The sequence below is a fragment of the Rhodococcus sp. 05-2254-2 genome (assembly GCF_002259095.1).
GTDB lineage: Bacteria > Actinomycetota > Actinomycetes > Mycobacteriales > Mycobacteriaceae > Rhodococcoides.
Window position 1 is genome coordinate 114,412 of sequence record NZ_NOZJ01000001.1, and the last position, 56,988, is coordinate 171,399.

The 56,988-nt window shown below is 66.0% G+C and carries 57 protein-coding genes (1 of these 57 only partly in view); 38 read left to right on the plus strand and 19 right to left on the minus strand.

From position 1 onward, the window contains the following. Nucleotides 1-590, plus strand: partial view of a GGDEF domain-containing protein gene (locus CH283_RS00555; protein WP_094640907.1) — the 3' portion only. The gene continues 487 nt to the left of window position 1, outside the view; only the last 590 of its 1,077 coding nucleotides appear in the window; the start codon falls outside the window, past its left edge; it ends in the stop codon at nt 588-590. A gap of 49 nt (nt 591-639) precedes the next feature. Here the strand turns inward: CH283_RS00555 and CH283_RS00560 are convergent, their stop codons facing one another. Both CH283_RS00560 and CH283_RS00565 read right to left on the minus strand, forming a co-directional pair. Continuing rightward, nucleotides 640-1,089 (minus strand): PAS domain-containing protein, encoded by a 450-nt coding sequence (locus tag CH283_RS00560; RefSeq protein ID WP_032395173.1) that lies wholly within the window; start codon nt 1,087-1,089, stop codon nt 640-642. Nucleotides 1,090-1,152: 63 nt separating this feature from the next. Beyond that, nucleotides 1,153-1,644: an inorganic diphosphatase gene (locus CH283_RS00565; RefSeq protein ID WP_068053642.1), complete on the minus strand. Its 492-nt coding sequence runs from the start codon at nt 1,642-1,644 to the stop codon at nt 1,153-1,155. Between the two features lie 142 nt (nt 1,645-1,786). Between CH283_RS00565 and dacB the strand changes: the two genes are divergently transcribed. The 19 genes from dacB to CH283_RS00660 all read left to right on the plus strand — a co-directional run bounded on the left by dacB (nt 1,787) and on the right by CH283_RS00660 (nt 22,215). Beyond that, the gene (dacB, locus tag CH283_RS00570) at nt 1,787-3,190 is read left to right on the plus strand and encodes a D-alanyl-D-alanine carboxypeptidase/D-alanyl-D-alanine endopeptidase (protein WP_094640908.1); all 1,404 of its coding nucleotides are present in this window, start codon (nt 1,787-1,789) and stop codon (nt 3,188-3,190) included. After that, nucleotides 3,187-4,272: a zinc-dependent metalloprotease gene (locus CH283_RS00575; protein WP_373557653.1), complete on the plus strand. Its 1,086-nt coding sequence runs from the start codon at nt 3,187-3,189 to the stop codon at nt 4,270-4,272. Before dacB ends, CH283_RS00575 begins: the two co-directional genes overlap by 4 nt. Then, nucleotides 4,272-5,228, plus strand: coding sequence for a tRNA lysidine(34) synthetase TilS (tilS, locus tag CH283_RS00580; protein WP_094640910.1), 957 nt, complete (start codon nt 4,272-4,274; stop codon nt 5,226-5,228). The genes CH283_RS00575 and tilS overlap by 1 nt, the downstream gene beginning before the upstream one ends. An 11-nt stretch (nt 5,229-5,239) precedes the next feature. Continuing rightward, complete coding sequence (gene hpt / locus CH283_RS00585; protein WP_094641392.1) at nt 5,240-5,791, plus strand: hypoxanthine phosphoribosyltransferase; 552 nt, start codon at nt 5,240-5,242, stop codon at nt 5,789-5,791. A gap of 298 nt (nt 5,792-6,089) precedes the next feature. Further along, the gene (ftsH, locus tag CH283_RS00590) at nt 6,090-8,981 is read left to right on the plus strand and encodes an ATP-dependent zinc metalloprotease FtsH (protein ID WP_094640911.1); all 2,892 of its coding nucleotides are present in this window, start codon (nt 6,090-6,092) and stop codon (nt 8,979-8,981) included. A gap of 219 nt (nt 8,982-9,200) precedes the next feature. Continuing rightward, the gene (folE, locus tag CH283_RS00595; protein WP_037195562.1) at nt 9,201-9,800 is read left to right on the plus strand and encodes a GTP cyclohydrolase I FolE; all 600 of its coding nucleotides are present in this window, start codon (nt 9,201-9,203) and stop codon (nt 9,798-9,800) included. Between the two features lie 19 nt (nt 9,801-9,819). Next, entirely contained in the window at nt 9,820-10,668 is an 849-nt protein-coding gene (folP, locus tag CH283_RS00600) for a dihydropteroate synthase (RefSeq protein ID WP_176460422.1), read from the plus strand. Continuing rightward, on the plus strand, nt 10,665-11,069 hold the full coding sequence (folB, locus tag CH283_RS00605) for a dihydroneopterin aldolase (RefSeq protein WP_094640912.1): 405 nt from the start codon (nt 10,665-10,667) through the stop codon (nt 11,067-11,069). Before folP ends, folB begins: the two co-directional genes overlap by 4 nt. After that, nucleotides 11,066-11,608: a 2-amino-4-hydroxy-6-hydroxymethyldihydropteridine diphosphokinase gene (gene folK, locus CH283_RS00610; RefSeq protein ID WP_094640913.1), complete on the plus strand. Its 543-nt coding sequence runs from the start codon at nt 11,066-11,068 to the stop codon at nt 11,606-11,608. Before folB ends, folK begins: the two co-directional genes overlap by 4 nt. Beyond that, on the plus strand, nt 11,605-12,075 hold the full coding sequence (locus tag CH283_RS00615; RefSeq protein ID WP_094641396.1) for a DUF3180 domain-containing protein: 471 nt from the start codon (nt 11,605-11,607) through the stop codon (nt 12,073-12,075). Before folK ends, CH283_RS00615 begins: the two co-directional genes overlap by 4 nt. 90 nt (nt 12,076-12,165) lie before the next feature. Then, on the plus strand, nt 12,166-13,491 hold the full coding sequence (locus CH283_RS00620; protein WP_094641398.1) for a DUF6779 domain-containing protein: 1,326 nt from the start codon (nt 12,166-12,168) through the stop codon (nt 13,489-13,491). Nucleotides 13,492-13,605: 114 nt separating this feature from the next. After that, a complete protein-coding gene (locus CH283_RS00625; protein ID WP_094640914.1) occupies nt 13,606-14,517 on the plus strand; it encodes a Rossmann-like and DUF2520 domain-containing protein in 912 nt (303 codons plus the stop codon). Further along, the gene (gene panC, locus CH283_RS00630; RefSeq protein WP_094640915.1) at nt 14,514-15,422 is read left to right on the plus strand and encodes a pantoate--beta-alanine ligase; all 909 of its coding nucleotides are present in this window, start codon (nt 14,514-14,516) and stop codon (nt 15,420-15,422) included. Before CH283_RS00625 ends, panC begins: the two co-directional genes overlap by 4 nt. Before the next feature lie 4 nt (nt 15,423-15,426). Then, nucleotides 15,427-15,858 carry an aspartate 1-decarboxylase gene (panD, locus tag CH283_RS00635; RefSeq protein ID WP_068053679.1) on the plus strand — a complete coding sequence of 144 codons (432 nt, stop codon included), beginning with the start codon at nt 15,427-15,429 and terminating at the stop codon, nt 15,856-15,858. A 4-nt stretch (nt 15,859-15,862) separates the two neighbouring features. Further along, nucleotides 15,863-16,663 carry a type III pantothenate kinase gene (locus CH283_RS00640; protein ID WP_037195023.1) on the plus strand — a complete coding sequence of 267 codons (801 nt, stop codon included), beginning with the start codon at nt 15,863-15,865 and terminating at the stop codon, nt 16,661-16,663. Between the two features lie 173 nt (nt 16,664-16,836). Further along, entirely contained in the window at nt 16,837-17,406 is a 570-nt protein-coding gene (locus tag CH283_RS00645; RefSeq protein ID WP_231893966.1) for a cysteine dioxygenase, read from the plus strand. 11 nt (nt 17,407-17,417) lie between these two features. Then, entirely contained in the window at nt 17,418-17,840 is a 423-nt protein-coding gene (locus tag CH283_RS00650) for a rhodanese-like domain-containing protein (protein ID WP_068053696.1), read from the plus strand. A 36-nt stretch (nt 17,841-17,876) separates the two neighbouring features. Beyond that, nucleotides 17,877-19,400 (plus strand): lysine--tRNA ligase, encoded by a 1,524-nt coding sequence (lysS, locus tag CH283_RS00655; protein WP_068283965.1) that lies wholly within the window; start codon nt 17,877-17,879, stop codon nt 19,398-19,400. Between the two features lie 274 nt (nt 19,401-19,674). Then, the gene (locus tag CH283_RS00660) at nt 19,675-22,215 is read left to right on the plus strand and encodes an ATP-dependent Clp protease ATP-binding subunit (protein WP_094640916.1); all 2,541 of its coding nucleotides are present in this window, start codon (nt 19,675-19,677) and stop codon (nt 22,213-22,215) included. A gap of 134 nt (nt 22,216-22,349) precedes the next feature. On the opposite strand, the gene CH283_RS00665 is transcribed toward CH283_RS00660, so the two are convergent. Together CH283_RS00665 and CH283_RS00670 are read right to left on the minus strand one after the other, a co-directional pair. Further along, nucleotides 22,350-23,678, minus strand: a complete 1,329-nt coding sequence (locus CH283_RS00665; protein WP_094640917.1) for a serine hydrolase domain-containing protein — start codon at nt 23,676-23,678, stop codon at nt 22,350-22,352. Nucleotides 23,679-23,754: 76 nt separating this feature from the next. Further along, nucleotides 23,755-24,984 carry a lipase family protein gene (locus tag CH283_RS00670; RefSeq protein WP_255183034.1) on the minus strand — a complete coding sequence of 410 codons (1,230 nt, stop codon included), beginning with the start codon at nt 24,982-24,984 and terminating at the stop codon, nt 23,755-23,757. Between the two features lie 101 nt (nt 24,985-25,085). Between CH283_RS00670 and CH283_RS00675 the strand changes: the two genes are divergently transcribed. Both CH283_RS00675 and CH283_RS00680 read left to right on the plus strand, forming a co-directional pair. Beyond that, a complete protein-coding gene (locus tag CH283_RS00675; protein WP_068053702.1) occupies nt 25,086-25,523 on the plus strand; it encodes an OsmC family protein in 438 nt (145 codons plus the stop codon). Between the two features lie 175 nt (nt 25,524-25,698). Beyond that, a complete protein-coding gene (locus CH283_RS00680; protein WP_094640918.1) occupies nt 25,699-28,011 on the plus strand; it encodes a putative bifunctional diguanylate cyclase/phosphodiesterase in 2,313 nt (770 codons plus the stop codon). A gap of 6 nt (nt 28,012-28,017) precedes the next feature. Here CH283_RS00680 and CH283_RS00685 read toward each other — a convergent pair whose 3' ends face one another. Further along, nucleotides 28,018-28,329: an antibiotic biosynthesis monooxygenase family protein gene (locus CH283_RS00685; RefSeq protein ID WP_068053714.1), complete on the minus strand. Its 312-nt coding sequence runs from the start codon at nt 28,327-28,329 to the stop codon at nt 28,018-28,020. Between the two features lie 36 nt (nt 28,330-28,365). On the opposite strand from CH283_RS00685, the gene CH283_RS00690 reads away from it, so the two are divergent. Beyond that, nucleotides 28,366-29,103, plus strand: coding sequence for an alpha/beta fold hydrolase (locus tag CH283_RS00690; RefSeq protein ID WP_094640919.1), 738 nt, complete (start codon nt 28,366-28,368; stop codon nt 29,101-29,103). 5 nt (nt 29,104-29,108) lie between these two features. Then, entirely contained in the window at nt 29,109-29,918 is an 810-nt protein-coding gene (locus tag CH283_RS00695; RefSeq protein WP_094641402.1) for an alpha/beta fold hydrolase, read from the plus strand. Here CH283_RS00695 and CH283_RS00700 read toward each other — a convergent pair. Next, the gene (locus CH283_RS00700; protein ID WP_094640920.1) at nt 29,912-31,276 is read right to left on the minus strand and encodes an MFS transporter; all 1,365 of its coding nucleotides are present in this window, start codon (nt 31,274-31,276) and stop codon (nt 29,912-29,914) included. The genes CH283_RS00695 and CH283_RS00700 overlap by 7 nt on opposite strands. 78 nt (nt 31,277-31,354) lie before the next feature. Here CH283_RS00700 and CH283_RS00705 point away from each other — a divergent pair, with 78 nt between their 5' ends. Next, nucleotides 31,355-32,053, plus strand: coding sequence for a TetR/AcrR family transcriptional regulator (locus CH283_RS00705; RefSeq protein ID WP_068053724.1), 699 nt, complete (start codon nt 31,355-31,357; stop codon nt 32,051-32,053). Here CH283_RS00705 and CH283_RS00710 read toward each other — a convergent pair. Beyond that, nucleotides 31,954-32,838: an A/G-specific adenine glycosylase gene (locus CH283_RS00710; RefSeq protein ID WP_094641404.1), complete on the minus strand. Its 885-nt coding sequence runs from the start codon at nt 32,836-32,838 to the stop codon at nt 31,954-31,956. The genes CH283_RS00705 and CH283_RS00710 overlap by 100 nt on opposite strands. A gap of 90 nt (nt 32,839-32,928) precedes the next feature. Between CH283_RS00710 and CH283_RS00715 the strand changes: the two genes are divergently transcribed. The 3 genes from CH283_RS00715 to CH283_RS00725 all read left to right on the plus strand — a co-directional run bounded on the left by CH283_RS00715 (nt 32,929) and on the right by CH283_RS00725 (nt 35,282). After that, complete coding sequence (locus CH283_RS00715; RefSeq protein ID WP_068053727.1) at nt 32,929-33,555, plus strand: carbonic anhydrase; 627 nt, start codon at nt 32,929-32,931, stop codon at nt 33,553-33,555. Between the two features lie 92 nt (nt 33,556-33,647). Next, a complete protein-coding gene (locus CH283_RS00720; protein WP_094640921.1) occupies nt 33,648-34,394 on the plus strand; it encodes a hypothetical protein in 747 nt (248 codons plus the stop codon). 15 nt (nt 34,395-34,409) lie between these two features. Then, a complete protein-coding gene (locus CH283_RS00725; protein WP_094640922.1) occupies nt 34,410-35,282 on the plus strand; it encodes an SCO6745 family protein in 873 nt (290 codons plus the stop codon). On the opposite strand, the gene disA is transcribed toward CH283_RS00725, so the two are convergent. The 3 genes from disA to CH283_RS00740 form a co-directional block, all read right to left on the minus strand. Further along, nucleotides 35,279-36,364 carry a DNA integrity scanning diadenylate cyclase DisA gene (gene disA, locus CH283_RS00730; RefSeq protein ID WP_068053740.1) on the minus strand — a complete coding sequence of 362 codons (1,086 nt, stop codon included), beginning with the start codon at nt 36,362-36,364 and terminating at the stop codon, nt 35,279-35,281. The genes CH283_RS00725 and disA overlap by 4 nt on opposite strands. A gap of 156 nt (nt 36,365-36,520) precedes the next feature. Continuing rightward, nucleotides 36,521-37,918, minus strand: a complete 1,398-nt coding sequence (radA, locus tag CH283_RS00735; RefSeq protein WP_068053746.1) for a DNA repair protein RadA — start codon at nt 37,916-37,918, stop codon at nt 36,521-36,523. Between the two features lie 43 nt (nt 37,919-37,961). Beyond that, the gene (locus CH283_RS00740) at nt 37,962-38,570 is read right to left on the minus strand and encodes a hypothetical protein (RefSeq protein ID WP_068053749.1); all 609 of its coding nucleotides are present in this window, start codon (nt 38,568-38,570) and stop codon (nt 37,962-37,964) included. 288 nt (nt 38,571-38,858) lie between these two features. Here CH283_RS00740 and CH283_RS00745 point away from each other — a divergent pair, with 288 nt between their 5' ends. The 5 genes from CH283_RS00745 to rlmB are packed head-to-tail and all read left to right on the plus strand — an operon-like array spanning nt 38,859 to nt 42,909. Further along, nucleotides 38,859-39,347: a CarD family transcriptional regulator gene (locus CH283_RS00745; RefSeq protein WP_027494344.1), complete on the plus strand. Its 489-nt coding sequence runs from the start codon at nt 38,859-38,861 to the stop codon at nt 39,345-39,347. A 1-nt stretch (nt 39,348) separates the two neighbouring features. Beyond that, entirely contained in the window at nt 39,349-40,026 is a 678-nt protein-coding gene (gene ispD / locus CH283_RS00750; protein WP_094640923.1) for a 2-C-methyl-D-erythritol 4-phosphate cytidylyltransferase, read from the plus strand. After that, nucleotides 40,023-40,487 (plus strand): 2-C-methyl-D-erythritol 2,4-cyclodiphosphate synthase, encoded by a 465-nt coding sequence (ispF, locus tag CH283_RS00755; RefSeq protein WP_094640924.1) that lies wholly within the window; start codon nt 40,023-40,025, stop codon nt 40,485-40,487. The genes ispD and ispF overlap by 4 nt, the downstream gene beginning before the upstream one ends. Before the next feature lie 23 nt (nt 40,488-40,510). After that, the gene (cysS, locus tag CH283_RS00760) at nt 40,511-41,926 is read left to right on the plus strand and encodes a cysteine--tRNA ligase (RefSeq protein WP_094641406.1); all 1,416 of its coding nucleotides are present in this window, start codon (nt 40,511-40,513) and stop codon (nt 41,924-41,926) included. Further along, nucleotides 41,926-42,909 (plus strand): 23S rRNA (guanosine(2251)-2'-O)-methyltransferase RlmB, encoded by a 984-nt coding sequence (gene rlmB / locus CH283_RS00765; protein WP_068053760.1) that lies wholly within the window; start codon nt 41,926-41,928, stop codon nt 42,907-42,909. Before cysS ends, rlmB begins: the two co-directional genes overlap by 1 nt. A gap of 2 nt (nt 42,910-42,911) precedes the next feature. Here rlmB and CH283_RS00770 read toward each other — a convergent pair whose 3' ends face one another. Next, nucleotides 42,912-43,685: an IclR family transcriptional regulator domain-containing protein gene (locus CH283_RS00770; RefSeq protein WP_094640925.1), complete on the minus strand. Its 774-nt coding sequence runs from the start codon at nt 43,683-43,685 to the stop codon at nt 42,912-42,914. 144 nt (nt 43,686-43,829) lie between these two features. On the opposite strand from CH283_RS00770, the gene shiA reads away from it, so the two are divergent. Together shiA and CH283_RS00780 are read left to right on the plus strand one after the other, a co-directional pair. Then, nucleotides 43,830-45,197: a shikimate transporter gene (gene shiA / locus CH283_RS00775; protein ID WP_068053766.1), complete on the plus strand. Its 1,368-nt coding sequence runs from the start codon at nt 43,830-43,832 to the stop codon at nt 45,195-45,197. Beyond that, entirely contained in the window at nt 45,194-46,030 is an 837-nt protein-coding gene (locus CH283_RS00780; RefSeq protein WP_068053769.1) for a shikimate dehydrogenase family protein, read from the plus strand. Before shiA ends, CH283_RS00780 begins: the two co-directional genes overlap by 4 nt. Here the strand turns inward: CH283_RS00780 and CH283_RS00785 are convergent. From CH283_RS00785 to CH283_RS00810, 6 genes are read right to left on the minus strand one after another with little or no spacing between them, the layout of a single operon-like run. Beyond that, the gene (locus CH283_RS00785) at nt 46,020-46,874 is read right to left on the minus strand and encodes a biotin-dependent carboxyltransferase family protein (RefSeq protein ID WP_094640926.1); all 855 of its coding nucleotides are present in this window, start codon (nt 46,872-46,874) and stop codon (nt 46,020-46,022) included. The genes CH283_RS00780 and CH283_RS00785 overlap by 11 nt on opposite strands. Beyond that, the gene (pxpB, locus tag CH283_RS00790) at nt 46,871-47,473 is read right to left on the minus strand and encodes a 5-oxoprolinase subunit PxpB (RefSeq protein WP_094640927.1); all 603 of its coding nucleotides are present in this window, start codon (nt 47,471-47,473) and stop codon (nt 46,871-46,873) included. The genes CH283_RS00785 and pxpB overlap by 4 nt, the downstream gene beginning before the upstream one ends. Beyond that, nucleotides 47,473-48,231 carry a LamB/YcsF family protein gene (locus CH283_RS00795; RefSeq protein WP_094641408.1) on the minus strand — a complete coding sequence of 253 codons (759 nt, stop codon included), beginning with the start codon at nt 48,229-48,231 and terminating at the stop codon, nt 47,473-47,475. Before CH283_RS00795 ends, pxpB begins: the two co-directional genes overlap by 1 nt. A gap of 10 nt (nt 48,232-48,241) precedes the next feature. Continuing rightward, nucleotides 48,242-49,120, minus strand: coding sequence for a metal ABC transporter permease (locus tag CH283_RS00800; RefSeq protein WP_068053774.1), 879 nt, complete (start codon nt 49,118-49,120; stop codon nt 48,242-48,244). Then, on the minus strand, nt 49,117-49,950 hold the full coding sequence (locus CH283_RS00805; RefSeq protein ID WP_094640928.1) for a metal ABC transporter ATP-binding protein: 834 nt from the start codon (nt 49,948-49,950) through the stop codon (nt 49,117-49,119). Before CH283_RS00805 ends, CH283_RS00800 begins: the two co-directional genes overlap by 4 nt. 31 nt (nt 49,951-49,981) lie before the next feature. Continuing rightward, a complete protein-coding gene (locus tag CH283_RS00810) occupies nt 49,982-50,995 on the minus strand; it encodes a metal ABC transporter solute-binding protein, Zn/Mn family (protein WP_068053783.1) in 1,014 nt (337 codons plus the stop codon). Nucleotides 50,996-51,137: 142 nt separating this feature from the next. On the opposite strand from CH283_RS00810, the gene CH283_RS00815 reads away from it, so the two are divergent. Then, nucleotides 51,138-52,244 (plus strand): LacI family DNA-binding transcriptional regulator, encoded by a 1,107-nt coding sequence (locus CH283_RS00815; protein ID WP_094640929.1) that lies wholly within the window; start codon nt 51,138-51,140, stop codon nt 52,242-52,244. Nucleotides 52,245-52,437: 193 nt separating this feature from the next. Here the strand turns inward: CH283_RS00815 and otsB are convergent, their stop codons facing one another. Next, on the minus strand, nt 52,438-54,981 hold the full coding sequence (otsB, locus tag CH283_RS00820; protein ID WP_094640930.1) for a trehalose-phosphatase: 2,544 nt from the start codon (nt 54,979-54,981) through the stop codon (nt 52,438-52,440). A 59-nt stretch (nt 54,982-55,040) separates the two neighbouring features. After that, nucleotides 55,041-55,784: a FadR/GntR family transcriptional regulator gene (locus CH283_RS00825; protein ID WP_037190693.1), complete on the minus strand. Its 744-nt coding sequence runs from the start codon at nt 55,782-55,784 to the stop codon at nt 55,041-55,043. A gap of 80 nt (nt 55,785-55,864) precedes the next feature. Between CH283_RS00825 and CH283_RS00830 the strand changes: the two genes are divergently transcribed. Together CH283_RS00830 and CH283_RS00835 are read left to right on the plus strand one after the other, a co-directional pair. Beyond that, nucleotides 55,865-56,425, plus strand: coding sequence for a gluconokinase (locus CH283_RS00830; RefSeq protein ID WP_068053791.1), 561 nt, complete (start codon nt 55,865-55,867; stop codon nt 56,423-56,425). 244 nt (nt 56,426-56,669) lie between these two features. Continuing rightward, a complete protein-coding gene (locus CH283_RS00835) occupies nt 56,670-56,972 on the plus strand; it encodes a WhiB family transcriptional regulator (RefSeq protein WP_094640931.1) in 303 nt (100 codons plus the stop codon). Nucleotides 56,973-56,988 lie beyond the last annotated feature (16 nt).

A 56,988-nucleotide genomic window follows, 5' to 3' on the forward strand; every position in this document is an offset into this window, starting at 1 on the left:
TCGCCCGCACCCTCGTGACGGTTCTGGTGGTCAACTCGGTACTCGCGTTCCGCGCAGTGATCCAGCGCCAACTCGATCTCGCCAACACGGACTCGCTGACCGGACTGCTCAACAGACGCGGCCTGGAATTGCGGCTCCAACGCATGATGAACTCGCTGGACGAGCACCGTTCCGTCGCACTGATGGTGGTCGATCTGGACCAGTTCAAGCGCGTCAACGACACCTACGGTCATGCGGTGGGGGACCGAGTGTTGCGCCGGACGGCCCGCAGGCTGACGGCGGTCACGGGCACGCGGCCGTGCGTGGCACGCACCGGCGGCGAGGAGTTCACCATCGCGCTACCGGTCGACGATGCCGCCGCGCACCGGATCGCCCACGAGATCCTCGAGTCGATTCACGACCCAGCCGACGACGTGCCGGTGACGGTCAGTGTCGGGGTGGCCCTGCTCGACGGCAGTCGATGGTCCACCGCCACCGAGTCCGGTGACAGTGCCGATCTGGTCCACAACGTGCTGCTCGACGCCGACACGGCGATGTACGAGTCCAAGCACGCGGGTGGAAACAGAGCAACGGTGTACGCCGGAGAATGATCCGCCGGCGTACACCGTTCGTCGTTCGGGGAAGAACGTGCTCCGTGCGTCAGCGCAAGGCGCTCTTGGGGTCGTTCCACAGCTGATCGGTGAAGTCCTCCAACGCGACGAGAACGATGGTGTCCTCGGTACGGCGCAGGATCGACTTGCTGGCGCGCACCTGCACGATATCGCCGGTCTTGTCGGTCATCCGCCACAGAGAATCCGCGCGGGTGGCCACCGTCGTGAGGAACATGTCAGCGACGTTGACACCCTCCGGAGCCCGGTCGGGGAAGATGTCGTGCAGGTGGAAGTCCTCCCGCTCGGTGCGGTCGAGACCGAACAGATCGTCGAAGGCCTCGTTCGCGAACACGATGGCACCGGTGGGGTCGACCGCGAGGATCGGCACCGGGATCCGGTCGAGGACGACCGTCACCGGCAGATCGGGAAACTGAGTCGGATCCGAAATCGGTCGCGAATCGAGATTGCGCCGATCACCGTTGGAAGTGCTGTCGGTCATACGTCTCCCCAAACTATGTTTCGTCGGCCCACGGCCGAGACGAGGTGTGTGGTGCCGAAACGATCAGTGACCCGGATTGTCCGCCAAGCGCTTGAATGATGCAGCGATTTCGGCCTCTGCCTCTGCGCGCCCCACCCAGTCTGCCCCGGTGACGTGCTTGTTGGGTTCGAGATCCTTGTAATGGACGAAGAAATGCTTGATTGCATCGAGCTCGAACGTCGAGACGTCGCTCAGGTCCTGGATGTGATCCCAGCGAGTGTCACCGGCCGGAACGCACAGCACCTTGTCGTCGCCGCCGGCCTCGTCGACCATCTTGAACATCGCCACGGGGCGGGCCTCGACGATGACGCCGGGAAACACCGACTCGGGCAGCAGCACCAGTGCGTCGAGCGGGTCGCCGTCCTCGCCGAGCGTGTTCTCGATGAAGCCGTAATCGGCTGGATACGCCATCGCGGTGTAGAGGTAGCGATCGAGGCGAACACGTCCGGTGACGTGGTCTACCTCGTATTTGTTGCGCTGCCCCTTGGGGATCTCGATGGTGACGTCGAACGGCACGTGCAGTCCTCACTGTTGTCGTCGAGCCGGAACGGCTCGAGTCGTTGGGAATGTGTCGATGGTGGCGGCGCAAGGCTACCGGACCCGAGGATACTGTTGACTGGACGATCATGGGTACGACCACGGCAGTTACGGAGGAACGGTGGCGGGGCTGACACGGCGGTTCCTCGGCCCCACAGCGGGTCGACGGCGCAGGAAGAAGCGCGTGATCCTGACGCTGTGTGCGCTGTTCGTGGTGATCCTCGCTGCGACGACCGCCGCGCTGGTGCTGCCGTCGGTGTCCGACGGTGCCGAGACTGCAATCGAACCTCCGCCCGAGACAGTGCTGCCCAACCCGCTGATCACCCCGTTCCCGGAATCGGCACCGATGCCGAACGCTGCAGGTCTGGCAGCGGCGCTGGCCCAGGTGGTCGACGATCCAGCCCTCGGCACTTTCACCGGAACCGTCGCCGACGCGCAGACCGGGCAGGTGCTCTGGTCCCAGAACCCCGACACCCCGATGACACCTGCCTCGACCACCAAGGTGCTCACCGCGGCGGCTGCGATGCTCGGGCTCCCGGCGGATCATCGCGTCACCACTCGCGTGGTCCAGGGCAGTGGCGAGGGCGACATCGTGCTGATCGCGGGCGGCGACCCCACCCTCACCGCGCTGCCGGTCGGCACCGACGGGTTCTATCCCGGGGCGGCGCGCATCGACGACCTGGTGGAGCAGATTCGGCGCAGCGGAACGGTGGTGCGCAGCATCGGCGTCGACACCTCGATCTACTCCGGTGACACGATGGCGCAGGGCTGGTTTCCCGCCGACATCGCCGCCGGTTCGATCACTCCGATCGAACCGATCATGCTCGACGGCGGACGATCGAACCCACTGGTCGACGAGTCCCCACGCAGCACCACCCCGGCACTGGACGCGGGCCGCGCACTGGCCGCCGGGCTGGGCGTCGACCCGGCGGCGGTGACGACCGGCAAGGCCGCCGACGGGGCCGATCAGATCGCATCCGTCGAATCCGCGCCGCTGCGAAACCGCCTGCAGCAGATGATCTATCGCTCCGACAACGTCCTCGCCGAGGCCATCGGACGCGAACTGTCACTCGAGATGAACACGGCCGCAAGCTTTTCCGGTGCAACGGCAGCGATCGGGCAGACCCTGTACGCCGCAGGTTTCGACATGACCGGACTCACGCTCGAGGACGCCAGCGGGCTGTCGGTCGACGGCAGGATTCCGGCCAGGCTGCTCGATCAGGTGTTGACGTCGGCAGCCGGAACCGAGCAGCCTGCGCTGCGTCCGATGCTCGATTACCTTCCCGTTGCCGGTGCCACCGGAACTCTGACGGATCGATATGCCTCGGGGAACCGAACCGGAGCGGGGTGGGTTCGAGCCAAGACCGGAACCCTTTCTGCTGCAAGCGCTCTGGCGGGATATGTCGTCGACGTCGACGGCCGAATCCTGACCTTCGCCCTGATGTCCAACGACCGGCCGCCCGACGTCAGTCGCCCCGCCCTCGATGCCGTCGCATCGACCCTGAGATTGTGTGGTTGCCAGTGAACACGGACGCAGCTACGAAAGCCGACGACAGTGCAGCCACGTCCGGTTTCGCCGGAGCCGTCGACTGGTCCGTTGCGGCCAAGACCGGAGCGAAGCTGGCCCGCAAGGGCCCGGCCACCTCTCGCTACACCGCCGCTGCAGCCGTGGAAGAGCTTGCCGCCGCATCCATTCGGGCCGAGGGGCCGGTTCGCGAGACCACCGGTCTGGCCGACGGACTCCCCGTGCCCGACGCCCAGGTGGTCGATCGCGCCGGCTGGATCGCCGCGGCTGCGTCGTCGATGAAGCACCTGACCGGAGACGACGACGGCACGCCGCCGTCGGGTCTGCTCGGCGGAAAGCCGGCCGGGCTGCAGGCCGGAGCGATGCTGGCGTTCCTCTCCAGCGCCATTCTCGGACAGTACGACCCGTTCACCGGCGAGAACGGAACGCTGCTTCTGGTCGCGCCCAACGTGATTGCCGTCGAGCGGGCGCTTCGTGTCTCGCCGAGCGACTTCCGGCTGTGGGTGTGCCTGCACGAGGTGACACACCGAGTGCAGTTCTCCTCCGCTCCCTGGCTCGGCGGCTACATGCGCGAGAACGTGGGGGTGCTCTCCGACGGCACGGACGAGCCGCTCACCGATGTCGCCAACCGGCTGACCGGCGCGCTCAAGGCCCGCAAGAATCCGAACGGGTCGTCCAAGTCCGAGGACGCAGGCATCGTCGGACTGCTACGCGCCACTCAACCGCAGCCGCAACGCGACGCCATCGACCGACTCCTCGTGCTGGGCACCCTGCTCGAGGGTCACGCCGACCACGTGATGGACGCCGTCGGACCGGCCGTCGTGCCGACCGTGACGCAGATTCGCGGTGCCTTCGATCAGCGCAGGCAACGCAAGGTGAACCCGCTCCAACGCGTCGTCCGGGCACTGCTCGGCATGGACGCGAAGATGGCGCAGTACGTGCGCGGCAAGGCGTTCGTCGATCATGTCGTCGCCACGGTGGGAATGGAACGCTTCAACACCGTGTGGACGGGCCCCGACACGCTGCCGTTGCTGTCGGAGATCGAGGACCCGGACGCCTGGATCGCGCGAGTTCTGGGCTAGTGCTCCTGCCTGAGGGGCCCGCACTGTTGGAGGTCAGGCGTGCGGTGCGTGGTTGGTTGTCGGCCTATCCGGGACCGGTTGCCGTCGCGCTGTCCGGTGGCGCGGATTCGCTCGCTTTGACGGCCGCGACCGTGGCCGAGGCCCCGAACGTGCGCGCCTTGATCGTCGATCACGGTCTGCAGGCCGGCTCGGCGGAGGTTGCGGCGACGGCTGCGGCGCGGGCGTCGGAGTTGGGAGTGGTCGATGCGCGCGTGCTGCCGGTGCAGGTGACCGGCTCGGGTGGGACGGAGGCCGCCGCCCGCCGGGCCAGGTACGACGCGTTGGATCGCGAGCGCGGCGACGCGTCGGTGCTGGTGGCGCACACCCTCGACGATCAGGCCGAAACGGTGCTGCTCGGGCTGGGGCGCGGATCGGGCCCGCGGTCGATCGCGGGCATGGCGGCGTTCGATGCGCCGTGGGGTCGGCCGCTGCTCGGGGTTCGGCGCAGTGTGACCAGGGCTGCCTGCGTCGAGTTGGGGATGGAGCCGTTCGAGGATCCGCACAACGGCGATCCCGATTTCACTCGGGTGCGGTTGCGTCACGAGGTGCTCCCCCTGCTCGAGGACGTGCTCGGCGGTGGTGTCGCCGCTGCGCTCGCCCGGACCGCCGAGCAGTTGCGCGAGGACGGCCGGGTGCTCGACGCGATGGCCGAATCCGTCGTCGCGTTGGGTGCACCGGAACTGGAGGTGTCCTCGATCGACTCGCTCGACACCGCGATTCGTCGCCGCGTACTGCGCCGATGGTTGCTCGGCCGGGGTGTGACGTCGCTGACCGACCGGCAGATCCGGGCCGTCGACGCCCTCGTCGGACGGTGGACCGGCCAGGGCGGGGTTGCGCTGCCGGGAGGAACGCCCGACGCCAGGTTGGTGTGCTCGCGTCGGCATGGCAGGCTGAGCGTCGGCCTGGAGAACGAATGAAGGGAAACCCCGTGTACGAGGGCGACATCGAATCGGTTCTCATTTCCGAGGAACAGATCAAAGCGCGCACTGCGGAACTCGCAGAAGAGATCGCCCAGCGGTATCCCGAAGGCGCACCCGAAGGTGACCTGCTCCTGGTCGGTGTCCTCAAGGGCGCGATCATGTTCATGACCGACTTCGCCCGGGCCCTGCCCATCCCGGCGCAGCTCGAGTTCATGGCGGTCAGCTCCTACGGCTCGTCCACCTCGTCGTCGGGAGTCGTTCGAATCCTCAAGGACCTCGACCGCGACATCACCGGACGCCACGTGCTGATCGTCGAGGACATCATCGACTCCGGTCTGACACTGAGCTGGCTCAAGCGCAACCTCGCGACCCGCTCGCCTGCCTCGCTGTCGGTGGTGACGCTGCTGCGCAAGCCCGACGCCATCAAGGTCGACGTGGAGGTCGCGAACGTGGGCTTCGACATCCCCAACGAGTTCGTCGTCGGCTACGGCCTCGACTACAACGAGCGCTACCGAGATCTGCCCTACATCGGTCTGCTCGATCCCAAGGTCTACAGCTGAGCTGTTTTCTTCTGTTCGTCCGGTCCACCCCGTTCGCGTGAATGGACCATTGCCGCGCCGAGACGTGTGCAAGGGTCCATCGATGCGGATAGTGTGCCCGACAGGTGGGGAACTGCCGGGGGAGTGCAGTCGTTGGAGGGGAAGAAGCGTCGACGCAAACAGGTGCGTGGACGCACAGCGCCAGGTATGAGCGAGTCAGATGTCCGAGTCTCGCGCTAGCCTGGAGTATCCGGCGGGCAGGGAGCAGCCAGCGCGCGGGAGCGGACTGAAAGGACACGGCCGACTCGGCTGAAGCTGTATGAATCGGAAGACAGTAATACGAAATCTTGCCATCGTTTTCGGCATTCTGTTGGTGATCTATGCCTTCAGTTACTTCGGTAACGACACGCGGGACTGGAAGACGGTCGACACCTCGGTGGCGATCGCCCAGCTCGACGATCGCAATGTCGAGTCCGCGCAGATCGACGACCGCGAGCAGCAGATCCGGCTGACTCTGCGGGAGGCGTCGGACGCCACCGACAACGAGACGCAGATCATCGCCAAGTACCCGGACTCGGCGTCGGAGCAGATCTTCGACAAGGTCGACTCGCAGGGCCTGGCGAGCTACAACACCACCGTCACCCAGGAGAGCTGGTTCAGCTCGTTCCTGCTGCTGATTCTTCCGATGGTGCTGATCCTCGGCGTGATCATCTTCGTTATGAGCCGCATGCAGGGTGGCGGCCGCGGCGGGGTCATGGGCTTCGGCAAGTCCAAGGCCAAGCAGCTGACGAAAGACATGCCCAAGACCACGTTCGCCGATGTCGCAGGCGCGGACGAGGCCGTCGAAGAGCTCTACGAGATCAAGGACTTCCTGCAGAACCCGGCGCGCTACCAGGCGCTCGGTGCCAAGATTCCGCGCGGCGTGCTGCTGTACGGCCCTCCCGGAACCGGCAAGACGCTGCTCGCGCGCGCCGTCGCAGGCGAGGCCGGCGTCCCGTTCTTCACCATCTCCGGCTCGGACTTCGTCGAGATGTTCGTCGGCGTCGGTGCATCCCGTGTGCGCGACCTCTTCGAGCAGGCCAAGCAGAACAGCCCCTGCATCATCTTCGTCGACGAGATCGACGCCGTCGGTCGCCAGCGCGGCGCGGGCATGGGCGGCGGCCACGACGAGCGCGAGCAGACACTCAACCAGCTGCTCGTCGAGATGGACGGCTTCGGTGAGCGCACCGGCGTCATCCTCATCGCCGCCACCAACCGCCCCGACATCCTCGACCCCGCCCTGCTGCGTCCGGGCCGCTTCGACCGCCAGATCCCGGTCGGTGCCCCCGACCTGGCCGGCCGTCGAGCAATCCTGAAGGTGCACTCGGCAGGCAAGCCCGTTGCTCAGGACGCCGACCTCGAAGGTCTCGCCAAGCGAACCGTCGGGATGTCCGGTGCCGACCTGGCCAACGTCATCAACGAAGCAGCACTGCTCACCGCTCGTGAGAACGGCACCGTCATCACCGAGGCGTCGCTCGAGGAGTCGGTCGACCGCGTCGTCGGTGGCCCGCGCCGCAAGAGCCGCATCATCAGCGAGCACGAGCGCAAGATCACCGCGTACCACGAGGGTGGTCACACTCTCGCCGCGTGGGCGATGCCCGACATCGAGCCCGTCTACAAGGTCACCATCCTCGCTCGCGGTCGCACCGGCGGCCACGCGATGACGGTGCCCGAGGACGACAAGGGCCTGATGACGCGGTCGGAGATGATCGCCCGTCTCGTCATGGCCATGGGTGGCCGCGCAGCGGAGGAGCTCGTCTTCCACGAGCCGACAACCGGTGCGTCCTCGGACATCGACCAGGCGACCAAGATCGCTCGCGCGATGGTCACCGAATACGGCATGAGCAGCAAGCTCGGAGCCGTTCGGTACGGGCAGGAACAGGGCGATCCGTTCCTCGGCCGTTCGATGGGACAGCAGTCCGACTTCTCGCACGAGGTCGCCCGCGAGATCGACGAGGAGGTGCGCAAACTCATCGAGGCGGCGCACACCGAGGCGTGGGCCATCCTCAACGAGTACCGCGACCTGCTCGACACCCTTGCCTCGGAGCTGCTCGAACGTGAGACGCTCACCCGCAAGGACCTCGAGAAGATCTTCCACAGCGTCACCAAGCGTCCGCGCATCACCCTGTTCAACGACTTCGGTGATCGCAAGCCCTCGGACAAGCCACCGGTCAAGACGCCCCGCGAACTCGCCGCCGAGCGCGGTGAGCCGTGGCCTCCGGTACCGCCGGCCCCGAAGCAGCTTCCGCCGCAACAGTTTCCGCAGCCCAGCTACGCCGGTTCTCCGCAGCTGACCAAGGGTGGCTACCCGAACGGAAGCAACGGATACAACGGCGGACCGACCAACGGCGTGCCCACCAACGGCGCCCCGTCGAACGGTGCTCCGACCAACGGTGGCCCGGTCAACGGATCACCGAGCACCGGGGACGTCGATGCGCCGAACACCGGTGGTGGCCGGCGCAGCGCCCCCGCAACCGGCGGTTACAACGGCGGTGGCTACAACGGTGGTTACGGCGGCCCGACCAACGGAGGCGCTCCCAACGGGGGCGGATACTCCGAAGGCCAGCGTCGGCAGGAACCTCGCTCGAACGGCCCCGGCCAGGGCTCGCGTCCCGATTACGGTGCCCCGGCCGGATGGTCGGCTCCGGGTTGGCCCCCGCGCGACCAGCCTGCGGTTCCCCGGTACCAGGGACCGACCACGCCGCCGGTTCACGATCAGCCGAACCGCGAGCAGTCGGGATCGGACCAGAATCGGTACGAGCCGCCGCAGGGTCAGCCTCCGACGTACCGACAGCACCCGACCTACCAGCAGCCACAGGCATACCAGCCGCCGACCGCTGCGCCGTCGAACCAGCCGCCGACGAATCAACAGCCGGGATATCAGCCGCCGCAGTATCAGCCGGATCCGTTCCGGCCGGACACTCGGGACCAGGGTCGTAACTCTCGGCACGAGCCCCCGTACGGCCAGCACGAGGACGATGCCGGACCGGCCGAAGCGTCGCCACCCACGTGGGAGGTTCCGACTCCATCGCAGAGCTATCCGCTGCCCGGAGACGATCGTCCCTCGCACAACCAGTCCGAGGACTCGCGCCGAGACGAGCGAGCAGAGGACGACGGCGACGAAGGTCCACGCACCCAACGCTGGGAAGGGCCGGGCGGTTCGTACCGCTAGGTCGGTCATTAGGCTGGCTGGGTCGACCGTTTCGGTCGGCCCAGTCCGTCGTTCGAACCGTGCTGCAGGTCGGCGCAGCTGCTCCGTGAGGAACAGGTGCGGTTCGGCCCAGCTGTCACATTCGCGGAGCCCAACCGGAGGTACGTTCTCGTGTCAGTCAACCGGACCGACGAGTCGACAATCGACTCGGCAGAAGTCCCAGCAGCGCAGCAGCGGGCAGTGGAACAGACAGTGGCCTACGCCACCGGTGCGGTCTTCGACCAGCCTCGTGCCGAGGCCGCAGTGCGTGAGCTGTTGATCGCCGTCGGCGAGGATCCGGACCGTCCGGGTCTGCTCGACACGCCGGCCCGCGTGGCGCGTTCCTACCGTGAAATCTTCGCCGGGCTCTACACCGACCCTGACACGGCGCTGAACACGACGTTCGACGAGGGGCACCAGGAACTGGTGCTCGTCCGCGACATCCCCATGTTCTCCACGTGCGAGCATCACCTGGTCTCGTTCCACGGCGTCGCACACGTCGGGTACATCCCGGGCAAGAGCGGCAAGGTCACCGGCCTGTCGAAGCTCGCGCGCGTGGTGGACATGTACGCCAAGCGCCCGCAGGTTCAGGAACGGCTGACCAGCCAGATCGCCGACGCGTTGATGCGCAAACTCGACCCGCGCGGTGCGATCGTCGTGATCGAGGCCGAGCACCTGTGCATGGCCATGCGCGGCATTCGCAAGCCGGGAGCCAGCACCACCACGTCGGCGGTGCGGGGTCTGTTGCAGTCCAGCGCGGCATCGCGTTCGGAAGCTCTGGACCTGATCCTGCGGAAATGACGCGTCCGGTCGAGTCCCGATGAACCCGGCGCGCAGTATCCACCCGGCACCGGTCGTCATGGGTGTCCTCAACGTCACCGCCGATTCGTTCTCCGACGGCGGTAGGTACCTCGATGTCGATGCCGCCGTCGAACACGGACTGGCGATGCACCGTCGCGGAGTCGACATCGTCGACGTCGGTGGCGAGTCGACGCGTCCCGGAGCAGACCGGATCGACCCGACGCTCGAGGCGCAGCGCATCGTGCCGGTCATCGCCGCGCTGGCCGCAGCAGGGGTGACCACCAGCGTCGACACCATGCGTGCCTCGGTCGCCGAGGCGGCGATCGATGCCGGGGTCTCGATCGTCAACGACGTCTCGGGTGGTCGGGCGGATCCGGCCATGGCCGGGGTCGTTGCGGACGGCGGATTGCCGTGGATCCTGATGCACTGGCGGGCCGCCGGATCCGAGTATCGGCACGCCGGACCGGCCGATCGATACGACGACGTGGTCGCCGACGTCCGCGGTGAACTGCTCGAACAGGTCGATCACGCGGTGGCCGCGGGCGTGGACACGGCGATGCTCGTGCTCGATCCCGGCCTCGGATTCGCCAAGAACGCCGAGCACAACTGGCAACTGCTGCGGGGCCTGCCGGACTTGGTGTCGGCCGGCTTCCCGGTACTCGTCGGCGCTTCCAGGAAGCGCTTTCTCGGCTCGCTGTTGGCGGACGACGACGGTATTCCGCGACCGCCGGACGGGCGAGAGATCGCCACCGCCGTGGTGTCGGCGCTCGCGGTCGCCGGGGGAGCATGGGGTGTGCGCGTGCACGACGTGCAGGCGTCACTCGACGCGGTCGCCGTCGTTCGGGCATGGCAGGGTGATCGGGCATGAGCAAGATCAGCAGCCGCGTCGGCGCGGGGACGCGTCGCGGCGACCGCATCGAACTGCGGGGCCTGACGGTGCGCGGCAATCACGGCGTCTTCGACTTCGAGAAGCGAGACGGGCAGGACTTCGTCGTCGACATCACCGTGTGGATGGACCTGCGGCCCGCGGCCGAGACCGACGACCTGACCCGAACGCTGCACTACGGAGAACTGGCCGAGCACGCTGCGGCCGTCGTCGCGGGCCCGTCCAGGGACCTGATCGAGACGGTCTCGGCCGAGATCGCCGAGGTCGTGTTGGCGTACGACTCACGCGTCGACGCGGTGGAAGTGGTGCTGCACAAGCCGTCGGCCCCGATCCCACTGACGTTCGGGGACGTTGCCGTGGTGGCGTACCGGGAGCGGGCGTGACCCGCGCGGTGCTGTCCATTGGCAGCAACATCGGCGACTCCCTCGCCCACTTACGTTCTGTCACAACCGGATTGGGCTCCCGCCTGGTGTCCTGCTCACCGGTGTACCGTTCGGCTCCCTGGGGCGGCGTCGAGCAGCAGGACTTCCTCAACGCCGTCGTGGTGGTCGAGGACGATGCCTTCGACGCCTGGGATTGGTTGCGTTTCGGTCAGCGTCTGGAGGAGGCGGCCGATCGCGTTCGAGTGCAGCGGTGGGGGCCACGGAGCCTCGACGTCGACGTGGTGACGTGCGAGAACGTGATCAGCGAGGACCCTCGTTTGATCCTTCCGCACCCGCGCGCGCACGAACGAGCGTTCGTACTGCTGCCGTGGCTGGACGTCGAACCGGACGCCACCCTGCGTGTGGGCGACAACGACATTTCGGTGTCCGAGTTGCTCGCGCGACTGAGTCCGGAGGAGCGGGCCGGGGTGACGAAGCAGGAATGGAGCCTGCAAGAACGACCCGTGGAGCACGACGGTGTCGGTGATGGGTCGTGGTGACCAATCCCACCAAGGTCTGGGACGTCTTGGGTCTTTTCCTGGTGGCCGCAATCGGTACGTGGCTGTTGGTTCGGGTCTTCTACGGCTCGTTGCCGCCGATTCCGGTGTACGCCGGGGCGTCGTTGTATCTGGTGGCGGTGGTGCAAGTGGTGACTGCGGTGATCGTGCGCAATCGCATCGCCGAGCATCGGGTCGGCACCGGTCTGCACGATCTGCATCCGTTGACGGTCTTCAGGGCGCTGGTGTTGGCGAAGGCATCGATGCTGGTGGGAACCGCTGTCGTCGGAGTATGCGTCGGATTTCTGGTGTACGTGATGCCGCGTGCGGCGACGGTGCGGGCAGCGTCGTCGGATCGGGCCGGGGCCGTCGTTGCGCTCGTGGCCGGACTGGCCGTCGTCGCTGCCGCGGTGTGGCTCGAACAGTGCTGCCGTGCCCCGGAAGACCGTGACGACGAGCGTTCTCGGTAACCCTCGAAACATTTGATTGTTACCTCGGTTGTGTAAGTGATCGGTCGAGGATGACTATTTGCGAACGATTTGCCAGTTACCCTTGTGAACATGACAGATCAGACTCGCGCAAAGAAGGGGCGCCGTAAGAGGCGTAGTGCGAGCCAGCTGTTCCTCGCGGCGCTCGTCGTGTTCGGAATCATCGCCAGTGTGTTGTTGCTCTTCACCGAGAGCGTGCAGTGGATGAGGGTCGGTGTTCTCTCGGCGCTGTGGGCTGCGGTGATCGGTGCGTTCGCGATGACCAAGTACAGGCGTGAGGCGGCCGCCGACCAGACCAAGGCCAAGGACCTGCAGACTGTCTACGAGCTGCAGTTGGCTCGGGAGATCTCCGCGCGACGCGAGTACGAGATGAGCGTCGAAGCTCGGGTTCGTGGCGAATCGCAGCTCGAGATCGACGAGGTCGCAGCGCTGCGCAACGAACTCGCTGCCCTTCGCCAGAATCTCCAGGTGCTCTTCGACGGCAACCTGCCCACCGAACGTGTGGCACTGCGGGCCGAAGCGATGAGGATGCAGGAACTCGGCGGACGCGGATACGACAGCTACCAGCCTGCGCCGTCCGGCCTGTACGTCCCCGGTCGCGGGAACGGCAACGGTGCGATGGCACCGGGAACCGGCCTCAACGGTGTCGGAACGCCCTACGATGAGCCGGTCACGGCCGAGACCTCGGTGGTGTACCCCGAGGATCCGGACGAGATGCCGCAGGCCACAGCCTCCGCACCGGCGGCGGCCGCCGAGGCGGATCAGGATCGGTACGCCGAGGATTCGTTCGCGGAAACGAGCTACGACACCGAGTCCTCCGATGCGGACTCGGTCGAGCGAACCGGGGCGCAGGCACGTCCTTACGGCGCACCGAGGCCGGCGGGGCGCGTCACTCCGCCCAGCTCGCCTTTCACCGCATACGACTTCGAGCAGACGCGTCGACCCGTTGCCGAGCCGGAACCGGCGGCGGAGCCCGAGCCACAGGTCGAGGAAGAGACGTACGAGACCGGACACGCGGACGTCGATGCGGCCGGTTCGTATTCCACGGAGTCGTTTTCCACGCAGTCGTTTGCGGCGGAGCCGGCCGAGCAGTACGAAACCGAACCTGCAGCGGAACCGAGCGACGACGCCTTCTCTGCCTCGCGCGCCTCGTTGCGTGAATCGGCCGACGCGTTCTTCACGGCCGATCAGGACTACGAGACACCGGCCGAGGACACTGCCGTCTCGTCCCGGCGAGGTCGTAGGCGCGCGGAATCGGCCCACGACGAGGATGCGTCGGGCGCACACTCGAACGGTCGATCGGTTGCCGAGATCATGGCCGGTCTGCAAGGCGGAGGGTCCGGTGACGCGGCCGTGACCGATCCGGGTACCCGTCGCCGTCGTCGTCGCGCAGACTGAGAACCAGATCACACTGCTCTCCCATGGCCTGCGAGTGGTCGCGGTCGCTATTGTTCCTTGCAGGACGTCTGGTACCCGCCGAGCGGGACTGGAACGAACGAGAGGAATTTTTCGGTGACCTTTTCCGGCACCGGTGGTCTGTCGCCGGCTCGCCTGACGGTTGGTGTCGTCTCGGCGGGACGGGTCGGTACCGCATTCGGTGAGGCGCTCGAACGCGTCGGGCATGTCGTCGTCGGTGCTGCCGCGGTGTCCGATGCGTCCCTCGCACGGGTGCGTGAGCGACTTCCCGAGTCCCAGGTTCTGCCCGTGGACGAGGTTGCTCGTCGCGCAGAGCTGCTCGTTCTGGCCGTACCGGACAGCGAGTTGGCGTCGATCGTCGCAGGCCTGGCGTCCACCGGGGCGGTTGCACCGGGAAAGTTGGTGGTGCACACCTCCGGCGCGAACGGAATTTCGGTGCTCGAGCCCCTGGCTGCCCTCGGAGCCGTGCCGTTGGCCATCCATCCGGCGATGACGTTCAGCGGCGGAGTCGAGGACACCGACCGGATGACGGCGGCGTGTTTCGGCATCACTGCAGGCGACGAGATCGGCTATGCGGTGGCGCAGGCTCTCGTCCTCGAGATCGGCGGCGAGCCGGTGCACGTGCCCGAGAACAATCGAGCGCTCTACCACGCCGCGCTCGCTCACGGCAGCAATCACCTCGTCACTCTGGTGGTCGACGCGGTCGAAGCGCTCCGGGTTGCCCTGGCGGGACCGGGTTTTCCCGGTTCGGACTCCGAACGTGGTGTACCCGAGCGGGTTCTGGCTCCTCTGCTCGAAGCTGCGCTGGACAACGCGTTGCGCAACGGTCAGTCGGCGCTCACCGGACCGGTGGCTCGCGGCGACACCGCTGCAGTCGGCAAGCATCTCGACGTGCTCGAATCCGTGGATTCGCGGATCGCAGCCGGATATCGCGCCCTGTCGTTGCGCTCGGCGCAGCGCATCGGCACCAAGGCAGACCTGATCGAACTTCTGGAAGGGAATCGATGACCCTCGCGGGCAGCTACACCAAGGGGCAGTTGACGGTTCACCACGATCCCGCGGTGATCACGTCGGTGTCGAAAGCGCTGCGAGGCGTCGGGAAACAGGTCGCTCTGGTCCCGACGATGGGCGCACTGCACGCCGGGCACCTGCAATTGGTGCGGCAGGCCAAGCTCACCGGTGCCGTGGTGATCGTGTCGATCTTCGTCAACCCGTTGCAGTTCGGTGTGGGTGAGGACCTCGATTCCTACCCACGGACCCTCGACGCCGATGTCGCGCTGCTGCGTGAGGAGGGCGTCGAACTGGTCTTCGCGCCGTCGGCTTCGGACATGTATCCGTCGGGTCCGCGCACCACCGTCAATCCCGGTCCGCTCGGCGCTGAACTCGAAGGACGGAGCAGGCCAACGCATTTCGCCGGAATGCTCACCGTCGTGGCCAAACTGCTGCAGATCGCGGCTCCCCATCGCGCGTACTTCGGGGAGAAGGACTACCAGCAACTGACGTTGATCCGACAGATGGTGCGCGATCTGAACTTCGACGTCGCGGTCATCGGGGTGCCGACGGTTCGCGAGCAGGACGGCCTCGCACTGTCCTCGCGTAACCGATATCTCGATGCCGAGCAGCGCGACGCGGCGATGGCATTGTCGGCCGCGCTGGTGGCCGGGGCGCACGCTGCGGCGGGCGGTCCCGAGGCCATCATCGCCACCGCGCGTGCCGTCCTCGACGAGGCACCGCTGGTGCAGGTCGACTACCTGGAGGTGCGCGACCCGCATCTCGGCCCCGCTCCCGAACGTGGAGACGGAAGACTGCTCGTGGCCGCCAAGGTCGGCACCACGAGATTGATCGACAACGTCGGTGTCGCCGTCGGCACCGGTTTCCTCGAGTACCCCGACGATCCCAAAAATGGAGAGTGACACGATGTTTCGTACCATGATGAAGTCCAAGATCCATCGCGCCACCGTCACGCACGCAGACCTGCACTACGTGGGCTCGGTGACCGTCGACCAGGATCTGATGGAGGCAGCCGATCTGCTCGAAGGCGAGCAGGTCACCATCGTCGACATCGACAACGGTGCTCGACTGGAAACCTACGTCATCACCGGCCAGCGCGGCAGCGGTGTCATCGGAATCAACGGAGCCGCAGCACATCTGGTGAACCCGGGCGACCTGGTCATCCTGATCGCCTACGGGGTGATGAACGAGCAGGAGGTTGCCGACTATGCGCCGCGGGTGGTGTTCGTCGACGAGAAGAACCGGCCTGTAGAACTCGGCAGCGACCCGGCCCATGCGCCTGCGGGCTCGGGTCTGATCACGCCGCGCGATCTGCGGGCCGATTCCGTGCTGGTCTGATTCGATGCTCCTCGCGATCGATGTGCGCAACACCAGCACCGTGGTCGGTCTGTTCACCGGCACCGGCGATCACTCGAAACTGCTGCGGGACTGGCGAATTCGGACCGACCCCCATGTGACGGCCGACGAGCTGGCGCTGATGTTGCGTGGTCTGCTGGGTGAGGATGCCGAACGGATCACCGGAGTCACCGCGCTGTCCACCGTGCCGTCGGTGTTGCGGGAGATGCGGACGATGCTCGCGCGCTACTGGGATCACGTGGTGCACGTGATGGTCGAACCCGGTGTGCGGACCGGCGTGCCGTTGCTGGTCGACAACCCCAAAGAGGTCGGTGCCGATCGCATCGTCAATACCCTTGCCGCACACGACCTGTACGGCTCGGCGTGCATCGTGGTCGATTTCGGAACCACCACCTGTGTCGACGTCGTCTCGGCCAAGGGCGAATTCCTCGGCGGTGCCATCGCTCCCGGACTCGAGATGTCGGCGTCGGCCATGTCGACTCGCACGGCCACGTTGCGCGAGGTGGAGATGATTCGGCCTCGTTCGGTGCTGGGCAAGAACACCGTCGAGTGCATCCAGTCGGGCACCATCTTCGGGTTCGCGGGACTGGTGGACGGCCTGGTCGGGCGAATTCGACGCGAGGTCCCCGAGGTGACCGGAACGGATGTCGCCATCATCGGCACCGGCGACATCGCCGCGCTGATCCTGCCGGAATCGACCACCATCGAGCACCACGAACCGGATCTGACCCTCGAAGGGCTCCGGTTGGTCTACGAACGCAACATGGCAAAGCGGCGGCCACGCTAGATGTTTCAGCGGCGCCCGCGCTGAGTGTTTGGTGCGAGGCGTTTCGGACCAGCGCTAGCGCATCGCCGCCTCGTGTGTCAGAATCGTCGGCGTGATGACGTGCATGGCCACCCAGGAGTGTTGTCGAGGCTGAACCCTGCCTCGTTCGTAACACACCCCTGGAGTAGAGCTTCATGCTTTCCACACCTGTACTCTCTGCACCCTCCCGCACCCGATTGTCGTCGCGTTCGGTCTCGACTCTTCCGACCCGGTTGCGTCCACCCGACCTGCTGCGTATCACCGACCAGGGCGCATCCGACGTCCTCGAGGGCCGCTTCGACCACCTGCTCCCCGATGGTGACCGTTGGCCGAGCGAGGAGCGTTGGGCCGCCAGGCTGCATTCCGACGACGATCTCGACGTCTGGCTGATCAGCTGGGTTCCCGATCGTTCCACCGAACTGCACGACCATGCGGGGTCGCTCGGCGCGCTGACCGTTCTGAGTGGATCGCTACTCGAATATCGTTGGGCTGGAACAGGACTGAAGCAGCGTCGTCTCGACGCCGGTGACCAGGCGTCCTTCCCGCTCGGTTGGGTGCACGACGTGATGCACGATCCGACGTCGGCGACGACCGGGCCCACCCTCAGCGTGCACGCCTACTCACCGCCGCTGACGGCGATGTCCTACTACGAAGTGACCGAACGGTCCACGCTGCGTCGTACCCGTAGCGAGCTCACCGACGCACCCGAAAAGGCCGCACTGTGACCATCCAGACCATGACCATCGTCGAAATGCTCGAATCCGCGCGCGAGACCATCGATCGCATGACCGTCTTCGAGCTGCGCGACGCCGTCGCCCGCGGAGCCGTCGTCGTCGACATCCGCCCGCAGGCGCAGCGCGCCGTCGAGGGGACCCTGCCCGGAGCGCTCGCCATCGAACGCAACGTCCTCGAATGGCGTCTGGACCCGACGAGCGATGCGCGCCTGGCGATCGCCGTCGATCACGACGTGGAGTGGGTCGTCATCTGCTCGGAGGGCTACACCTCCTCGCTCGCGGCCGCGTCGCTCAAGCTGCTGGGTCTGCACAAGGCCACCGATCTGGTCGGCGGCTATCAAGCACTGAAGTCGGCAGGGTTGCTCGGGGTGTTGACGCAGGCCAAGCACTGCGTTCGTGAAGCCGAGGCCGTCGCAGCGCACTGATCGTCTCGACAGTCCTGGACTGTAAAGTGTCTGCGCGTGAGTGATACAGCTTCTACCCAGCCGGCCGACGACACCCCGGAGCAGCTACGGATTCGTCGCGCCAAGCGCGCTTCGTTGCTCGAGCGCGGGGTCGAGGCGTACCCGGTGTCGGTTCCGCGGACCCATTCGCTGCTCGAGATCCGAACCGAATTCCCCGAGCTCGAACCCGATACGACGACCGGCCTGATCGTCGGAGTCGTCGGCCGCGTCATCTTCGTGCGCAACACCGGCAAGCTGTGCTTCGCGACGCTGCAGGAGGGTGACGGCACTCAACTGCAGGCGATGATCAGCCTGGCCGGCGTCGGCGAGGACGCTCTGGCGGAGTGGAAGTCCGATGTGGATCTCGGCGACTTCGTGTTCGTGCACGGCGAGGTCATCAGCTCCCGTCGCGGCGAGCTGTCCGTCATGGCCGACGCCTGGCAGATCGCGTCGAAGTCGTTGCGGCCGTTGCCCGTCGCGCACAAGGAGCTCAACGAGGAGACGCGCATCCGGCAGCGTTACCTGGACCTGATCACCAACCCGGTCTCGCGCGAGACCGCCCGCAAGCGCATCGCCGTCGTTCGTGAACTGCGCAACGCACTCGAGCGTCGTGGTTTTCTCGAGGTCGAGACGCCGATGCTGCAGACGCTGCACGGCGGCGCGGCGGCTCGCCCGTTCGTCACCCACTCGAACGCGATGGACACCGATCTCTACCTCCGCATCGCACCGGAGCTGTTCCTCAAGCGCTGCGTCGTCGGCGGCATCGAGAAGGTCTTCGAGATCAACCGCAACTTCCGCAACGAAGGTGCCGACTCCTCCCACTCGCCGGAATTCGCGATGCTCGAGACGTACGAGGCCTACGGCACGTACGACGATTCGGCGAAGATGACCCGTGAGCTGGTTCAGGAAGTGGCCATGGCCGCGCTCGGATCCACGGTCGTGACGCTGCCCGACGGCACCACCTACGACCTCGGCGGCGACTGGACGACGCTCGAGATGTACCCGTCGCTGTCGGAATCGCTCGGATTCGACGTCACCCCCGACACCACCGTCGACGAGCTGCTCGCGATCGCCGACAAGGTGGGCGTCGAGGTGCCGCGCAAGGACGGCGTCCCGATCTACGGCCACGGCAAGCTCGTCGAGGAGCTGTGGGAACACCAGGTGGGCGACGCGTTGACCGAGCCCACGTTCGTCCGCGACTTCCCGGTCGAGACGTCCCCGCTGACGCGTCAGCACCGCAGCAAGCCCGGCGTCACCGAGAAGTGGGACCTGTACGTCCGTGGGTTCGAGCTGGCCACCGGCTACTCCGAGCTGGTCGATCCGATCATCCAGCGCGAGCGTTTCGAGGATCAGGCCCGTCAGGCCGCCGCCGGCGACGACGAGGCCATGGTGCTCGACGAGGACTTCCTCGCCGCGATGGAGCAGGGCATGCCGCCGACCACCGGAACCGGCATGGGCATCGACCGTTTGTTGATGGCGCTGACCGGCCTCGGCATCCGCGAAACGATCCTGTTTCCGATCGTCAAGCCGTCCCAGGCCTGATCGGACGGTAAGGACTGTTCGCCAGCAGCGGACAGCCGATGGGAAACGTTTTGCATAGTGCCTGCGTTATGAACAGTAAGCAGCCACGGAAGTCCGTTCGAGTGGGCGGTTGCGCAGCATTTCAGGGGTGGAGGGTCGGCGTTCGTAACGTCGGCCAACTACAGTGAGAAGCAGTCTTACCTTCAAATGCACAAGCGACCGCAGTGTTATGGACACTGCAGCGCTAGAAGAACTGGCGGGCGAGCAACCACCCGCCAAGAAGTGAGGGAGAGCGATGTTCGAGAGGTTCACCGATCGCGCGCGGCGTGTTGTCGTCCTGGCTCAAGAAGAAGCCCGGATGCTCAACCACAACTACATCGGCACGGAGCACATTCTGCTCGGCCTCATCCACGAGGGCGAAGGCGTCGCAGCCAAGTCTCTCGAGTCGCTGGGCATCTCCCTCGAAGGAGTACGCAGCCAGGTAGAGGAAATCATCGGCCAGGGCCAGCAGGCTCCGTCCGGTCACATTCCGTTCACCCCGCGCGCCAAGAAAGTACTCGAGCTCAGTCTGCGTGAAGCACTGCAGCTCGGCCACAACTACATCGGCACCGAGCACATTCTGCTGGGACTGATCCGCGAAGGCGAAGGCGTCGCAGCTCAGGTTCTGGTCAAGCTCGGAGCCGACCTCAACCGCGTGCGCCAGCAGGTCATCCAGCTGCTCTCGGGTTACCAGGGCAAGGAGCCCAGCGAGTCCGGCAGTGGCCGCGGCGAGGCGGGCACCCCGTCGACGTCGCTGGTCCTCGACCAGTTCGGTCGCAACCTGACGCAGGCCGCGCTCGAGGGCAAGCTCGACCCGGTCATCGGTCGCGCGAAGGAAATCGAGCGCGTCATGCAGGTGCTCTCGCGTCGTACCAAGAACAACCCCGTCCTCATCGGCGAGCCCGGTGTCGGTAAGACCGCAGTCGTCGAGGGCCTCGCGCAGGCCATCGTCAACGGCGAGGTTCCCGAAACGCTCAAGGACAAGCAGCTCTACACCCTCGACCTCGGCTCGCTCGTGGCCGGCAGCCGTTACCGCGGTGACTTCGAGGAGCGCCTGAAGAAGGTGCTCAAGGAGATCAACACCCGCGGCGACATCATCCTGTTCATCGACGAGCTGCACACGCTCGTCGGCGCAGGTGCCGCCGAAGGTGCCATCGACGCAGCGTCGATCCTCAAGCCGAAGCTGGCTCGTGGCGAACTGCAGACCATCGGTGCCACCACCCTCGACGAGTACCGCAAGTACATCGAGAAGGACGCCGCCCTCGAGCGTCGTTTCCAGCCCGTTCAGGTCGGCGAGCCGACCGTCGAGCACACCATCGAGATCCTCAAGGGTCTGCGCGATCGCTACGAGGCACACCACCGCGTCTCGATCACCGACGGTGCCCTCGTCGCGGCCGCCACGTTGGCCGACCGGTACATCAACGATCGGTTCTTGCCCGACAAGGCGATCGACCTCATCGACGAGGCGGGCGCGCGAATGCGCATCCGCCGGATGACCGCGCCGCCAGACCTGCGCGAGTTCGACGACAAGATCGCCGACGCACGCCGGGAGAAGGAATCGGCCATCGACGCACAGGACTTCGAGAAGGCTGCGAACCTGCGCGACAAGGAGAAGACCCTCGTCGGTCAGCGCGCCGAGCGCGAGAAGCAGTGGCGCTCGGGCGACCTCGACGTCATTGCCGAGGTGGACGACGAGCAGATCGCCGAGGTTCTGGGCAACTGGACCGGCATCCCCGTCTTCAAGCTCACCGAGGAGGAGACCACCCGTCTGCTCCGCATGGAAGACGAACTGCACAAGCGGATCATCGGCCAGGTCGAGGCAGTCAAGGCCGTCTCCAAGGCGATCCGTCGTACCCGTGCAGGTCTGAAGGACCCGAAGCGTCCGTCGGGCTCGTTCATCTTCGCCGGCCCGTCCGGTGTCGGTAAGACCGAGCTGTCGAAGGCTCTCGCGAACTTCCTCTTCGGCGAGGACGACGCACTGATCCAGATCGACATGGGCGAGTTCCACGACCGCTTCACCGCGTCGCGTCTGTTCGGTGCGCCTCCCGGATACGTCGGCTACGAAGAGGGTGGCCAGCTCACCGAGAAGGTCCGCCGCAAGCCGTTCTCCGTCGTGCTGTTCGACGAGATCGAGAAGGCTCACTCGGAGATCTACAACACGCTCCTGCAGGTGCTCGAAGACGGGCGTCTCACCGACGGCCAGGGACGCACGGTCGACTTCAAGAACACCGTGCTGATCTTCACCTCGAACCTCGGTACCGCAGACATCTCGAAGGCAGTGGGCCTCGGCTTCTCCTCGGGTGAAGGCACCGGCTCGAACTACGAGCGGATGAAGCTGAAGGTCAACGACGAGCTGAAGAAGCATTTCCGCCCCGAGTTCCTGAACCGCATCGACGACATCGTCGTGTTCCACCAGCTCACGCGCGACGAGATCATCCAGATGGTCGATCTCATGCTCAACCGAGTCGAAGGTGCGCTGAAGAACAAGGACATGGCGATCGAGGTCACCGAGAAGGCCAAGTCGTTGCTGGCCAAGCGCGGATTCGACCCCGTACTGGGTGCGCGGCCACTGCGTCGCACCATCCAGCGCGAGATCGAGGACGCGTTGTCGGAGAAGATCCTCTTCGGCGAAATCGAAGCCGGCCAGATCATCCTGGTCGACGTCGAGAACTGGGACGGCGAAGGCGCAGGCGAGGACGCGAAGTTCACGTTCCGCGGCGAGAAGAAAGCCATCATCGTCCCCGACGAGGTCCCGGTCGACCTGGCCAAGGCCACCGGAGACAGCGACAGCGAGTAAATTTCACCAATCCCAACCAACGGGCGATCCTCTTCGGAGGGTCGCCCGTTGTCGTGTGTCCGCCCGTCCCCGTTCGCCCGCCCCGTCGGTCCGGCTACCACCCCAACCCCTTTGTGGATCAATGTGGCTTTCAGTCAGTCAGACTGCAACAAAGGCGCATTGATCCAGACCCGAGCGCCGAGGGCAACAGCGATCACAGCAAGTTCGGCGAGCAGGATCCAGAACAGCAGCGCGAGGTCAGGAGCCCAGCGGGCCAGGGTCGAGATCGGTGCTCCGGCGAGTACGGGCAGTGAGTAGTACAGCAGTCCGCCTGCGCCGAGGGCAGTCAGAACACGCGCGAGTGCCCATCTTCCGGGAGCGGCTCCGAATCCGAGCAGGGTTCTCGTGACACATATCGCCAACAACATCGCGAGTGCAGTCGATCCGATCAGGGCTATCTCGTAGAGACCGAGTCCGGCGGCGCGGGGTTCGTCGATACCGAGTCGGGTGAGTACGAGGGAGCGGGCCGCGGAGGCAAGGCTGTCGGCGTCGAGTTCGCCGTATCGGTTGGTCGCGAAGACCACGGCCAGGTGTCGTTCCGGAACAAGTGCGACGTGAGTGAAATAGCCAGGGACGGCGCCGGAATGCCATCGCATCTCGGTACCGTCTGGCAGCGTCTCGACGTACCACCCGTATCCGTACGCCGTGCCCGAACCCGTCGGCACCGTATCCGAACTGTTCGACGCCGGTGCGGTCAGTTGCGTGGATGCGTAGCGGGAGAGCTCGGCGATGGATCCGCTCAGATAGCCGTAGCCCAATCCCGCGGAGTCGATGCCGGTGTCGATGCTGCGCGGGAAGGTGAAGAACGGTACGTGGCCGGGTGTGACGGCACCGGCAGTGTGCACTCCGGTCTCGCGGGCTACGACGTCGGCGAAGGGTTCGGCGGTGACCTTCTCGACGATGGCCTGCAGCAGTAGGTAATTGAGGCTCGAGTAGCGGAAGGGGCCGCGGTCGGCGACGGTGACGTCCAGGGTGGGGACGACGTCGAGCGCTCGCTCGGAACGTCCCCACACGTCCAGTTCGGTGACGTCGTGGGGGAGTCCGCTGGTGTGGTGGATCAGGTCGTCGATCGTGACATCGCCGGGAACGACCGAATCGACCTCGGGGAGAATCGAATTCACGGTTCCACTCGGATCGAGGCGATGTTGCGAGGCGAGTGAGTACACCGTCGCCGCCGTCACCGACTTCGATACCGAACCCCACACGAACGGCGTGCTCTCGTCGATCGGCGCCCCATCCCCGTCCACCCCGTACTCGACGTCCTCCAACACTTCGTCCTCGGCGACGACGCGGAACGCAACCCCCGGCAATCCGAGTTCCTCGGCGACAACCTGGATGTCCGACGCCATGCCGGGGTCCGGTGGGGTGGGGGAGCCCGCAGTCAGGACTGCTGCGACGGTGAGCAGGGCGTGGACGATGCGCATGGTTGGAGTGAACCAACCTCATCGAGGTCGACGCCTCGGTGAACACCCTGATTTCACACCTGAGATCAGCTGCTGCCTACCGGGTCTTTCCTGCAGGCTCCACTCCTGCAGGCTCCACTCCTGCGTGAATCAGCCCGGCGATCCAGGGCATCACGTCGGAGTAGGCCGCGAGAGCTCCGGGCAGGTGGTTCGCGCCCTCGACCGGTATGGCCGGGAGGTCGTATTCGCGGTAGGTGATGTCGGCACCCAGATCGCTCCAGCGTCGAAGCAGGGTGCGGCTCTGCTCGATCGGCACGGTGTCGTCCTCGACTGCGTGCGAGAGGTACACCGGCATGACAGGGGCGATGCGCCCGACGGTGTTGGTCTCGATGATGTCGGCCAGAACCGGGTTGCTCAGTTGATCGTCGAGGGGTCGTCCGTCGCGGGTCAGTTCGGTCGTGCGCACTGTCGCGGCGGCCGCGGGGTCGGTGGTACACCAGTTCTGTGCGGCGTCGAGTGCGGCGATTCCGTCGGAGTCGAAGAGGCTACGGATGCTGTCCGCCCGATCCGGGTAGGCGTTGATCATTCCATCGACGGCGAAGAGCACGGCGCTACCGAGACCGGTGTTGTCGAGTGTGTCGATGTTGAGCGTCGGATCTGCCGGTGGCGCACCGACATACGCTCCCCGGATGTTCAGCTCCGGGGCATAGGTGGCGGCGAGTTCGGCAGCGGCCCCCGACGCGAATCCGCCTTCCGAGTAACCGAACAACACCACGGGGGCGTCATAGTCGGCGGTTCTGGCGGCGTCGAGCAGAGCTCGGCCCGAGGCGATTCGGTTGAGGTACGTGTGTCCGCCTGGGGTGCCCAGGCCCTGGTAATCGGTTGCGACGACGCGATATCCGGCGAGCAGAAGCGGCAGGATGGCCGGTGACGAGCCGACTGTCCCGAGAACTACCGAACCGGCGCAACGGTCCGCCAGTCCGGAAGTGCCAGGCGCATAGGCGATCACCGGCCGCGGTCCGGGGCCGGTCCACGGAGCCGTGGGTGTCATCGAATAGCCGGAGACGACCATGGGGTCATCGTGGGTGTCGGTGGAGCGATAGAGAATGCGTTCGATGTCGAATCCGAGTCCGAACCCCTTGGGTGAGTTGACGGGCAGGGTTCGAAGCACCTCGCCGGGCGGCGCGGTGGCGGCCGTCGCGACCGGCGTGTCGTAGAAGTCCGTCAGAGGGCCTGCCTCGGCCGTCGGCGTCGAGAATCCGACGATCGACAGCATCGCGATTGCCGCGATCGTCGCCGTGCGCGAGAACTTTATCGTTTGTCGCACCCGTCGTGTCGACATCCTCGCACTCGGTAGCCCGGTCACCCCGCTGACGTTAGCCTGAGAAACAGGCCTACACAGGGTCGACAACGAAAGGATTCGGTTCGATGCCAACTCGCACTTCACGCACAGCTTGGAACGGAACGCTGGAACAGGGTTCCGGCCAGGTGGAGCTGTCCAGTTCCGGCGCAGCGACTTTCGATGTGTCGTTTCCCAAGCGCGCCGCCGAGAACGCAGACGGCACCACCAGTCCCGAGGAACTGATCGCCGCGGCTCATTCGAGCTGCTACGCGATGCAGTTGTCTGCGTTGATCGCGGAGGCGGGCGGCACCCCGCAGAGCCTCGAGGTCACCGCCGATGTCTCGCTGGGGCCCGACGAGCCGGGCTTCAAGCTGACCGGCATCAAGCTGACCGTGCGGGGCGAAGTCGAGGGTCTCGACGCTGACGGCTTCGCGAAAGCAGCTCAGGCGGCAAAAGAAACTTGTCCTGTCAGCAAGGCTCTCACCGGCGTGGACATCACGCTGGACGCGGCTCTCGAGGGCTGAACGGACAAATCGCCCGAAGTGAGACTGGCGAACAATCGTCAGGTTTGAAATAGTTCGTTTCTCGACCCATCTGCAGGGTGGATCAGCAACGAATCGTGATCAAACGTCGGGTTCGATCGGCTGACGCGTACGTTCGGGGTATGCACCGACCGGCCTAGGAAGGATCAGCCCCACCATGTTGTGGACGCGCTTCCTGGGCCTCGGTGTTCTCGCAGTCGCGGCGTACGCGATAGCCCCCGTGGGGATACCCCAGAGTGCGTTGTACGCAATCGTGCTCCTGACCACAGTCGCTGCGTTCGTGTACCGATACCGTCGGGAACCCGGTCCGGACAAGCGGACCTGGAAGTACATGGCCGTCGGTGTCGGCTCCTGGGGCATCGGCGACGCGTTGGTGTCGATGGCGCAGGTCGGCGGCGGGCGTGTACCGACGTTCTCCTCGTCCGACGTCTTCTACCTGATCGGCTATCTGGTGATCGCCATCGGTTTCGCCCGAGCCGCCGACGAGAACGGGCTCGTGTTCGGGGTCGAGGAGCTCCTCGAATGTCTGGTGGTTGCAGTCGGCTTCGGACTCGCCACCTGGGTCTTCGTCATCTCCGACGGTTCGTCGTGGTCGTTTTCGTCGGCGCTGGAACTGTGGCCGGCCACGGTCTACCTCACCGTCGACGCGTTTCTGCTGACGCTCGTCGGCAGTCTGTACCTGCTGACCCGGGCGACCACGGTGCCGTTCCTGGCAGCCGCGGCGGGAGTGGTGTTGCTCGTGGCTGCCGACTTCGCGTCCTATGCGGCGGTCGGCAGCCACGAGCTCTACCGTTCGACCCTCCTGAACACGCTGTGGCTGGCAGCCTACGTTTGTTTCGGGGTGATCGCCCTGCACATTCCGGAAAGAACGGTCTCGCGTGTGGACCGGTCCAGCCCGTTCAGATTCGGGCGCGTGAGATTTCTCGGACTCAGTGTCGCGGTCGCTGTGACGCCCTTCGTTATGGCTGTTCAGTTGGCCCGAGGGATACCCGTCGATCAGTGGGGTTGGGTGATCGTGGCCTCGTCGGCCTTGGTCATCGCCCTCGTCGGGTGCCGCATGGCGTGCTTCCTGACCACGCTGCGCCTGCAGGCCGCAGTGCTCGAGGACGTGGCTCGCACGGACGCGGTCACGGGACTGGCCAGTCGACGGCTGCTCCGAGAGCGGTTGGACACGATGCTCGCCACGCGTGGTGAGTCGGACGTCTTCACACTCGTGGTGGACATCGATCGCTTCGCCCAGATCAACGAGACCTTCGGGTACAGCGTGGGAGACAGTGTGCTGCGCGAGATCGGTCACCGTCTGGTCGCATCGGTGCGATCCGATGACCTGGTGGGTCGGCTCGGTGGGGATCAGTTCGTCGTCGCCATGCGTCGGCGTCCCGCCCAGATCGACGTGTCGGATACCGCTGAGCGGCTCCAATTCGCAGTCAGCAGAACGATGTTCGTGCACGATATCAACGTTGCGCTCGACGCGGTCGTCGGAATCGCGTCGACCGAGGAGCCGGACGTCAGTCGAAGCGGCATCGAGAATCCGGAGGCCGGTCCGATCGACGGTGAGGCGATGCTTCAGCGCGCCCACGTGGCGTTGACGGCCGCCAAGGCCGGCCACACTCGAGTCGGCCGCTACGAACCCGACATGGATCGCGACCGCCACGATCAGATGCGGTTGCTGGGTGAACTCGACACAGCCATTCGTGACCACCAGCTTCGAGTGTTCTTTCAGCCGTGCCTGGATCTGGAATCCGGCAGCGTGGACCGCGTCGAGGCGTTGCTGCGGTGGCAGCACCCGCGTGAGGGCCTGATCGGACCCTCGATGTTTCTGCCCGACGCCGAGCGCACCGGCATGTTGCCCGCCATCACCGCGCTCGTGCTGGACGAGGCGTTGGCGCAGTGCAGCGAATTGCGTCGACGCGGTGTCGATCTGTCTGTGTCGGTGAATCTATCGGTGAGAAACCTACTCGACGAGACACTCACCGAGCAGGTCGCAGCAGCGCTGGCGAAATACGCGGTTCCCGCTCATGCCTTGGAATTCGAGGTCACCGAGACGACTGCGATGACCGATCCGGTGCGTTCGGTGAATGCGCTGACGTCTCTGCGTGGCCTCGGCGTCACCATCGCGATCGACGACTACGGCACCGGCTACAGCTCGCTGGCCTATCTGCAGAGTCTGCCGGTGCAGACTCTCAAGATCGACCGCTCGTTCGTGTCGAAGATGAACACCGACGACACCGACGCGTCGATCGTGCGCTCGACCATCGACCTGGCTCGAAGCCTCGGGGTGCGGGTCATGGCAGAGGGGGTCGAGGACGCAGGCACACTGGATGCGCTTCGCGAACTCGGCTGCGACGGTGCCCAGGGCTACTTCCTGGGAAGACCGATGCCCGCTGAGTTCCTGGCCGATGCCGTGGCAAAACTGGATTCGGAGATGCCGACGAAACTCGAGTGGAAGCTCGCGCGCCAACACATCTGAGCGGCTTCACGAAGAAGCAGGCACGTCCAATACGACCTCGAACTCGAGCAGCGACGCTCCGGACGACACCGGCTTCGGGGAACGGGCACCGGCATGAGCCTCCCGCGACGGTCCTGCCGACCACGCCTGGAACGACTCCTCGTTCTCCCACTGGGTGACGACGAAGTAGCGCGATTCGCCCTTGACCGGCCGCAGCAGTTGGAACCCGAGGAAGCCGGGGGAGCCGTCGACCGACCCGGCGCGCGCGGCGAATCGCTTCTCGAGTTCGGGGCCTGCGCCCTCGGGTACATCGATCGCGTTGATCTTCACAATGGCCATGCTCGCGAGATTACTCCGCCGTTATGCTCGGCGGTGATGCTCTACGACGAGGGTGGATCCGGCCGTTCGATTCTGCTGCTGCACGGGCTGATGGGCAGTGCCGCCACCTGGCGTAGGCAGGTTCCGTGGCTTCGAGAATTCGGGCACGTGCACACCTACGACGCACCGGGGCATCGTCGCCCTCCGCCGCCGGAGCCCACCACCGAGTACTTCGTGGCCGACCTGCTCGAGCATCTCGACCGGCTGGGTCCCAGCGTGCTGATCGGTCATTCGATGGGCGCACTGCACGGGTGGTGTGCAGCCGCGCAGCGACCCGACCTGGTGACTGCGCTCGTGATCGAAGACATCGCCCCGGACTTTCGGGGCCGCACCGCAGACGACTGGGCCACGATGATGCGGGCCTGGCCCCAGCCCTTTCCCGACGCCGACGCAGTACTCGCATTCTTCGGAGATGTTGCGGGACAATATTTTCTGGACTCTTTCGTTCGCAGCGAAGACGGCTGGCGATTGCACGGCGAGGTGGACTTCTTCGAGTCGATCTCGCAGGAATGGGGGACGCGGCATTTCTGGGACGAGTGGGAGGCCGTCACCGCTCCGGTGTTGCTGATCGAAGGTGAGCACACCATCACCCCGGCCGGCCAGATGCAGCAGATGCACTCGGACAAGCCCGAATCGACTCACATTCGGATCGAGAAGGCGGGCCATCTGATCCACGACGAGGCTCCCGAGCGGTATCGCACGGCGGTCGAGGAGTTCCTGCGCGCACTAAGATGATCCGAATGCCGATCGCGAAGCTCAACGGAATCGACCTCAACTACGACGTCACCGGCGACGGCCCGCTCGTGGTGTTGGTGATGGGCACCGGAAGCCCGGGACGAGTCTGGCGAACCCATCAGGTCCCGGTCCTGGTGAAGCAGGGGTACCGGGTCGTCACGTTCGACAATCGCGGAATCGCACCGTCTTTCGAGTGTGCGAGCGGGATGACACTCGACGACCTGGTCGCCGACACCGCTGCCCTCGTCGAGCACCTCGGTGGCGGCGCAGCACGCGTCGTCGGCACCTCCATGGGTGCCCGCGTTACCCAGGAATTGGCCTTGGCCAGGCCGGATCTGGTGTCGCATGCAGTGATGATGGCCACGTTCGGCAAGACCACCACCTTTCGTGCGCAGATGTCGAAGGGCGAGAAGGACCTTCACGACGCCGGGGTCGAACTACCCGCGTCGTACCGGGCTGCGATGACTGCAATGCAGAACTTCTCGCCCAAGACGCTGGCCGACGACAGCGCGATCGGTGATTGGCTGGCGATCCTCGAATACTCGGGCGGCAAGAAGACGGCGGGCATGCGAGCGCAGATCGGACTCGAAATGCGAGCGGGGACAGATCGATTGGCCGCATACCGGGCAATCAGGGCGAAATCTCTGGTGATCGGATTCGCCGACGACCGCATGATCCCCGTGCAGCAGTGCCGCGACGTCGCCGACGCGATACCTGGTGCTCGATACGTCGAAATCGCCGATACCGGTCATTTCGGCTACCTCGAACGCCCCGACGCAGTCAACGCGACTCTCGTCGAATTTCTCGCTCAGTAGCGAACTTTCGATGACGGTGTGCGGAGGAAGACCACAGAGCACGCCGCAGTCAGCGCCATCGCCGCTGCCATCGCCGAGTAGGCGAATCGAAAGTCCGTGAGCCCGGCGACGATGGTGAGCAGTGCCAACCCCATCGCGCCACCGAACTGCTTGGACGTGTTCATCAATCCCGACGCGGCCCCGGCGTCGGAGTTCGTCACCCCGCTGGTCACCGCCGTGGCCAGCGGGGTGTTGAGTAGACCGCCGCCGAGTCCGATCAGAATCGCAGGTAGCCCTACTGCCGCGAAGTAGCCCTGCGAGTTCGAGGCCGCAGCGAGGCCGAGCAGGCCGGCGGCGGCCAGGGTCGCGCCGGCAGCGGCAACCAGGTGCGAGGGGCATCTGCGCATCAGACGCGGAGTGACGCCGATGCCGACCACCACGAGAGCGGTGGTCAGCGGCAAGAACCCCACCGCCGCCTGCAATGGGGAGAGCTGCAGGCGTTGTTGCATCTGAAAGGTCAGGTACAACCAGATCGGTATCTGGAACACCGCACCGGTGAGCAGTGTCAGCAGATTTCCCGCGACCACGGTGCGATCGGCGAACAGCCGCAACGGGATCAGTGGTGCTGCCGATCGACGCAGTCGGAGTACGAATCCGATCGATCCGGCCACGGCGAGAACGGCCGTCGACAGGGGCAACGCTTGCGGGCCGCCGGCTCCGAGTCGGGTGACCGCCACGGTGGACGCGCCGAGGGCCAATGCTCCGAATGCCGCACCGATGATGTCGAGCCCGGGCCGATGCGCCTCGGTGCCCACTCGCCGAACGTCGAGGTATCGATGAGCCGATATCAGCAGGACGATGCCGATGGGCAGGTTGATCAGCAGCACCGATCGCCACGAAACGTATTCGGTCAGCGCACCGCCCACGATGTTGCCGATTCCGCCGCCGGCAACGCTCACTGCCGTCCACACCGCGACTGCACGTGTGCGCAAGGGTCCCTCGGCGTAGGTGACGGTCAGCAGAGTGAACGTCGCGGGTGAGACGACCGCTGCCGCCAGGCCTTGGACGACACGTGCGGCCACCAGCACCCATCCGGTCGGGGCCAGTCCGCCGACCACGCTGGCGGCGACGAACAGGGAAACGCCGAAGAGGAAAACCCCGCGGATGCCCCGGGTGTCGGCTGCGCGGGCTCCGGCGAGCAGGGCCGCAGCGAACGCGACGGTGTAGCCGCTGGCGACCCACTGCACGTCTCGATCGTCGATGCTCAGTGCTCGGGCGATCTGGGGCAGAGCGATGTTGACGACCGAGGAGTCGAGCACCACCAGCAACTGGGCCAGGCACGCAACGGCCAGGACGCCCCACGAACGCTCCCGTGTCATGCTCGACTCCCTCGATTGGTACAGGTGTATAGCAGTCGCTTGATACAGTTGTATCAAACAGTGGAAGGTGGGCGGAAGATGGCCGGCGAAGATCGACGAGAGCAGATTCTGGCGGCCGCAGAGCGGGTCGCGACCGTCGATGGGCTGGAGGCGCTGACGATGCGGAGCGCCGCCGCGGCAGCCGGGGTGTCGCTGCGTCTGGTTCAGTACTACTTCCACTCCAAGGCAGGGCTGCTCGACGCCGTTCTGACGCGCTTCTCCGAGCGCGGCTACGCGGACTCTCGATCCCGGATCGATGCGATCGCCGACACCTCGGCAGCTCGACGCCTGCAGATGTTCGCCCGTTCGGTGTTGCCGACAGACGACGAGGGCCGGCGCTTCCATCGGCTGGGAGTGTCGTTCGCATCCCTGGCGATACGGGAACCTGACCTGGCTCAGACCGCGTATCGCGCCAATCTTGCTGTGTTGGAATCGGTTCTGGCCGGCATGATCGGCGACGCCGCAGCGGAGAGCGGCTCGGATCGGATCGACGCCGTCGCGGAAGCTCGACTACTCATGTCCGCGTTGCACGGTTTGGCAACGATGACGATGGTCGGGCAGATCGACGAGATCGAGGCGGCCGATCTGGTGGACCGATTGCTGCTCGGCAGAACGTGGTTCGACGCAACCGTCGGAAGTCAGCCGTCCGAACCCTCACCTGCGAGGGCGAACAATCCCGACTCCGTTTGTTCGATCAAGCCGTCGGTCAGCAGTGAATCGAGAGCTCGGTCGCGTTGAGTCGGGTCGGTGGGCCAGGCGATGTCGAGTTGTGCCCGCTCGACGGGGCCGGTGCTCTCGCGTAGCACCGACATGAGCTTGCCTCGAACCTGACGATCCGTGCCTGCGAACTTCTGGACCTTCTTGGCCGGCCCGGTGTGCGCGGGCCTGCCGGCCTCGATCCAGGCGCACTCGGGGAGCGGGCACAGCAGGCATGCCGGATTCTTGGCCGTGCAGATCAGCGCGCCCAGTTCCATCAACGCCGCCGAGTAGCGCGCGGCCCGCGGGACGCTCTCCGGGAGCAGCTGCTCGACGTCGGCGAGATCCCTTGTCGTGGATGGATTTCCAGGCTCGGCGTTGCCGTGCAACGCACGCGCGACGACGCGTCGAACATTGGTGTCGACCACCGGAACTCGCTGGCCGTAGGCGAAACACGCCACTGCGCGCGCGGTGTAGGCCCCGATGCCCGGCAGGCCCAACAGTGTTTCGACGTCTCCGGGCACCTCGTCGCCGTACTCCTCGGCGAGCACGCGGGAGCACTCGTGCAATCGCAGTGCTCGACGCGGATAACCCAACTTGCCCCACGCGCGGAGCACCTCGGCCTGAGAGGACGCGGCCATCGCAGACGGGACCGGCCAACGCTGCACCCACTGCTCCCAGATGGGCGCGACCCGCACCACCGGCGTCTGCTGCAGCATGATCTCGCTCATCAGGATCTGCCATGCGCTGACGCCGGGTCGTCGCCACGGCAGATCGCGTCCGTCGGTGTCGAACCACCCGAGCAGAGCGTCGGCATCGATCGGCAACTGGTCGCCCTTCTCGTCGTGTCTGTGATCGGTCCCAACAGTAGTCAACCCGACTCGCCGGTAACTCGATCCACGTGCACAATGAGACTCATGCCTGCTTCGAATCCGATCGCTGCCTGGAAGTCCCTCAAGGAAGGCAACCAACGGTTTGTCTCCGGAGAGGTCCTGCACCCGTCGCAGGGCATCGAGGATCGTGCCCGCCTCGAGAGTGCTCAGCACCCCAGTGCCATCCTCTTCGGCTGCGCCGACTCGCGTGTTGCTGCCGAGATCATCTTCGACCAGGGCCTCGGCGACATGTTCGTCGTGCGTACCGCCGGTCACGTGGTGGACTCCGCGGTGCTCGGCTCCATCGAGTACGGCGTCGCTGTGCTGAACGCGCCGCTGATCGTGGTGCTCGGCCACGATCACTGCGGTGCAGTCAAGGCGACCGTCGACGCCCTCGAGAGTGGTGACGTGCCCGGTGGCTACATCCGCGACGTCGTCGAACGCGTCACCCCGTCGGTGCTCTCGGCCCGCCGCGACGGCTACCAGGCCGTCGACGAGTTCGAGGCACGCCACGTCGAGGAGACCGGCAATCTGCTGATGCAGCGGTCGCGGATCGTCGCCGAGAAGGTCGAAGCCGGGGAACTCGCGATCGTCGGCCTCACCTACCAGCTGTCGAAGGGTCATGCGCAGTTGCGTGAGGTCATCGGCGACATCGGCGAAATGCCCGCCTGAACCGACTCGAACCCCAACCTCGGTGAGGTCGCCCACGCGACACGCCGCGTGGGCTCAGGGATAGCGTGGCTCCGGCCGCATACGGTTGATTCGTGTTGGAACCGACCGGGCCTTTGTCTCCCGAAATCTACTGGCGACGCCGCGCTCTCGCCATCGGTGCGGCCGTTGTCGTCCTCGGACTGATCGTGTGGTTCATCGCCTCGCTCAGTGGCGGTTCCGACGACACCGAGGCTGCTCCCGCGGGCGTCGTTGCGGCTCCGGCAACAACTTCGGCCCTGCCGTCACCCAGCTCGTCTGCCACCGACGCCGATTCCGGCGGTTCGGGCGGCTCCGGCGACGGTGCGGGCGGATCCGGCGGCTCCGGTGGCTCCGGTGGGGCGACCGACTCCGCTGCCGGTGGCGGAGCGGCGGCGACCACCAGCGGCGCTCCGGCCCCGGTGATCTCCAACCAGTGCCCGGATCAATCGCTCGCAATCAAGGTGACGCCGGAGAAGGCTACGTACCGTCTGGGTGAAGAGCCCGTGTTCACCGTGGTCATCACCAACATCGGCTCCACCGAATGCCAGCGTGACGTCGGTGCCGGGTTGCAGCAGGCGCTCGTCTACACCCTCGACAACCAGCGCATCTGGTCCAACGTCGATTGCTTCCCCAATGCCGCCTCGGACCTGCGTACCTTCAAGCCCGGCGAGCAGGCCGGCTTCACCGTCAAGTGGTCCGGCACCAACTCGGTACCCGGCTGCGGCGAAGAGCGCATTCCCGTCGGCGTCGGTGCTTACCAGGCGATCGCCCAGCTCGGCGAGCTCAAGAGCGTGCCGGAGCCCTTCAACATCACCGGCTGAGTACGGTCGGATCTCATGACCACCTCGCCCGCACTCGCCCGCTCCGCCTACAAGACATTCGAGCCCTTCCACGTCACCGCGTACTTCAACCCTGAACTGGGTGCGGCATACGAGGACACCGGTCTCGACGGTCATGCCTGGTACGTCGGGGCTCGAGCTGCCCCGATGGGTCCGTGCGCGCCGAGTGTCGTCGCAGCGGCGTTCTACAACTTCAACCCGGTGCTCATCGAACGCGCCTGGCCGGCCGCTGTTGCCGTCGGTTTGGACTCGGTGTCGAATCGCCGGTGGACACTGCTCGATTCCGTCCTCGGCACCGCGCTGGGTTCGCTTGCCGCCGACCCCGGCCTGACCACGCTCGCAGATCGTCTCCGCGTCATCGGCGACGCAGCCTCGTTCGCCGGTCGGCCACTCGCCGCAGCGTGGCATGCGGCCGAGCACCCCGACGTACCGCATCTCGCGCTCTGGCACTCGATCACCGTCCTACGCGAGTGGCGCGGCGACGGTCACCTCGCCGCCTTGATCGACGCAGAACTCGACCCGACGGAAGCCGCTGTCTTCCACGAGGCCGACCGCACGACCCCGCAGCCCGGCCGTCGAGCACTCGGCAAGCGCATCACGCAGCTGACCCGGCAGTGGTCCGAGAGCGAATGGGGCTCTGCTGCAGAACGACTCGCCACTCGCGGATTGCTCACCACTTCGGCGGACGGCGAGACGTTGACCGAGGACGGACTCGCTCTCGATCGGCACATCGAGGATAGGACCGACGTGATGGCGTCGGCCGTATGGCGAGACGTCGAGGACGCCGATCAGTTGATCACCAGCGCACGACCGTACGTGAAGGCCGTGATCGACGCAGGCTTCCTCCCCGGAACGAAGAAGGCGTCCTAGTCGTAGGGTCCCGAGATCGAGGCCTCGGCCAGTCTGGACAGGCCTTCGCGGATGTGGCGAGCCCAGAGTCCACCGATACCGTCGACGGATTGCAGGTCGGCTGCGGTGGCCGCGAGCAACCCCTGCAGAGTGCCGAACGCGCCGACCAGTCGGTGAATCTGGCTGAACTGCAACCGCGGAACTCGGGTGAGTACCCGGTACCCACGGGGACTCATCGGGGTGTCGAGGGCCTCTATGGTCGCGGGATATCCGAAAGCGCGGGCCAGCGTCGTCAGATCCAGCAGATCGACGTCGGTCAACTTGTCCAGTGCGGCGAGCGCCTTCTCCACTCCGGTGGTGCTCGACGGTTCGTTGCCGGCCAGGTAATCACGCACGATCAGTTGGCGATCGACGTCGTTGTCGCCCAACAACTCTTCGAGCTGAAGAGCGAGCTGGCGGCCGTCGGTGCCGAGTTCGAGGACGTTCTGCTCGATCTCCACCGACACTCGCCGCACCATCTCGAGGCGCTGCGCGACGGTGAGGGCGTCGCGCAGTGTCACGAAGTCCTCGATCTCCACCACCGAGAGTTGACGGGTGTTGTCGTCGAGCCGGGCCTTGTAGCGTTCGAGAGTCGCGACGGCCTGATTGGCGCGCGAGAGAATGGTTGCCGAGCCTTCCACGACGTGCCGGATGCCACCGATGTAGACGCTGACGATGCTCATCGACTGGCTCACCGAGACGACGGGATAGCCGGTCTGCATGGCGGTTCGCTCGGCGGCGCGGTGCCGGGTACCGGATTCGACGGTGGGAATCTTGTGGTCGGGGACCAGCTGGACGTTGGATCGGACGATGCGCTTGCCGTCGGTCGAAAGCACTACTGCGCCATCCATTTTCGACAGTTCGCGAAGCCGGGTGGGGGCGAACTCGACATCGAGCTCGAACCCGCCGTCGCAGATCGCCTCGACCTCGTCGTCGTAGCCGAGGACGATCAACCCGCCGGTGCGGCCGCGAAGGATTCGCTCGAGACCGTCGCGCAGTGCGGTTCCCGGTGCGAGCCGGGCGATCGTCTCGCGCAACGCTGGGGACGGCGTGGTGCCCTCCATCGGCCAACCCCCTCGTGTCTTGGCAGCGGCTACGGCGCGGGCTGCGAATTTCTGTGCGTGCGAAACAAAGAGTACTGCGCTGCCACGTGCAGGCAGCCAGGCAAAGGATACTGCGCTGCTACATGCGGGCGGTCGGACAAAGAATACCGCCCGGTGTCATACGGGCCGCATACGCGTGTAGGTCAACGCCTCGCCGACGTTGGTGACGGTCTTGACCTTGATGCCGTCGGGTATGGGACCTGCGTCCTCGGGGACGATGGCGTAGTTGAACCCCAATCGGGCGGCCTCGGCGAGACGGCGACCCAGCCCGGCGACGCGGCGCACCTCTCCGGCCAGGCCGACTTCGCCCAGAATCACCATGCCTGCGGGAAGTGGTTGATCGCGAACCGCCGAGGCCACCGCCGCGGCGAGCGCGAGATCGGCGGACGGTTCGCTGGTGCGCATCCCGCCGACCGTCGCCGCGTAGACCTCCGCCTTGGACACCTTGACGCCGCATCGACGTTCCAGCACGGCCAGGATCATCGCGACGCGGGCGTGATCGAGCCCGCTGACCGCGCGCCGGGGCGACGGCATCGTGGTGTCGACGATCAGCGCTTGCAGCTCGGCCAACAGCGGCCGTTTGCCGTCCATCGTGACGGTGACGGCGGTGCCGGGCACGGCGTCGTTCCGATGATGCAGGAACAACCCGGACGGATCACTGATGCCGACGATGCCGGTCTCGCGGAGCTCGAAGCAACCCACCTCGTCGGAGGCCCCGAACCGGTTCTTGACGCCCCGAATCATCCGCAGTGTGGAGTGCTTGTCGCCCTCGAAGTTGAGCACCACGTCGACGAGATGCTCGAGAGATCGCGGACCGGCCACCGCGCCTTCCTTGGTGACGTGCCCGACGAGCAGTACCGCGACGCCGGTGGTCTTGGCCAACGTGGTCAACGCGCTGGTGATGGCGCGAACCTGGGTGACGCCGCCGATGACACCGTCGACGTCCGCAGCGAGCATCGTCTGGACCGAATCGACGATCAGCAGGCTGGGCTTGACCTGCTCCACGTGGCCGAAGACGGTGGCGAGGTCGGATTCGGCGGCGAGGAAGACGCGTTCGTGTACCGCGCCGGTGCGATCGGCACGCAACCGTACCTGCCCCGCCGACTCCTCGCCCGTGACGTAGAGCGCGCGTCGATCCGGTGCCGAGCGGGCCCATCGGTGCACCACCTCGAGCAGCAGCGTCGATTTGCCGACTCCGGGTTCGCCGGCAAGGAGGACGACCGAACCTGGAACGAGGCCGCCACCGAGCACGCGATCGAACTCGTCGATCCCGGTGGTGTTGGCCTGCGAGGTGGCACTGCTGATGGTCGTCAGAGCCGCAGCGGGCGTGCTGGGAATCATGGCTCCGCCGCCCGAACGAAGGGACGATGCGCCTGCCCGCGTCGCGAGCGGAGCCGCAGTGGCCTGGACCTCTTCCATCGAGCCCCAGTCACCGCATTCGGGACAGCGACCGACCCACTTCGAGACCGAGTGACGGCACGCAGAGCAGCGGTAGCTCGACTTCAGTTTGACCACGTCGGCAGCCTAACGATCGGCACCGACAGGGTCGGAGCGGCGGCTATTCGCCTTCGCTGTGCTCGGTGACCGCGGACGGGTCGCGCTCGAGCTCGATACCGGCGTCGACAGGAACGTTGACGACGACCTCGCCCGCGTTCGCGAACTCGAACGTGACCGGCAGTGTCAGGCCCGGTCGAACGTTCTCGGAGATGTCGGCCATCTCGACCTTGATCAGCTGGATCGGCAGCAGTGGATCGTCGAGCTGAACGTCTGCGGGCGAACCTGCGCCGAGCGCGGTCTGCGGAGCGATCTCGTTGCTGCCCGCTTCCGCCTCGTCGACGATGGTGACCTGTGCCTCGGGGGAGGAGATGCCGGTCAGCTCGTCGGCCACACTCGTGTTGGCGTTGATGGCCGTGAAGCCGAGCTCGACGGTGCCGCCGGGCTCGATGCTGTACTCCTCGGAGGTGGGGTACACCACGTGCACGTTGCGGAGCTGGATGTCTCCGACGTCGGCGGAGTTACCGTTGACCGCGGCGACCTGAGTGGCCGTCTGGGAGATCTGACCTGCGCCGCACGCGGTGAGGGCGAGCGCGCCACCGGCGAGAAGAGCGAGGGCGGCGGCCGTCCTGCGATGGCGGCCAAGCGGTGTCGCAGCGTCGATTGCAGTCACTTCGGTCGTCCTCCATGTGGTGCCGGGCCGGCTCGGTCCTTCTCGTCCACTAGGCAGAGTAGTAGTTCTGGTCCACCGGCCGCTCGTGGGGTCTGCCGACGGCCCGATGACGCCAGGTGAGGGTGCATGTCGGGAGTGGAGACAGTGGAACGAACCGACCGAAAATGTGGCGTCGAATACATGTCGAATCCTCTGTGTCAACCCCTGATTCGGCACCGCTATGCCCCTGACCTGCACCGTTGATATGGGCCGTGGTATTCTGGATAAATCGAAAGGGGCACTTGTCACATGATTTTCAAGGTCGGAGACACCGTCGTTTACCCCCATCACGGAGCGGCGCTGATCGAAGCGATAGAGACACGCACCATCAAGGGTGAACCGAGAGAATATCTGGTTCTCAAGGTCGCGCAAGGCGACCTCACCGTTCGAGTTCCCGCGGACAACGCAGAGTACGTAGGCGTTCGCGACGTCGTCGGGCAAGAAGGTCTCGACAAAGTCTTTCAGGTGCTCCGCGCGCCGCACACCGAAGAGCCCACCAACTGGTCGCGTCGGTACAAGGCCAACCTGGAGAAGCTCGCTTCCGGTGATGTGAACAAGGTTGCCGAGGTCGTCCGTGATCTCTGGCGACGCGAGCAGGACCGCGGACTGTCGGCAGGCGAGAAGCGCATGCTCGCCAAGGCACGGCAGATTCTGGTCGGCGAGTTGGCACTGGCCGAAGGAACCGACCAGGCCAAGGCCGACACCATGCTCGACGAAGTTCTCGCTACAGCTTCTTAGAGTGAACGGTACTTCCGGCGACGTGGTCGCCCTGGTACCCGCTGCAGGCAAAGGCCTTCGGCTCGGACACGACGAGCCGAAGGCATTCGTCTGTTTGGGTACGGACTCTCTCCTGACGCGGTCCGTCGACGGCCTCCGGGCCTCGGGTGCCGTCGACCGCATCGTCGTCATCGTGCCGACCGAGCTGCTCGACGCGGCCCGCCGTCATGTCGGCGACGACGTCGCGGTCGTGGCCGGAGGCCTCGAACGCACCGATTCGGTGCGCGCCGGTCTCGCCGCCGTCGGCGACGCAGCCGTCGTTCTCGTCCACGATGCCGCCCGCGCCCTCACCCCACCGACGCTGATCGCCCGCGTGGTGGCCGAGGTGCGCGCCGGCCGCTCCGCCGTCATCCCGGTTCTCCCGGTCGTCGACACCATCAAGGAAGTCGACATCATGGGCGCAGTGGTGGGTACCCCGGACCGCGCGAGCCTGCGCTCGGTACAGACCCCGCAGGGGTTCGACGCCGACGTCCTGCGCCGCGCGTACGACGCGACCACCGACATCTCCACCGACGACGCGGGCCTGGTCGAGCGCATCGGCGAGACCGTGCACACCATCGTCGGTGACGCCCTCGCGTTCAAGATCACCACCCCCCTCGACCTGCTGCTGGCCGAGGCACTGACGAGAGGCGATTCATGAGAGTCGGCATCGGTACCGATGTGCACCCCATCGCCCCCGGCCGGCCCTGCTGGCTGGCCGGATTGCTGTTCGACGACGCGGACGGACTCGACGGGCATTCCGACGGCGATGTCGCCTCCCACGCCCTGTGCGACGCGTTGCTGTCCGCGGCCGGACTGGGCGATCTCGGATCGGTGTTCGGGACGGGGCGTCCGGAATGGGACGGGGTCAGTGGAGCTGCCATGTTGACCGAGGTCAAACGCCTGCTCGACGCCGATGGATTCGCGATCGGCAACGCTGCGGTGCAGATCATCGGCAACAGGCCCAAGATCGGACCGCGCCGCGCCGAGGCCCAGGAAGTCCTCTCGCGGGTACTCGGAGCGCCGGTATCGGTGTCTGCGACCACCACCGACGGGCTCGGGCTGACCGGTCGGGGCGAAGGAATCGCGGCCATCGCGACCGCACTTGTCATGACGAGGTAAAACCACCGGTAGCATTGCTGGTCGTGACCCTTCACCTACACGACACCGAGACGAGGGCCCTGCGGGAATTCACCCCCTTGGTCCCTGGCCATGCATCGGTGTACCTGTGTGGGGCGACGGTGCAGGGTGAACCTCATATCGGTCACGTGCGCAGTGGCGTCGCGTTCGACGTACTGCGCCGCTGGCTGTTGGCGCACGACTACGACGTCGCCTTCGTTCGCAACGTCACCGACATCGATGACAAAATCCTGAACAAGGCGCGCGACGCCGGCCGGCCGTGGTGGGAATGGGCTGCGACGTACGAGCGGTCCTTCACCTGGGCGTACGACCGACTCGGCGTACTTCCGCCGTCGGCCGAGCCACGCGCCACCGGCCACATCACCCAGATGGTCCAGATGATCGAGCGACTGATCGAACGCGGCCATGCCTACGCCGACGAGTGCGGTGACGTCTACTTCGACGTGCAGAGCTTCCCGAGCTACGGCGCGCTGTCCGGTCACAAGCTCGACGACGTGCACCAGGGCGAGAGCGTCGCCGAGGGCAAACGCGACCCTCGCGATTTCACGCTGTGGAAGGGCGCGAAACCGGGTGAGCCGTCGTGGCCGACGCCGTGGGGCCCCGGACGGCCCGGCTGGCACCTCGAATGCTCCGCGATGGCGGAGAACTACCTCGGGCCGGATTTCGACATCCACTGCGGCGGAATGGATCTGGTGTTCCCGCACCACGAGAACGAGCGGGCCCAGTCCATGGCGGCCGGTGACGGCTTCTCGCGGTACTGGCTGCACAACGGCTGGGTGACGATGGGCGGCGAGAAGATGTCGAAGTCTCTCGGCAACGTGCTCTCGGTACCCAATGTGTTGAAAAAGTTTCGGCCGCAAGAACTTCGGTTCTATCTCGGTGGCGCGCACTATCGTTCGATGCTGGAGTACTCCGACACTGCGCTCGACACCGCGGCCGTGACCTACCGGGGTATCGAAGGGTTCGTTCGACGAGCCGTCGAACGTGCCGGCGAAGTGCCGCTGGGTAAGTGGACCGCCGGATTTGCCGAAGCCCTCGACGACGACCTCTCGGTTCCCAAGGCGTTGGCCGAGATTCACGCGACCGTCACTCTCGGCAACACTGCACTCGAATCCGGTGACCTACCGGCAGCGGTGGAGCACGCAGGCAGTGTCCGGGCGATGCTCGACATCCTCGGTGTCGACCCACTCGATCCGCACTGGGCCAGCGACAGCGGTTCCGACGCAGCAGCTCTCGGTGCCCTCGGCGTCCTCGTCGAGGCCGAGCTGGAGCGTCGAGCAACGGCGAAGGCGACCAAGGACTGGGCCGCCGCAGACGAGATACGGACGAGACTGGCCGAGGCCGGAGTAGACGTGACAGATACACCCAACGGGCCCGAATGGTCGCTGGGTACGAGCAAGACCGACGAAGCAGGTTTGTGATGGCAGGCAATTCGAGTAGGCGCGGCGCGATCCGCAAGGACGGCACCAAGAAGGGGCAGGTCGCCGGATCGGGCGGCAAGCGTCGGAAGGGTCTCGAAGGCCGCGGCGCGACGCCTCCCGCCTCCGAGCGCACCAAGCACCCCGCCGCGCGTCGGGCCAAGCTCGCCGAGAAGTCTGCCCAGAACCGTGGCGGTAACACCGGTGGCCGCGCGGGTGGACGACCGGCCGGACGCAAGGCCGAAGACGGTCCCGAGGTGGTGCTCGGTCGCAACCCGGTCGTCGAGTGCCTGCGTGCAGGCGTGCCCGCCACTGCACTGTGGGTCGCCGTCGGAACCGACAGCGACGATCGGCTCAAGGAAGCCGTGCAGCGTGCAGGCGATGCGCGGATCTCCATCCTCGAAGTTCCCCGCTCCGATCTGGACAAGCTCAGCGCCAACGGATTGCACCAGGGCCTGGCCCTGCAGGTGCCGCCGTACCGCTACGCGCACCCCGACGATCTGATCTCGAACGCGCGCACGCACCAGGAACCCGCACTGCTCGTCGCGCTCGACAACATCACCGACCCGCGCAACCTCGGTGCCGTCGTGCGATCGGTGGCTGCGTTCGGCGGCCACGGCGTCGTGATCCCGCAGCGACGCAGCGCGAGCGTGTCTGCGGTGGCATGGCGAACCAGTGCCGGCGCGGCAGCTCGCCTGCCCATCGCACGCGCAGTGAATCTGACTCGCACACTGAAGGATTGGCAGTCCAAGGGCGTCACCGTTGTCGGCCTCGACGCAGGCGGCGACACCGAACTCGACACCTTCGACGGCAAGGGCCCGGTGGTCATCGTCGTCGGGTCCGAGGGCAAGGGCCTCTCGCGTCTGGTCAGCGAGACCTGCGACCACATCCTGTCGATCCCGATGGCCGGCCCGGTGGAATCGCTCAACGCATCCGTCGCGGCGGGCGTCGTATTGGCGGACATCGCGCGGCAGCGTCGCGGGTAGTTCTACGTTCTGATGCGGCCTGCGGTCTCGTGCATCGCGGGAACGACGATATCGACCATGTCGGTGGCGCTGTAGTTCTTTGCGTGCAGTGATGTGTTCAGTGCTGCCACGACGGTGCCGTTGCTGTTACGCAACGGCACTGCGGCAGCACGCATTCCGACGTCCAGTTCGTCGACCACCTCGGACCAGCCGGCGTTGCGCACCCGAGTGATCTCGGCGCGCAGTGCATCTCGATCCACGAGCGTGCGCGGGGTCAGGGCTTCGATGGGGGCGTCGGTGAAATAGCGTTCGAGGTCGCTCTCGGAGAGGGCCGCGAGCAGCACTCGACCCGATGACGTCGCGTGCGCGGGGAATCGAGTGCCCAGCGTGATGACGACCCGCAACATGCGCGAGGACGGAACACGCGCGACATAGACGATGTCGAATCCGTCGAGGATGGCCACCGAGGTCGTTTCGCCCAATTGTCGTGCGAGCGCCTCGATGTGGGGTTCGGCCAGACGGGGTAGGTCCATTCCGGACAGGAACGAGAAACCCAGATTCATCACCCGCGGGGTGAGGGTGAACTGACGGCCGTCCTGGCGGACGAATCCCAGTTCTGCCAGCGTCAGCAACAGTCGACGGGCGGTCGCTCGGGTGACTCCGACGGCCTCGGCGACCTCGCTGAGGGTTCGGGCCGGGTGCGCGTCGTCGAAGCATTGCAGCACGCTCAGGCCGCGTTCGAGTGACTGCACGAACCAGGCGGGGCGTTGGTCGTCGGGAGCGATCTCGGCCGTCATGGTTCGAGTCTGCCTCATTGCTCTGTTCGCGCCGCATCACATCGCTCGGTGCTTGTGGTCTTGACCACAGGAGGCGCATCTGGTTACAGTTGTGCGAATAACAAACAACTGTGCGCTATCCGCACAAAATCGAAGGGCCGACAAGTGAACGTTGACGTCGCAGTCGCGGACGGATCCAGAGCACGGAAGGCTGCCATCGGCAGCTTCGTCGGTGCCGTGGTCGAGTGGTACGACTTCCTGCTGTACGGCATCATCGCCGCGCTGGTGTTCAACTCCCAGTTCTTTCCGAGCGTCTCGCCCGCCGTCGGCGTGATGGCCGCGTTCGCCACCTTCGGCGTCGGCTTTCTCTTCCGTCCTCTCGGCGGGATCTTCTTCGGCCACTTCGGTGACCGCCTCGGGCGCAAGCGCATGCTGATCTGGACGATGCTGCTGATGGGCGTCGCAACCGCGTTGATCGGCCTGGTTCCCAACTTCGAGTCGATCGGTTGGTTCGCGCCGCTACTGCTCGTGCTGCTGCGTGCGATCCAGGGCTTTGCGGTCGGTGGCGAATGGGGTGGCGCATCGCTGATGGCCGTCGAAAGTGCGCCGGCGAAGAAGAAGGCATTCTACAGCAGCGGCGTCCAGGTCGGCTACTCCGTCGGTCTCATCCTCGCGACCGGCGCGGTCACCATCATGAGCAACCTGCTCAGCGACGACGCATTCACCAGCTGGGGCTGGCGCGTACCGTTCCTGGCCAGCGCCGTGCTCGTACTGTTCGGCCTGTGGATCCGATCCGGTGTCGAAGAATCGCCCGTGTTCGAGCAGGCAGTCGAGGAGAGCGGCGAGAAGAAGAAGCTGCCGGTCATCCAGGCGATCACCGAGCACCCCGGTTCCTTCCTCAAGATCATCGCGCTGCGCATGGCCGAGCTGTTCACCATGTACATCGTCACCACGTTCGCCCTGAGCTACACCGTCAACGAACTCGGCTACGAGCGTCAGTTCATGCTCAACGTCGCGCTGCTGGTCGGTGCCATCGGCATCCTGAGCATCCCGACCTACGCGGCGATCGCCGACCGCTTCGGCCGCAAGCCGATCTTCGTCACCGGTGCCGTCGTCGGCGCACTGGCGGCCGTACCCTTCTTCCTGTCCCTGCAGGCAGCCTCGGTCGTCGCCATCGTGATCCTCGCCGTCATCCTGGTCAATGTCTCGCACGACATGGTGGTCTCGGTGCAGCAGCCGCTGTTCACCGAAATGTTCGGCCCCGAACTGCGCTACAGCGGAGCAGGTGTGGGCTACCAGGTCGCCAGCGCGATCGCCGGTGGCTTCACCCCCTTCATCGCAGCCGCTCTGGTCAGCTGGAACGACGGCTCCTGGCACTACGTCGCGGCGTACCTGGCCCTGGGCTGCATAATCTCGGCCGTGGTCGCAGCACTGATGAAGAACATGGGCTCCTCGGATGTCACCTCCATCTCCGATCAGGCCGCCCCTGCAGCAGAAGCCGTTGTTGCAGAGCGCGTCTCGAAGTCGGTATGAGCTCACTGACCCTGGTCGGCTCGCACGCGTCCACCGCGATGTCACCCGCGCTGTGGACGCGTGCGTTCGAGATCGCCGACGTGCCCTCCCGCTACGACGCCTGGGAGGTCGCCGACGTTGCCGACCTACCCGATGTCGAGGATGCCCTGCGGGGCGGCCGTACCGATGCTGCGAACGTGACCATGCCCTGGAAGCATTGGGCTGCAACGGTTGCCGACGAGGCGGATCCCGATGTGGTGGTGTCGGGGGTGGCGAATCTGTTGTTCCTGCGATCGGGTGCGCTGTTCGCCATGAACACCGATATCGCGGCGGTGCGAGCGGCGACCTCGGGACGTACCTTCGGCTCGGCGCTCCTGCTCGGAGCAGGTGGCGCCGCGCATGCGGCCGCGTTCGCGCTACAGGGCCACATCGAGAGGCTGGTGGTCTCGGATGTCGACAGTCGTGCGGCGGAAGGTCTCGTGGGCGAACTCGACGGCTACGACGGTTCCGCATCGGTCGTCGACTGGTCGGATCGAGCAGTGGATCTGGAGTGCTACGACCTGGTGATCAACGCGACGCCGATCGGCCGCGACGGCTCGGAGGATCAACTCGCCTGGGGTGCAGGTGAACTCGGGCCAACGGCGACGGTGTACGACTTCGTCTATGCCGACACGCGCAATGCCGTCGAGTCCTATGCGGCGGACCGAGGAATCGAACTGATCGACGGATGGACTCACCTGTTCCACCAGGCCGACGCCATGGTTCGCCCGCTCGGCCTGCCCGCTCGGATGTCGGATGCACTGCGTCGCAGCATTCGTGAGATCTGCCCCGCTGCAGCCGGGATCAACCGATAGCGCGGAAGTGTATCTGTGTTCCCGGCGTCAGCTGCGCGGCTGCGGAGACGTCTGCCGCAGTGACAACCGCGATCACCGGATAACCGCCCGTGACGGGGTGGTCGGCGAGAAACAGCACCGGCTGCCCGGACGGCGGAACCTGAAGCGCACCCAGAACCATTCCCTCACTGGCCAATTCGTCGTCTCTCGTGCGGCGCAAGGGTTCGGCACCGTCCAGCCTGATTCCGACGCGATCGGAATCCTGCGTGACGGTCCACGACTGCTCGAGCAGAATCGATCGGGCGCGCGCGGTGAACCAGTCTGCACGTGGACCGAAGGTGATGCGCAGTGTGTCGGGCCACGCGGGCGGTGGAACGAACTCTGCTGCAGGCCACTCGGCTTTGTCGTTCCCGACGGGCAGGGCGGTACCGGGGGAGACCACAGCCGGGCCGAGACCGGACATCGTGTCCGTCGACCGACTGCCGAGGACGGTAGGAACGCCGATCCCGCCCCGCCCCGCCAGGTAGCTACGTAGACCGCTTGTTGGCGTGGACAGCTCCAGTTCCTGCCCGGCTCGGAGGAGGATGGTCGAGTACAGACCCTGCTCCGCACCGTCCACGCGGCAGACCACGTGCGCCCCGGTGACGGCCACGATCGCGTCGAACTCGGCGCGGACCTTAAGCCCACCGAACGTCACTTCCAGTGTTGCGGCCTCGGAAGTGTTGCCCACCAGCCTGTTCGCTGCATCGTGCGAGAGCAGGTCTGCCGCCCCCGAGCGACCGACCCCGATCGACGCATGCCCCGGGCGACCGCGATCCTGCACGGTGCACAGTGGTCCCGTCTGCAGAACGGTGAGGGCTCTCATGCCTGCTCGAATCGGACGGTGGTGCCGGGCCGGAGCAGCGCCGGTGGGTCGCGGTCGAGGTTCCAGAGTGGTGTGTCGGTGCGGCCGATCAGCTGCCAACCGCCCGGCGAGGACCGCGGGTAGATGCCCGAGAATTCGCCTGCCAGGCCCACCGAACCGGCAGGGACGCTGGTGCGCGGCGACGAGCGGCGCGGGACGTGTAGCCGCTCATCGGTGCCGACGAGGTAGCCGAAGCCGGGCGCGAAGCCGCCGAATGCGACGGTCCACGTCTGATCGATATGTGCCGCAACGACGTCCGTGGTGGACAGCCCGGTCAGACGGGCGACGTCGTCGAGATCCTCGCCGTCGTAGACCACCTGGATCGTGACGGTCTCCGAGTGATCTCCATCGGACGTCACGGCGGATGACACTGCCGCGATCCAGTCCAGTATCGGTTGCTTCGGCCCGTCGAACATCACCAGCACGGTCCGAGCAGCGGGAACCAGATCGACGACGCCGGCCGGTGAGTCCAGCGTGAGCGCCCGGTAATACGCCATCGTCTCGTTCAGTCCGTCGAATTCGACGAGTGCTGCACCCTCGCCGGCAGAGAGGATGCGCATCAGACGAAAGCGGTGATATCGATGTCGTTGGCGCGGAGCAACTCCGAGACAGCAGTGGCCATCGCGACCGCGTCGGGGGAGTCGCCGTGCAGGCAGATCGATTCGGCCGCGACATCGATTCTCAAGCCGTCGATCGCCCGGGTCGTGCCGTCGGTGATCATGGTCAACACGCGCTGGGCTACGGCGTCGGGATCGGACAGTACTGCGCCGGGTTCCGAGCGCGAGACCAGCGTTCCCTGCGGGGTATACGCGCGGTCTGCGAAAGCCTCTGCGACGGTGCGCAGTCCGGCTCGCTCGGCTTCTTCGAGGAAGATCGAACCGGGGAGCCCCAGTACCGGCAGCGTGGGGTCGTAGGCGAGGACGGCGTCGACGACGGCCTTGGCCTGGCCGTGATGGTGCACGATCGCGTTGTACAGCGCCCCATGTGGTTTGACGTAGGCGATGGCCGATCCGGCGACCTGGGCGAGGCCGTCGAGTGCACCCATCTGATAGATCACGTCCGCGGTGAGGTCGGCGGGGGAGACGTCGAGAAAGCGTCGGCCGAACCCGGCGAGGTCGTGGTAGCCCACCTGCGCTCCGATGCGTACGTCCGCTGCCGCGGCCGAGCGGCACGTACGCAGCAGAGTGGTCGGATCACCGGCATGGAAGCCGCACGCGACGTTGGCGCTCGACACCAGGGCGAGCATCGCGTCGTCGTCGCCGAGAGTCCATGCACCGTAGCTTTCGCCGAGATCGGCGTTGAGATCGATGGACGTCACCCTCGACATCCTAGGCGGCGACGAGCCGTCCGGAATTGGCCTTGCGGGTTCCGCCGATCGCGCGGCAGACGAGGTAGATGACGAACGAGATTGTGGTGACGAACGTCGACACCGGCAGGCCCGGGGCGAGGGAGAGCAGGATGCCGCCGACGGCGGCGACCTCGGCGAACAGAATGGACAGCAGCGTCGCCTTGAGCGGGCTGGCCGTCACTCGCGCGGCAGCGGCGGCCGGGGTGATGAGCAGCGAGAGCACCAGCAGTGCGCCGACGATCTGGACGCCCAGTGCACAAGCGACGCCGACGAGTACGGCGAACACGACCGAGAGGGCGCGGACGGGAACGCCGCGGGCCAGCGCCACCTCGGGGTCGGTGCTGGCGAACAGCAGCGGCCGGTAGACGACGGTGAGCACGATCAGTACCAACACCGCGCAGACCAGCAGCAGCTGGATACCGCTCTGTCCGACGCCGACGATCTGGCCGATGAGCAGCGAGAAGCTGGTTCCGGTTCGGCCGGGGTAGAGCCAGATGAACAGCACCGACAGTCCGAGGCCGAAGGACATGATGACGCCGATGACCGAGTCGCGGTCGCGGGCCTTGCTACCGAGCAGCGCGAACATCACCGCTGCGACAACGGATCCGACGATGGCTCCGAGGCCCACGGTGATGCCGACGAGCAGGGCTGCGGACGCACCGGTGAGCGAGAGTTCGCTGGATCCGTGCACGGCGAACGCCCACTGGCGGCTGACGATCAACGGTCCGAGGGCACCGGCGAGCAGCCCGAGAATGGCGGCGGCTATGAGTGCCTGCTGGACGAAGTCGTATGTCAGCAGGTTGGCGGTGGTGTCGAAGTCGAGCATCTTCGAGAATGCGTCGAGAACCTTCTCGTTCATGCCTTGTCTTCTCTGTCGTGCGGCACGGGTGGGTGGTGTGCGCCGGCCGAGCCGAGCGCATCGATGGAATCGCCGGTTCCGACGACGATGAGCCGGCCGCGGACCTTCAGCACCTCGACCTCGGTGCCGTAGAGCTCCGAGAGGACCTCGGTGGTCATGACGTCCTCGGGAGTTCCGATGCGGAACCGGCCGTCGACGATGTAGACGATGCGGTCGACGAGGGGGAGGATCGGGTTGATCTCGTGCGTCACGAACAACACGGCGGTCTCGTGCTCCCGCCGTCGGCGATCGATGAGGCTCGAGACCAGGGATTGGTTGGCGAGATCGAGGCTGAGCAGGGGCTCGTCGCACAGCAGTACCGACGGATCGCCGACGAGTGCCTGGGCGATGCGCAGTCGCTGCTGCTCACCGCCGGACATGGAGCCGACCGGCGCACCCGCGAACGAGTTGGCGTCGACCTGATCGATCGCTCGCTGCACCGTCTCCTTGCGCCTTCGTATGCCGCGCAGGCCCATGCCCCACCGATGGCCGTCCCAGCCGAGGCCCACGAGGTCGCGTCCGCGCAGCGGCAGATCGTCGTCGATGTTGCGCTGCTGGGGGATGTAACCGACGCCCGACTGGCCGCGACGGACGGGATTGCCGTCGATCGCGGCCGTGCCGGACGTGAGGTGATTCTGGCCGAGCAACACTTTGAGCAAGGAGGTCTTACCCGAGCCATTGGGGCCGAGAACGGCGACGAACTCACCCTTCTCGACCGTCAGGTCCAGGTTCTGCCACAGCGTGCGCTCGCCGAACGCCAGTCCGGCATCGCGCAGTTCTACAGCAGGCATGTACTACAGCTTTCCATCACGCCGGTTCGGGTCAGGAGGCGGTGGTGAGCGCGGCCTGCAGATCCGTTGCAGCCTTGGTCTGCCATTCGAGATACGTCATGCCGGCAGGCAGCGTTTCGGTGACCTCGACGACGGGGATGCCGGCCGCCTCGCTGGTGGAACGGATGTCCTGGGTGACCGCATCCTCGGTCTGGATGTTGTAGATCAACGCGCGAACCGAGTTCGACGTGAACAGATCTCGCGTCGCAGCGATGGAAGCGGGCGAAGGATCGTTGCCTTCCTCGATGGAATCCTTGAAGTCCTCGGGGGTGCGATCGTCGAGATCGGATTCCTCGATGAGGTAGTGCGCGATCGGTTCGGTCTGTGCCACCGGTGCATTCGGGAAATCAGCGGCAATCTGTGCGGTCACGTCGGTGATGGCGTGGACCTGCTCGTGGAAGGTCTCGGCGTTGGCGGTGTACTGCGCGGCGTTGTCGGGGTCGAGCTGACCGAGCTTCTCGGCGATCTCCTCGGCGGTGTGCGCGGCGACCTCGGCGTTGTACCAGACGTGCTCGTTGACCTCACCGTGTGAATGGCCGTCCTCGCTCGCCGGTTCGGCTGCTGCTTCCGAGGTGGGCTCGTCGGAGGAGTGATCGTGGCTGTCGTCGAGCAGCGTGAAAGCGTCGACGGACGGTACGTTCTGGCCCTCGGAGGCGAGGATGTCCTCGATGAACTCGTCGTAGCCGCCACCGTTGTAGACCACCAGCGAAGCCTCGGCGACGGCGGCAGCATCGGCCGGGCTGGCCTCGTAGGAGTGCGGGTCGGCAGAGGGATCGGAGATGATCGACGTCACTGTCGCCAAGTCGCCTGCGACTGCCTCGGCGACGCTTCCCCACACGTTCGTGGATGCAACGATCGTGATCGGTCCGTCGACGGCGGTGGCCGGTGCGGACTCGGTGCTCGCGGATTCGGTGGAGCTGCACGCGCTGAGCGTGAGCGCTGCGGCGCAGGTCAGGCCCAGTACGGCCGTGAGCTTGGTCCGGGACGCGCGATGGTTGGACGACATCGATGTACTCCTGATGAGCGGAACTTGACGCTAATGGAAACCGTTACCGTTGTACTCTAGCGCGCAGTGGGGTGGCGGATCGAATCGGATGAACGCGACCTCGAGTTTCTCTGCGCCGCGTTGTGGGACTAACGTCCCGGTTATGGCCAGGTCAAGCGAACCGCGACGTCAGGCGACGTTGGCGTCGATCGCTGCCGAGCTCAAGGTTTCTCGCACCACTGTCTCGAACGCCTACAACCGACCCGATCAGCTCTCCCCGGAGCTTCGCGAACGCGTGCTCCAGGCCGCGAAACGCCGCGGCTATGCCGGTCCCGACCCGGTCGCCCGATCGTTGCGCACCCGTAAAGCAGGTGCCATCGGGCTGCTCCTCACCGAAGCACTCAGTTACTCCTTCCGTGACCCAGCCGCGATGAGCTTCCTCGCCGGACTCGCCGAATCCTGCGAAGCCGCCGGACAGGGCCTGCTGCTGATCCCCGCCGGAGCCGAACGCGACGACGTGCAAGCCGCCGCTGTCGTCCAACAAGCCGGAGTCGACGGATTCGTCGTCTACTCCGTCGCCGACGACGACCCCTACCTCGCTGCCGTGCGCGAGCGCCACCTACCGATCGTCGTGTGCGACCAGCCCCGCAACATCCCCGAAGCCGCCCTCGTCGCCATCGACGACCGCGGCGCGATGAAAATGCTTGCCGCACATCTGATCTCGCTGGGCCACGAACACCTCGCGGTACTGTGCATGCGTCTCGGACGCGACCGCCGCGATGGCGTCGTACCCCCGGGGCGGTTGGCGGACAGTCACTTCCACGTCCAACGCGAACGCATCGCCGGAGTTCAGGCCGCCATGATCGACGCCGGACTCGACCCCGATACCCTCACCGTCGTCGAACGCTTCGACCACACCGTTCGCTCCGGCCACTCCGCCGCCGCCCAAGCACTGCAGGCCAACCGCGAAACCACCGCACTGCTGTGCACCACCGACGTCATTGCCCTCGGTGCACTCAACTTCGCCCGGGTCTCCGGAATCGATGTGCCGAGCCAACTCTCGGTCACCGGATTCGACGGCATCTCCGACGCCATCCGCGAAAACCTCACCACTGTGCGCCAGGACGCCGAGGAAAAAGGCCGTCGAGCAGGCAAACTGGTTCTCTCGTCCTCGCACTCGGGCATCGTCGCCGCCGAAACTCTGCCGACCGAACTCTTCCGCGGCCGAACTGCCGGACCGCCGCCGGAGCAACCGCCCGCTATCGCCTGAGCAGCCCCTCGCCCGGTTCACCCCCGTCCGACCGCCCGCCCTCGTTCGCCCGCCTCAGTTCGCGTCAATGGACCATTGCACGGCTCAGACGTATGCAGGGTGCCATCCACGCAGCGGACCCCAGTGGGTGAATGAACCACTGCACCTGTCAGACGTATGCAGTGGTCCATTGACGCAGCTGGGGGGGTGAGCCCTAGGCGCTGAGCAATCTCGCGCAACGCAGCAGGCCCAGGTGACTGTAGGCCTGGGGATGGTTGCCTAGTGATCGTTCGGCGATGGGGTCGTATTCCTCACTGAGCAGTCCGGTGGGGCCTGCGGCACTGACGAGTTGAGCGAACAGTGCTTCGGCCTCGGCGCGTTGTCCCACCAGCAGGTAGGCCTCCACGAGCCAGGCGGCGCAGAGATGGAAGCCGCCCTCGCCGCCGGGCAGGCCGTCGTCGTGGCGGTAGCGGTAGACCGTCGAGCCGCTGCGCAGTTCGGCTTCGGTGGCAGTGACGGTGGCAGCGAAGCGGGGGTCTGCCGGGTCGATCAGTCCGGACAATCCGATGAACAGCGTCGCGGCGTCGAGGTCGGTGCCGTCGTACGCGGCGGTGAAGGACTGCACTTCCTCGTTCCAGCCGTTGGCGAGTACTTCCTCGCGGATGGTATTGCGCAACGATGCCCAACCGGGTTCTGTTGTACGACCGAAGGTTTCGGCCAGACCGATGGCGCGATCGACGGTGATCCAACCCATCACCTTGGAGTAGACGTGGTGCCGGGGGTTGTCTCGAATCTCCCAGATGCCGTGGTCGGGCTCGAACCAGCGACGCTCGACGGCCTCGACCATGGCGCGGACGAGTTCCCAATCGTCGTCGGACAGGCCGTTTTCGGACCCCTTGGCCTTGCGTGCGTGGGCGAGGGCGGACACCAGTTCGACGATGGGGCCGAAGACGTCGAGCTGAACCTGTTGATTCGCAGCATTTCCCACGCGCACCGGACGCGAGCCGGCATAGCCGGGCAGCTCGTCGATGACAGCTTCTGGCGGTAGACCCAGACCCCAGATGGTGTAGAGCGGGTGCAGACGCTCGGGGCCAGAGACCGACTCGAGTACCCCGTGAATCCAGGAGAGGTAGTTCTCGGCCTCGGCCGTCGAGCCGACGTCGACCAGCGCGGCTGCGGTCAGTGCGGCGTCGCGCAGCCAGCAGTAGCGGTAGTCCCAGTTGCGCACTCCGCCGATGTCTTCGGGTAGCGAGGTGGTGGCCGCGGCCATGATCGAGCCGGACTCCGCGTGGACGAGGCCGCGGAGGGTCAGTGCCGATCGCTTCATCAGATCGCGCTTGAGCGGCGGCAGGTCCAGGCCGTCGGCCCAGTCCTTCCAGTATGCCTCCGACGCGCGGCGACGCTCCACCTCGTCCCACGGATGCTCGCTCAGATCGTCTGTGCCGAGCCGCAATTCGAGAACGATCGGCCCGTTCGAGGGATCGACCTCGGCGTGCGCGGCCTGCTGCGAACCGTCGGACACGATGTTCCAGGTGACGCCGGGACTGCGCAGCACCATCGGATCTGCCGTACCGAGAATGCGCAGGCCGTCCACATCGGGTTCGAGTGAGGCCCAGGCCTTTCCGAACTCCGGACGCGGCGCGAAAGTCACCACGGCGGTGGCCTTGCCGGTGATGACGCGGGTCAGCGCGGTCTGGCCCTGGCCGATGTCGTGCGGCAGATAATCCGTGACCTGCAGGCTGGCCCACTTGGTCTGCACCGTCATCGTGCCGTCCACATACTGCTGGCTCAACGGAAGCGATGCGCGGGTCGGCCCGACGCTGAAGTGGCCGGCCTGATCGCCGCCGAGCAGGTGTGCGAACACGGCTGCGGAATCGGGTTCGGGGTGACACAGCCAGGTGACGTCGGCGTCGGGGGTCAGCAGGGCAACGGCATTGGGGCTGGCCAACATCGTCAGTCGTTCGATGCGCGGGGCGTCGGCTCCCGAAAGCCACTGCCGTCGCTCCTCGAGCAGGAATGCCAGGGCGAGGGCGACCTGCTCGGTGCTGTCGATGCGAAATTCCGCGAGGGTGTCTCCCGGTCCGATCTTGACGCCGATGTCCGGCCCGTGCAGGTGTCCGAAGGCCTTCTCGTCGGTGACGTCGTCGCCGAAAAAGACTGCGGCAGTGGCAGCTTCCTGGTGACGAAGGATGTCGAGGGCGACACCCTTGTCGGTGACGATGACTGCCAGCTCGATGACTGACTTGCCCTCGGTGACTTGAACACCGTCCCGCGCCGCCGCACCGGATCGCACTGCTGCGAGGGCTTCCTCACCGGCGGCGGTCTCGGCGTTGCGGACGTGCAGCGCGACGCTGGCCGGCTTGGTCTCGATGCTGACGCCGGGATGGGCATCGGCGATGGCCTGGAGTTCGCCGGTGATGACGGTGAGGAGCTTCTTGGCGTTCTCGTCGATGGCGTTGACGAACCCGGCGTCGAACTCACTGCCGTGACTGCCCACCAGCTGTACCTCGGACGGCAGCCGGGAGAGGATCGCGAGATCGCGGAGGGCACGTCCGGAGATGACGGCAGCGTTGGTGCCGGCCAGGGAAGCGAGCCCGCGCATGGCGCTGACCGACTCGGGGTGAGGGAAGGCCTTCTGTGGGTCGGAGACGATCGGTGCCATGGTGCCGTCGTAATCGGACGCGACGAGCAGACGCGGAGTCCGAGCTACTCCGACGAGTGCGCGGCGAAGTTCGAGCGGCAATTCGAGAGCAGTCACCCGTCGAATCTAGGCGATGAACCCCGCCTCGGCGTACCTGGCTTTGTGCGCGGGATGTATCACTGCTGGTCGGGGACCAGACCGGGCGACGGAGTCACACCGGAGGCCGCCGACATCGAGGCGGCGGACTTGGTGACGATGGCCAACATGGCTCGCTGGGCGCCGTCGGCGTCGCCGGATTGGATCGACGACGCCACCACGCCGTGCAGTCGGATCGCCTCTGGGTCGGCTTGGCGGGACATCAGAGCGTGGCGGGTGCGGCCCGCGAGCACCTCCACCACGATGTCGGACATCGACCGCAGCATCGGGTTGCCGGAGGCCGCGAGCAACGTGCGATGGAAATTGCTGTCGTGTTCGAGGTAGGCGTCGGAGTCGGCGGCCCGGGACGTCGACGACATTCCGATGACGGCGGCCGTCAGCGCGCCGCATTGCTCGGGTGTTGCTCGATGCGCAGCGAGCTTGGCTGCCAAAGGCTCGATCCCCGAACGTAATTCGCTGAGCAGCAGCAACTGCTCGGCGCGGGCCGGCCCGGCCAGTTGCCAGCGGATGACCACAGGGTCCAGGGAGTTCCAGTTCTGCGAGCCCTGCACGGTGATCCCCACGCGTCGACGCACGGTGAGCAACCCCAGCGATTCCAGGACGCGAACCACTTCCCGGACGACGGTCCGCGACACGGTGAACCGCACGGCGACGTCGTCGGCCGAGATTCGGGTCCCGCTCGGGATCGCGCCGCTCACGATGTCGCGACCGAGCTCGTCGAGCACCGAATCGTGCAGCTGGCGGAAGTCGCTGGTCTCGCTCATGTCCGGTCGATCGTCCCACGGGTCGCCCGGTTTCTCGCGTCTGTCCGATCCGCGCGAGCGTGATGGAGCAGTATCGAGGGATGGCAGCACAGACGACAGGCAGAGCACATCATCCGGTTCTCGTGGTGATGGGAGTGTCCGGCTCGGGTAAATCCACAGTGGCGGGCATCCTCGCCGGAGCATTGAAATGGGACCTGCAGGAGGGCGACGACCTGCACCCGGACGCCAACGTGGCGAAGATGGCGTCGGGTCAGCCACTGACCGACGAGGACAGGTGGCCCTGGCTCGACGTGATCGCGGAGTGGATCACCGAGCACACCTCCACCGGTCGATCGGGAATCGTCACGTGCTCGGCCCTCAAGCGGTCGTACCGAGACGTGCTGAGCGCCGCATCGAGGGACGGGGCCGAGGTGATCTTCGTGCATCTGGCCGGCACCAAGGACCGAATCAGCGGACGCCTCAATGCTCGGATGGATCACTTCATGCCGTCCTCGCTGCTCGATACCCAGATTTCGACCCTCGAGCCGCTCGGTGACGACGAGAACGCGATCGTCGTCGACATCGGGCCGCCGCCGACCAAGATCGCCGAGCGCATTCTCGTCGAACTCGAAAAGCGTGCGGGAATGTCGGAAAGTCACTGATCGCCGTTTCGTGACCGCCATGGTGGATCAATGTGACTTTCAGTCGGTCTGACTGCGGCAATGCGACATTCATTCGGACCTGGGGCCGCAAACGGGGCGCAGATCTTCTGACGGCCGCCCTGAACGTGCAATTTTCAAGCAAGCGCGCTTGCTTTTAAGTACTACGAATGACCGAAAGGACTTGTAAAAGTATGACGAATGCGAGATAGTGAGCTTGTTCACTTTTTCAGTGAGGAGACAGCTCATGGTGCGAGGCGCACCCGCCAGGCCGGTCCAACTTCCCGTTCCCAACGCAGACGTCTGGGACTGGCAACTCGACGGTCTGTGTCGCGGATTGGACTCGTCCGTGTTCTTCCACCCCGAAGGCGAACGAGGCCGCGCTCGCACCTCGCGTGAGAAATCCGCCAAGCAGGTCTGCGGCCGCTGCCCGGTACTCCAACAATGCCGCCAGCACGCCCTCGAGGCGAACGAGCCCTACGGCGTATGGGGCGGAATGTCCGCACACGATCGCGCCGACTTCTACCGCGGAGCCGTTCGTACCGCTTGATCCCTCAGCGGGTTCG

Excerpts from the sequence above, each read along its gene's own strand:
- CH283_RS00560 (WP_032395173.1), bottom strand. The coding sequence starts at position 1,089 with ATGACCGACAGCACTTCCAACGGTGATCGGCGCAATCTCGATTCGCGA.
- ftsH (WP_094640911.1), top strand. The coding sequence starts at position 6,090 with ATGAATCGGAAGACAGTAATACGAAATCTTGCCATCGTTTTCGGCATT.
- folP (WP_176460422.1), top strand. The coding sequence starts at position 9,820 with ATGAACCCGGCGCGCAGTATCCACCCGGCACCGGTCGTCATGGGTGTC.
- folB (WP_094640912.1), top strand. The coding sequence starts at position 10,665 with ATGAGCAAGATCAGCAGCCGCGTCGGCGCGGGGACGCGTCGCGGCGAC.
- CH283_RS00620 (WP_094641398.1), top strand. The coding sequence starts at position 12,166 with ATGACAGATCAGACTCGCGCAAAGAAGGGGCGCCGTAAGAGGCGTAGT.
- panC (WP_094640915.1), top strand. The coding sequence starts at position 14,514 with ATGACCCTCGCGGGCAGCTACACCAAGGGGCAGTTGACGGTTCACCAC.
- panD (WP_068053679.1), top strand. The coding sequence starts at position 15,427 with ATGTTTCGTACCATGATGAAGTCCAAGATCCATCGCGCCACCGTCACG.
- CH283_RS00640 (WP_037195023.1), top strand. The coding sequence starts at position 15,863 with ATGCTCCTCGCGATCGATGTGCGCAACACCAGCACCGTGGTCGGTCTG.
- CH283_RS00645 (WP_231893966.1), top strand. The coding sequence starts at position 16,837 with ATGCTTTCCACACCTGTACTCTCTGCACCCTCCCGCACCCGATTGTCG.
- CH283_RS00650 (WP_068053696.1), top strand. The coding sequence starts at position 17,418 with ATGACCATCGTCGAAATGCTCGAATCCGCGCGCGAGACCATCGATCGC.
- CH283_RS00660 (WP_094640916.1), top strand. The coding sequence starts at position 19,675 with ATGTTCGAGAGGTTCACCGATCGCGCGCGGCGTGTTGTCGTCCTGGCT.
- CH283_RS00665 (WP_094640917.1), bottom strand. The coding sequence starts at position 23,678 with ATGCGCATCGTCCACGCCCTGCTCACCGTCGCAGCAGTCCTGACTGCG.
- CH283_RS00675 (WP_068053702.1), top strand. The coding sequence starts at position 25,086 with ATGCCAACTCGCACTTCACGCACAGCTTGGAACGGAACGCTGGAACAG.
- CH283_RS00680 (WP_094640918.1), top strand. The coding sequence starts at position 25,699 with ATGTTGTGGACGCGCTTCCTGGGCCTCGGTGTTCTCGCAGTCGCGGCG.
- CH283_RS00685 (WP_068053714.1), bottom strand. The coding sequence starts at position 28,329 with ATGGCCATTGTGAAGATCAACGCGATCGATGTACCCGAGGGCGCAGGC.
- CH283_RS00690 (WP_094640919.1), top strand. The coding sequence starts at position 28,366 with ATGCTCTACGACGAGGGTGGATCCGGCCGTTCGATTCTGCTGCTGCAC.
- CH283_RS00695 (WP_094641402.1), top strand. The coding sequence starts at position 29,109 with ATGCCGATCGCGAAGCTCAACGGAATCGACCTCAACTACGACGTCACC.
- CH283_RS00700 (WP_094640920.1), bottom strand. The coding sequence starts at position 31,276 with ATGACACGGGAGCGTTCGTGGGGCGTCCTGGCCGTTGCGTGCCTGGCC.
- CH283_RS00705 (WP_068053724.1), top strand. The coding sequence starts at position 31,355 with ATGGCCGGCGAAGATCGACGAGAGCAGATTCTGGCGGCCGCAGAGCGG.
- CH283_RS00715 (WP_068053727.1), top strand. The coding sequence starts at position 32,929 with ATGCCTGCTTCGAATCCGATCGCTGCCTGGAAGTCCCTCAAGGAAGGC.
- CH283_RS00725 (WP_094640922.1), top strand. The coding sequence starts at position 34,410 with ATGACCACCTCGCCCGCACTCGCCCGCTCCGCCTACAAGACATTCGAG.
- disA (WP_068053740.1), bottom strand. The coding sequence starts at position 36,364 with ATGGAGGGCACCACGCCGTCCCCAGCGTTGCGCGAGACGATCGCCCGG.
- CH283_RS00745 (WP_027494344.1), top strand. The coding sequence starts at position 38,859 with ATGATTTTCAAGGTCGGAGACACCGTCGTTTACCCCCATCACGGAGCG.
- ispF (WP_094640924.1), top strand. The coding sequence starts at position 40,023 with ATGAGAGTCGGCATCGGTACCGATGTGCACCCCATCGCCCCCGGCCGG.
- rlmB (WP_068053760.1), top strand. The coding sequence starts at position 41,926 with ATGGCAGGCAATTCGAGTAGGCGCGGCGCGATCCGCAAGGACGGCACC.
- CH283_RS00770 (WP_094640925.1), bottom strand. The coding sequence starts at position 43,685 with ATGACGGCCGAGATCGCTCCCGACGACCAACGCCCCGCCTGGTTCGTG.
- CH283_RS00780 (WP_068053769.1), top strand. The coding sequence starts at position 45,194 with ATGAGCTCACTGACCCTGGTCGGCTCGCACGCGTCCACCGCGATGTCA.
- CH283_RS00785 (WP_094640926.1), bottom strand. The coding sequence starts at position 46,874 with ATGAGAGCCCTCACCGTTCTGCAGACGGGACCACTGTGCACCGTGCAG.
- pxpB (WP_094640927.1), bottom strand. The coding sequence starts at position 47,473 with ATGCGCATCCTCTCTGCCGGCGAGGGTGCAGCACTCGTCGAATTCGAC.
- CH283_RS00800 (WP_068053774.1), bottom strand. The coding sequence starts at position 49,120 with ATGAACGAGAAGGTTCTCGACGCATTCTCGAAGATGCTCGACTTCGAC.
- CH283_RS00805 (WP_094640928.1), bottom strand. The coding sequence starts at position 49,950 with ATGCCTGCTGTAGAACTGCGCGATGCCGGACTGGCGTTCGGCGAGCGC.
- CH283_RS00810 (WP_068053783.1), bottom strand. The coding sequence starts at position 50,995 with ATGTCGTCCAACCATCGCGCGTCCCGGACCAAGCTCACGGCCGTACTG.
- CH283_RS00815 (WP_094640929.1), top strand. The coding sequence starts at position 51,138 with ATGGCCAGGTCAAGCGAACCGCGACGTCAGGCGACGTTGGCGTCGATC.
- CH283_RS00825 (WP_037190693.1), bottom strand. The coding sequence starts at position 55,784 with ATGAGCGAGACCAGCGACTTCCGCCAGCTGCACGATTCGGTGCTCGAC.
- CH283_RS00830 (WP_068053791.1), top strand. The coding sequence starts at position 55,865 with ATGGCAGCACAGACGACAGGCAGAGCACATCATCCGGTTCTCGTGGTG.
- CH283_RS00835 (WP_094640931.1), top strand. The coding sequence starts at position 56,670 with ATGGTGCGAGGCGCACCCGCCAGGCCGGTCCAACTTCCCGTTCCCAAC.